Annotated in this window: 61 protein-coding genes and 3 pseudogenes (1 of these 64 only partly in view); 29 read left to right on the forward strand and 35 right to left on the reverse strand. The window is 62.4% G+C overall.

What is annotated here, in order from left to right:
* Positions 1 to 182 (forward strand): hypothetical protein (locus NKH60_RS18380; RefSeq protein ID WP_352872867.1); only part of this gene is annotated, 182 nt, incomplete at its 5' end.
* Between the two features lie 80 nt (positions 183 to 262).
* Here NKH60_RS18380 and NKH60_RS18385 read toward each other — a convergent pair.
* A pseudogene (locus NKH60_RS18385) lies at positions 263 to 696 on the reverse strand (YqaA family protein).
* A gap of 24 nt (positions 697 to 720) precedes the next feature.
* Entirely contained in the window at positions 721 to 990 is a 270-nt protein-coding gene (locus NKH60_RS18390; RefSeq protein ID WP_352872869.1) for a hypothetical protein, read from the reverse strand.
* 266 nt (positions 991 to 1,256) lie between these two features.
* Between NKH60_RS18390 and NKH60_RS18395 the strand changes: the two genes are divergently transcribed.
* The gene (locus NKH60_RS18395) at positions 1,257 to 2,267 is read left to right on the forward strand and encodes a hypothetical protein (protein WP_352564563.1); all 1,011 of its coding nucleotides are present in this window, start codon (positions 1,257 to 1,259) and stop codon (positions 2,265 to 2,267) included.
* 1 nt (position 2,268) lies between these two features.
* Positions 2,269 to 3,744, forward strand: a complete 1,476-nt coding sequence (locus tag NKH60_RS18400; RefSeq protein WP_352831444.1) for an FAD-dependent oxidoreductase — start codon at positions 2,269 to 2,271, stop codon at positions 3,742 to 3,744.
* A 24-nt stretch (positions 3,745 to 3,768) separates the two neighbouring features.
* Here NKH60_RS18400 and NKH60_RS18405 read toward each other — a convergent pair whose 3' ends face one another.
* Both NKH60_RS18405 and NKH60_RS18410 read right to left on the reverse strand, forming a co-directional pair.
* On the reverse strand, positions 3,769 to 4,239 hold the full coding sequence (locus NKH60_RS18405) for a YbhB/YbcL family Raf kinase inhibitor-like protein (RefSeq protein WP_352471470.1): 471 nt from the start codon (positions 4,237 to 4,239) through the stop codon (positions 3,769 to 3,771).
* A gap of 49 nt (positions 4,240 to 4,288) precedes the next feature.
* Positions 4,289 to 4,726, reverse strand: coding sequence for a DUF2267 domain-containing protein (locus tag NKH60_RS18410; RefSeq protein WP_023677864.1), 438 nt, complete (start codon positions 4,724 to 4,726; stop codon positions 4,289 to 4,291).
* Positions 4,727 to 5,009: 283 nt separating this feature from the next.
* On the opposite strand from NKH60_RS18410, the gene NKH60_RS18415 reads away from it, so the two are divergent.
* Positions 5,010 to 5,489 (forward strand): Hsp20/alpha crystallin family protein, encoded by a 480-nt coding sequence (locus NKH60_RS18415; protein ID WP_352831442.1) that lies wholly within the window; start codon positions 5,010 to 5,012, stop codon positions 5,487 to 5,489.
* 87 nt (positions 5,490 to 5,576) lie between these two features.
* Here the strand turns inward: NKH60_RS18415 and NKH60_RS18420 are convergent, their stop codons facing one another.
* Positions 5,577 to 5,987 (reverse strand): CBS domain-containing protein, encoded by a 411-nt coding sequence (locus NKH60_RS18420; RefSeq protein ID WP_352458287.1) that lies wholly within the window; start codon positions 5,985 to 5,987, stop codon positions 5,577 to 5,579.
* Between the two features lie 315 nt (positions 5,988 to 6,302).
* Here NKH60_RS18420 and NKH60_RS18425 point away from each other — a divergent pair, with 315 nt between their 5' ends.
* The 6 genes and pseudogenes from NKH60_RS18425 to NKH60_RS18450 all read left to right on the forward strand — a co-directional run.
* A complete protein-coding gene (locus NKH60_RS18425; RefSeq protein WP_352471473.1) occupies positions 6,303 to 7,019 on the forward strand; it encodes a phosphoribosyltransferase in 717 nt (238 codons plus the stop codon).
* Between the two features lie 11 nt (positions 7,020 to 7,030).
* Positions 7,031 to 7,708, forward strand: coding sequence for a dienelactone hydrolase family protein (locus tag NKH60_RS18430; RefSeq protein ID WP_352471474.1), 678 nt, complete (start codon positions 7,031 to 7,033; stop codon positions 7,706 to 7,708).
* A gap of 122 nt (positions 7,709 to 7,830) precedes the next feature.
* Positions 7,831 to 8,331 carry a DUF6496 domain-containing protein gene (locus NKH60_RS18435; protein WP_352451168.1) on the forward strand — a complete coding sequence of 167 codons (501 nt, stop codon included), beginning with the start codon at positions 7,831 to 7,833 and terminating at the stop codon, positions 8,329 to 8,331.
* A gap of 370 nt (positions 8,332 to 8,701) precedes the next feature.
* Positions 8,702 to 9,589: an arginase family protein gene (locus NKH60_RS18440; RefSeq protein ID WP_352831440.1), complete on the forward strand. Its 888-nt coding sequence runs from the start codon at positions 8,702 to 8,704 to the stop codon at positions 9,587 to 9,589.
* Positions 9,590 to 9,779: 190 nt separating this feature from the next.
* Positions 9,780 to 12,311 (forward strand): NAD-dependent epimerase/dehydratase family protein, encoded by a 2,532-nt coding sequence (locus NKH60_RS18445; protein WP_352850291.1) that lies wholly within the window; start codon positions 9,780 to 9,782, stop codon positions 12,309 to 12,311.
* Between the two features lie 225 nt (positions 12,312 to 12,536).
* Positions 12,537 to 12,803 (forward strand): annotated as a pseudogene (locus NKH60_RS18450) (substrate-binding domain-containing protein); the annotation flags it as partial.
* Positions 12,804 to 12,823: 20 nt separating this feature from the next.
* On the opposite strand, the gene NKH60_RS18455 reads toward NKH60_RS18450, so the two are convergent.
* The 5 genes and pseudogenes from NKH60_RS18455 to betI form a co-directional block, all read right to left on the reverse strand.
* Positions 12,824 to 13,618: an inositol monophosphatase family protein gene (locus NKH60_RS18455; protein WP_352540227.1), complete on the reverse strand. Its 795-nt coding sequence runs from the start codon at positions 13,616 to 13,618 to the stop codon at positions 12,824 to 12,826.
* Positions 13,619 to 13,672: 54 nt separating this feature from the next.
* Positions 13,673 to 13,888: a hypothetical protein gene (locus NKH60_RS18460; RefSeq protein WP_352831437.1), complete on the reverse strand. Its 216-nt coding sequence runs from the start codon at positions 13,886 to 13,888 to the stop codon at positions 13,673 to 13,675.
* 45 nt (positions 13,889 to 13,933) lie between these two features.
* Positions 13,934 to 14,125: pseudogene (locus NKH60_RS18465) on the reverse strand (aspartate aminotransferase family protein); the annotation flags it as partial.
* Between the two features lie 12 nt (positions 14,126 to 14,137).
* The gene (locus NKH60_RS18470; RefSeq protein WP_352831435.1) at positions 14,138 to 15,436 is read right to left on the reverse strand and encodes a flavin monoamine oxidase family protein; all 1,299 of its coding nucleotides are present in this window, start codon (positions 15,434 to 15,436) and stop codon (positions 14,138 to 14,140) included.
* Positions 15,437 to 15,512: 76 nt separating this feature from the next.
* A complete protein-coding gene (betI, locus tag NKH60_RS18475) occupies positions 15,513 to 16,229 on the reverse strand; it encodes a transcriptional regulator BetI (RefSeq protein WP_502907750.1) in 717 nt (238 codons plus the stop codon).
* A 72-nt stretch (positions 16,230 to 16,301) separates the two neighbouring features.
* Between betI and NKH60_RS18480 the strand changes: the two genes are divergently transcribed.
* Both NKH60_RS18480 and NKH60_RS18485 read left to right on the forward strand, forming a co-directional pair.
* Entirely contained in the window at positions 16,302 to 16,562 is a 261-nt protein-coding gene (locus NKH60_RS18480; protein ID WP_352831459.1) for a hypothetical protein, read from the forward strand.
* Positions 16,563 to 16,564: 2 nt separating this feature from the next.
* Entirely contained in the window at positions 16,565 to 16,825 is a 261-nt protein-coding gene (locus NKH60_RS18485) for a hypothetical protein (RefSeq protein ID WP_352814978.1), read from the forward strand.
* Between the two features lie 42 nt (positions 16,826 to 16,867).
* Here the strand turns inward: NKH60_RS18485 and NKH60_RS18490 are convergent, their stop codons facing one another.
* The 4 genes from NKH60_RS18490 to NKH60_RS18505 all read right to left on the reverse strand — a co-directional run bounded on the left by NKH60_RS18490 (position 16,868) and on the right by NKH60_RS18505 (position 19,983).
* Positions 16,868 to 17,926, reverse strand: coding sequence for a dipeptidase (locus tag NKH60_RS18490; protein ID WP_352500772.1), 1,059 nt, complete (start codon positions 17,924 to 17,926; stop codon positions 16,868 to 16,870).
* Between the two features lie 186 nt (positions 17,927 to 18,112).
* Positions 18,113 to 18,412, reverse strand: a complete 300-nt coding sequence (locus NKH60_RS18495; protein ID WP_352451160.1) for a GNAT family N-acetyltransferase — start codon at positions 18,410 to 18,412, stop codon at positions 18,113 to 18,115.
* Positions 18,405 to 19,040: an alpha/beta hydrolase gene (locus NKH60_RS18500; protein WP_352821307.1), complete on the reverse strand. Its 636-nt coding sequence runs from the start codon at positions 19,038 to 19,040 to the stop codon at positions 18,405 to 18,407. Before NKH60_RS18500 ends, NKH60_RS18495 begins: the two co-directional genes overlap by 8 nt.
* 10 nt (positions 19,041 to 19,050) lie before the next feature.
* Complete coding sequence (locus NKH60_RS18505) at positions 19,051 to 19,983, reverse strand: VOC family protein (protein WP_352831431.1); 933 nt, start codon at positions 19,981 to 19,983, stop codon at positions 19,051 to 19,053.
* Between the two features lie 208 nt (positions 19,984 to 20,191).
* Between NKH60_RS18505 and NKH60_RS18510 the strand changes: the two genes are divergently transcribed.
* Complete coding sequence (locus NKH60_RS18510; protein WP_352831429.1) at positions 20,192 to 21,784, forward strand: alkaline phosphatase family protein; 1,593 nt, start codon at positions 20,192 to 20,194, stop codon at positions 21,782 to 21,784.
* Between the two features lie 52 nt (positions 21,785 to 21,836).
* On the opposite strand, the gene NKH60_RS18515 is transcribed toward NKH60_RS18510, so the two are convergent.
* On the reverse strand, positions 21,837 to 23,204 hold the full coding sequence (locus NKH60_RS18515) for a PRC-barrel domain-containing protein (protein ID WP_352540232.1): 1,368 nt from the start codon (positions 23,202 to 23,204) through the stop codon (positions 21,837 to 21,839).
* Between the two features lie 252 nt (positions 23,205 to 23,456).
* On the opposite strand from NKH60_RS18515, the gene NKH60_RS18520 reads away from it, so the two are divergent.
* Positions 23,457 to 24,377: a diacylglycerol/lipid kinase family protein gene (locus NKH60_RS18520; RefSeq protein ID WP_352821302.1), complete on the forward strand. Its 921-nt coding sequence runs from the start codon at positions 23,457 to 23,459 to the stop codon at positions 24,375 to 24,377.
* Between the two features lie 58 nt (positions 24,378 to 24,435).
* On the opposite strand, the gene NKH60_RS18525 is transcribed toward NKH60_RS18520, so the two are convergent.
* Entirely contained in the window at positions 24,436 to 24,609 is a 174-nt protein-coding gene (locus NKH60_RS18525) for a hypothetical protein (RefSeq protein WP_292659198.1), read from the reverse strand.
* A gap of 146 nt (positions 24,610 to 24,755) precedes the next feature.
* Here NKH60_RS18525 and NKH60_RS18530 point away from each other — a divergent pair, with 146 nt between their 5' ends.
* Positions 24,756 to 26,282 carry a sensor histidine kinase gene (locus tag NKH60_RS18530; protein ID WP_352613535.1) on the forward strand — a complete coding sequence of 509 codons (1,527 nt, stop codon included), beginning with the start codon at positions 24,756 to 24,758 and terminating at the stop codon, positions 26,280 to 26,282.
* 48 nt (positions 26,283 to 26,330) lie between these two features.
* Here the strand turns inward: NKH60_RS18530 and NKH60_RS18535 are convergent, their stop codons facing one another.
* Together NKH60_RS18535 and NKH60_RS18540 are read right to left on the reverse strand one after the other, a co-directional pair.
* Positions 26,331 to 26,810, reverse strand: a complete 480-nt coding sequence (locus NKH60_RS18535; protein ID WP_352540234.1) for a hypothetical protein — start codon at positions 26,808 to 26,810, stop codon at positions 26,331 to 26,333.
* Positions 26,811 to 26,820: 10 nt separating this feature from the next.
* A complete protein-coding gene (locus tag NKH60_RS18540) occupies positions 26,821 to 27,147 on the reverse strand; it encodes an ElaB/YgaM/YqjD family protein (RefSeq protein WP_023678546.1) in 327 nt (108 codons plus the stop codon).
* Positions 27,148 to 27,257: 110 nt separating this feature from the next.
* On the opposite strand from NKH60_RS18540, the gene NKH60_RS18545 reads away from it, so the two are divergent.
* Entirely contained in the window at positions 27,258 to 27,755 is a 498-nt protein-coding gene (locus NKH60_RS18545) for a response regulator (protein ID WP_352821300.1), read from the forward strand.
* Between the two features lie 29 nt (positions 27,756 to 27,784).
* Here NKH60_RS18545 and NKH60_RS18550 read toward each other — a convergent pair whose 3' ends face one another.
* The gene (locus NKH60_RS18550; protein WP_023678544.1) at positions 27,785 to 28,336 is read right to left on the reverse strand and encodes a sigma-70 family RNA polymerase sigma factor; all 552 of its coding nucleotides are present in this window, start codon (positions 28,334 to 28,336) and stop codon (positions 27,785 to 27,787) included.
* A 3-nt stretch (positions 28,337 to 28,339) separates the two neighbouring features.
* Positions 28,340 to 28,543, reverse strand: coding sequence for a NepR family anti-sigma factor (locus NKH60_RS18555; RefSeq protein WP_023678543.1), 204 nt, complete (start codon positions 28,541 to 28,543; stop codon positions 28,340 to 28,342).
* Between the two features lie 217 nt (positions 28,544 to 28,760).
* Between NKH60_RS18555 and NKH60_RS18560 the strand changes: the two genes are divergently transcribed.
* The 5 genes from NKH60_RS18560 to NKH60_RS18580 all read left to right on the forward strand — a co-directional run bounded on the left by NKH60_RS18560 (position 28,761) and on the right by NKH60_RS18580 (position 32,065).
* Positions 28,761 to 29,555 (forward strand): response regulator, encoded by a 795-nt coding sequence (locus tag NKH60_RS18560; RefSeq protein WP_352471123.1) that lies wholly within the window; start codon positions 28,761 to 28,763, stop codon positions 29,553 to 29,555.
* A gap of 226 nt (positions 29,556 to 29,781) precedes the next feature.
* Positions 29,782 to 29,946, forward strand: a complete 165-nt coding sequence (locus tag NKH60_RS18565; protein ID WP_023678541.1) for a DUF1328 domain-containing protein — start codon at positions 29,782 to 29,784, stop codon at positions 29,944 to 29,946.
* Between the two features lie 190 nt (positions 29,947 to 30,136).
* A complete protein-coding gene (locus NKH60_RS18570) occupies positions 30,137 to 31,171 on the forward strand; it encodes a sensor histidine kinase (protein ID WP_352451150.1) in 1,035 nt (344 codons plus the stop codon).
* Between the two features lie 131 nt (positions 31,172 to 31,302).
* Positions 31,303 to 31,473, forward strand: a complete 171-nt coding sequence (locus tag NKH60_RS18575) for a hypothetical protein (protein ID WP_352685923.1) — start codon at positions 31,303 to 31,305, stop codon at positions 31,471 to 31,473.
* Positions 31,474 to 31,819: 346 nt separating this feature from the next.
* Positions 31,820 to 32,065 (forward strand): YMGG-like glycine zipper-containing protein, encoded by a 246-nt coding sequence (locus tag NKH60_RS18580; RefSeq protein ID WP_006328050.1) that lies wholly within the window; start codon positions 31,820 to 31,822, stop codon positions 32,063 to 32,065.
* A gap of 98 nt (positions 32,066 to 32,163) precedes the next feature.
* On the opposite strand, the gene NKH60_RS18585 is transcribed toward NKH60_RS18580, so the two are convergent.
* The 4 genes from NKH60_RS18585 to xylF all read right to left on the reverse strand — a co-directional run bounded on the left by NKH60_RS18585 (position 32,164) and on the right by xylF (position 37,278).
* Positions 32,164 to 33,786 (reverse strand): CHASE domain-containing protein, encoded by a 1,623-nt coding sequence (locus tag NKH60_RS18585; RefSeq protein WP_352821298.1) that lies wholly within the window; start codon positions 33,784 to 33,786, stop codon positions 32,164 to 32,166.
* A gap of 129 nt (positions 33,787 to 33,915) precedes the next feature.
* A complete protein-coding gene (locus NKH60_RS18590; RefSeq protein WP_352831427.1) occupies positions 33,916 to 34,716 on the reverse strand; it encodes an ATP-binding cassette domain-containing protein in 801 nt (266 codons plus the stop codon).
* 15 nt (positions 34,717 to 34,731) lie between these two features.
* A complete protein-coding gene (locus NKH60_RS18595; RefSeq protein WP_352821295.1) occupies positions 34,732 to 36,096 on the reverse strand; it encodes a sugar ABC transporter permease in 1,365 nt (454 codons plus the stop codon).
* 141 nt (positions 36,097 to 36,237) lie between these two features.
* Positions 36,238 to 37,278 (reverse strand): D-xylose ABC transporter substrate-binding protein, encoded by a 1,041-nt coding sequence (gene xylF / locus NKH60_RS18600; protein ID WP_352872882.1) that lies wholly within the window; start codon positions 37,276 to 37,278, stop codon positions 36,238 to 36,240.
* 285 nt (positions 37,279 to 37,563) lie between these two features.
* Here xylF and NKH60_RS18605 point away from each other — a divergent pair, with 285 nt between their 5' ends.
* Positions 37,564 to 38,808 carry an ROK family protein gene (locus NKH60_RS18605; RefSeq protein WP_352685931.1) on the forward strand — a complete coding sequence of 415 codons (1,245 nt, stop codon included), beginning with the start codon at positions 37,564 to 37,566 and terminating at the stop codon, positions 38,806 to 38,808.
* Positions 38,809 to 38,817: 9 nt separating this feature from the next.
* On the opposite strand, the gene phoB is transcribed toward NKH60_RS18605, so the two are convergent.
* From phoB to pstS, 6 genes are read right to left on the reverse strand one after another with little or no spacing between them, the layout of a single operon-like run.
* Complete coding sequence (gene phoB, locus NKH60_RS18610) at positions 38,818 to 39,507, reverse strand: phosphate regulon transcriptional regulator PhoB (RefSeq protein ID WP_031212149.1); 690 nt, start codon at positions 39,505 to 39,507, stop codon at positions 38,818 to 38,820.
* Between the two features lie 16 nt (positions 39,508 to 39,523).
* Complete coding sequence (gene phoU, locus NKH60_RS18615) at positions 39,524 to 40,231, reverse strand: phosphate signaling complex protein PhoU (protein ID WP_023678534.1); 708 nt, start codon at positions 40,229 to 40,231, stop codon at positions 39,524 to 39,526.
* Between the two features lie 32 nt (positions 40,232 to 40,263).
* Positions 40,264 to 41,067, reverse strand: coding sequence for a phosphate ABC transporter ATP-binding protein PstB (pstB, locus tag NKH60_RS18620; protein ID WP_352451144.1), 804 nt, complete (start codon positions 41,065 to 41,067; stop codon positions 40,264 to 40,266).
* On the reverse strand, positions 41,064 to 41,915 hold the full coding sequence (gene pstA, locus NKH60_RS18625) for a phosphate ABC transporter permease PstA (RefSeq protein WP_352613520.1): 852 nt from the start codon (positions 41,913 to 41,915) through the stop codon (positions 41,064 to 41,066). Before pstA ends, pstB begins: the two co-directional genes overlap by 4 nt.
* Before the next feature lie 3 nt (positions 41,916 to 41,918).
* Positions 41,919 to 42,908 (reverse strand): phosphate ABC transporter permease subunit PstC, encoded by a 990-nt coding sequence (gene pstC / locus NKH60_RS18630; RefSeq protein WP_352831423.1) that lies wholly within the window; start codon positions 42,906 to 42,908, stop codon positions 41,919 to 41,921.
* Positions 42,909 to 42,967: 59 nt separating this feature from the next.
* Positions 42,968 to 44,029 carry a phosphate ABC transporter substrate-binding protein PstS gene (gene pstS, locus NKH60_RS18635; protein ID WP_352685935.1) on the reverse strand — a complete coding sequence of 354 codons (1,062 nt, stop codon included), beginning with the start codon at positions 44,027 to 44,029 and terminating at the stop codon, positions 42,968 to 42,970.
* Positions 44,030 to 44,682: 653 nt separating this feature from the next.
* Here pstS and NKH60_RS18640 point away from each other — a divergent pair.
* Positions 44,683 to 45,036, forward strand: a complete 354-nt coding sequence (locus tag NKH60_RS18640) for a hypothetical protein (protein ID WP_352831421.1) — start codon at positions 44,683 to 44,685, stop codon at positions 45,034 to 45,036.
* A gap of 84 nt (positions 45,037 to 45,120) precedes the next feature.
* On the opposite strand, the gene NKH60_RS18645 is transcribed toward NKH60_RS18640, so the two are convergent.
* Positions 45,121 to 46,092: a DUF2865 domain-containing protein gene (locus NKH60_RS18645; RefSeq protein ID WP_352831419.1), complete on the reverse strand. Its 972-nt coding sequence runs from the start codon at positions 46,090 to 46,092 to the stop codon at positions 45,121 to 45,123.
* Positions 46,093 to 46,425: 333 nt separating this feature from the next.
* Between NKH60_RS18645 and NKH60_RS18650 the strand changes: the two genes are divergently transcribed.
* On the forward strand, positions 46,426 to 46,641 hold the full coding sequence (locus NKH60_RS18650) for a hypothetical protein (RefSeq protein ID WP_352768213.1): 216 nt from the start codon (positions 46,426 to 46,428) through the stop codon (positions 46,639 to 46,641).
* Positions 46,642 to 46,778: 137 nt separating this feature from the next.
* Here NKH60_RS18650 and tolA read toward each other — a convergent pair whose 3' ends face one another.
* The 4 genes from tolA to NKH60_RS18670 form a co-directional block, all read right to left on the reverse strand.
* Positions 46,779 to 47,183, reverse strand: a complete 405-nt coding sequence (tolA, locus tag NKH60_RS18655; protein ID WP_352471136.1) for a cell envelope integrity protein TolA — start codon at positions 47,181 to 47,183, stop codon at positions 46,779 to 46,781.
* 364 nt (positions 47,184 to 47,547) lie between these two features.
* Entirely contained in the window at positions 47,548 to 48,414 is an 867-nt protein-coding gene (locus tag NKH60_RS18660) for a glutathione S-transferase family protein (RefSeq protein WP_352831418.1), read from the reverse strand.
* Between the two features lie 27 nt (positions 48,415 to 48,441).
* Complete coding sequence (locus NKH60_RS18665) at positions 48,442 to 49,023, reverse strand: VOC family protein (RefSeq protein ID WP_352540244.1); 582 nt, start codon at positions 49,021 to 49,023, stop codon at positions 48,442 to 48,444.
* A gap of 406 nt (positions 49,024 to 49,429) precedes the next feature.
* A complete protein-coding gene (locus NKH60_RS18670; RefSeq protein WP_008873905.1) occupies positions 49,430 to 49,870 on the reverse strand; it encodes an SRPBCC family protein in 441 nt (146 codons plus the stop codon).
* Positions 49,871 to 49,985: 115 nt separating this feature from the next.
* Between NKH60_RS18670 and NKH60_RS18675 the strand changes: the two genes are divergently transcribed.
* The 5 genes from NKH60_RS18675 to NKH60_RS18695 form a co-directional block, all read left to right on the forward strand.
* A complete protein-coding gene (locus NKH60_RS18675; protein ID WP_352540245.1) occupies positions 49,986 to 51,053 on the forward strand; it encodes an adenylate/guanylate cyclase domain-containing protein in 1,068 nt (355 codons plus the stop codon).
* Between the two features lie 703 nt (positions 51,054 to 51,756).
* Positions 51,757 to 53,139: a site-specific integrase gene (locus NKH60_RS18680; RefSeq protein WP_352872888.1), complete on the forward strand. Its 1,383-nt coding sequence runs from the start codon at positions 51,757 to 51,759 to the stop codon at positions 53,137 to 53,139.
* A 130-nt stretch (positions 53,140 to 53,269) separates the two neighbouring features.
* Positions 53,270 to 53,470, forward strand: coding sequence for a helix-turn-helix domain-containing protein (locus NKH60_RS18685; RefSeq protein ID WP_352872890.1), 201 nt, complete (start codon positions 53,270 to 53,272; stop codon positions 53,468 to 53,470).
* Positions 53,471 to 53,475: 5 nt separating this feature from the next.
* Positions 53,476 to 53,715, forward strand: a complete 240-nt coding sequence (locus NKH60_RS18690; RefSeq protein WP_352872892.1) for a hypothetical protein — start codon at positions 53,476 to 53,478, stop codon at positions 53,713 to 53,715.
* A 4-nt stretch (positions 53,716 to 53,719) separates the two neighbouring features.
* Positions 53,720 to 53,769: the start of a DNA primase family protein gene (locus NKH60_RS18695; protein WP_352872894.1), read on the forward strand. Its footprint extends 1,627 nt past the window's final position; the window shows 50 of its 1,677 coding nt (coding positions 1-50); the start codon lies at positions 53,720 to 53,722; its stop codon lies beyond the right edge, outside the window.

Below are 53,769 nucleotides of genomic sequence, written 5' to 3' on the forward strand. Positions count from 1 at the left end.
ATGATCTGGAACCAGCACAGCTTCGTTGTGCAGGCCTGGCGCGCGGCCACAGGAATGTCTTAACAATGTCGATGTTGGCTGGAGCGCTGCGCCGTAGCTTGGTTGACCGGTCGCGCGATACGCAGAAGCTGGCAAAAGGCCTGCGCGCAGCCCTCGACAAGGTCGCCGTCAAAAAGAGCTAGCGCTTCCCGTCCGCGCGCATCATACAGGGCTCTTCGAACCAGCCGACCTAACCAGCTCAGCTTCGAGAAGCTTCGTGAGATTAGATCACGCTCAGGGTCACGGCGGCAAGAACCAGATAGCGGCCGACCTTGGCGGCAGTGACCAGCAAAAGGAAAACCCGAAAAGGCTCGCGCAGGACGCCCGCGACGACGGTTAGCGGATCACCGACAACGGCAGCCAACTCTGCAGGAGCGACCACTTTCCATAGCGGCGATACCACACTTGCGCGCGGTCCAGTTGCGCTTGGTTCATCGGAAACCACCGTTGGCCCCGAAAGCGCTCGATGCCTCGCCCGAGCCGCCAGTTGATCACCGATCCAAGCACGTTGCCGACGCTCGCGACTCCGATGAACAGCCAGGGCGAGTAATCCGCAAGCACGAGTTCGACCAGCACTGCTTCCGATTGCATCGGCAGGATCGTAGCGGCGAGCAAGGCCGCCAGGTACAGACCAGCACAGGCCGCGAGATCGGTCATTGAACCGCATATCCGCCAGTCGACCTAATGATGGTGACCTTCGGGTTCGACCATCTTGAACGGCAGCACCTGTTCGCGATCTTTCGCGGTCAGCACCAGACCTGCCTGGAACTCATGCGGCTCGGCAGGGGCGACGGTGCTCTCAAGGCGGTGATGGTTGTCGCCGACAGGTTCGAGGCGAAGCGTCTCCGGCCCGCCGGGCCGGTCGATGATCACCGTCGCTGCCAGATCGTCGGCCTGGCGATCGATGGTCAGCCGCATCCGCTCGCCGGCCGGTGTGTCGACGATTTCCAACGTCCCCGCAGCCAGGCGACCTTAAAGGGCTCCGGCGCAGCGTCAGTTGCGATACCGGTCCGTGGCCAGCGCAGCGCATCATAATTCTGCTGTTCCTTCAGCCTGCAAAGTCTCCGCGAGAATCGTGAGGGTCGCGCCGGTGAAAGCGGCCAAGGAACCTGCCGCCGATCAGATCGTTTCGGGTATCTGGCTAAGGCCAACCGGAGCGGAGGCAGATATGCCGTATGCCCGCAATCGCATGGAACCGAACATCGGCAAAGTCTGCCGTGGATTCGGGCCTTGGCGCGATGCTGCGTGACGTCGATTATGTCCTGCAAAAACTCGACTGGATGCGCGCCGAAGGCATCTGGCCCAACGGCTTGCGGTATCTGTGGACCGACGCATTCGGGGTCGTGCTCTACGTCTCGCTTTGCACAGAAACTGGCGAACAGCGCTGGCTGGACGCGGCCGAGCGGCTGGTCGTGGATGTCGAGCGTGTGCTCGGCCGCCGGCGCGGACTGAGGATCGGCGAAGCGGCCGATCGCGACGGCCAGTACTTCCACTATCTGGCGATGTGGCTGTTTGCTTTGGCGCGTCTCGGCGATCTGAGGCCGGAATACCGCGAGCGCGGCATTGCGCTGGCGCGGGACATTCACCCGGCGTTTGTGGTCCCTGGCCGCGGCGTGATCTGGAAGATGCAGGAGGATTTGAGCGGTCCTTACCCCGGCTACGGCCTCGGCAGCATGGATGCCTATGACGGCTACGTCTCTTACCGAATGCTCGACGACGAGGAACTGGCGCCCGAGATCGCGCAGATGCGTGCCCTGATGGAGCGCGATTGGCGCAGGCTCGACATCGAGCAGGACCTCGGCCTCGGCATGATGCTGTGGCTCGCCCATTTCTTTCCCGACGAGCCGTGGGCCGAGGCCCAGACGAGGCGTTCGCAGCGAACCCTGGAAACGATGTGGGTCGACCCGCCCGGTTATTTCAGCCGCGCGCCATGGCTGCGCGATACCAAGTTCGCCTTCACCAATTACGGCGTTTCGCTCGGCCTGCAGGCCGCCGGTATCTGGCCGGGGCGTGTCGATAGGCTGAACGCCTTCTTCGAGGACTGGCGCTCCGGCGACGAATACGACCGCGAGGCGATCACCTGGGTGATGGCCTGCACCTCGCACCTTCCCGGCGCTTTTCTGACCCGGGGTGGCGAGACAATGATTGAAAGCGACCAAGCTCGGGAACGTTCCTCCGCCGGCGCGGTTGTCGATGGAAGTGCATGGAGACGCAAGGGGCGCGGTTGAAATGGCCATTCTCTTGGGAAAACCGGGAAGCTGTTGGGTGGCGGCAGCCGCCTCCACGAACTATCCCCAGCTCGAAGGGTCGATCCGTGCGGACGCCGTTGTCGTGGGTGCTGGAATTGTCGGGCTGACGACGGCGCTTCGGCTTTGCGAGGCGGGCCGGTCGGTGGTCGTCCTCGAAGGCCTGCGCACAGGCGGCCAGGTGACCGGCCGCTCGACGGCCAAGATCACCACGCAGCATGCGCTGATCTATCGTCATCTCATCGACAGCGTTGGCCGGGACCTGGCGCAGACCTATGCCGATGCGAATTCCGCCGGCGCGCGCCAAATCCGCGATTGGGTTAACAACTGCGCCATCGCCTGCGATTTCGAGAGCAAGGACGCCTATACCTACACCTGCAGTGAAAGCCGCTGCGCGGAGATTGCGGCCGAGGCGGAGGCCGCGCGCCAGGTCGGGCTGGAGGCCGAGATCCTCGACCGCGCGCCGCTGCCTTTCGTAACGGCCGCCGCGCTACGGTTCCCCGACCAGGCGCAGTTCAATCCGGCGATGTATCTGGTTGGCCTGGCGGAAGCGGTGACGGCCCGTGGCGGTCGGATCTTCGAAAACAGCCGCGCCACCTCGATCGACGAGGCAAGCCGCTGGCGCGTCGTCACCGATGGCGGCGCCGTTGATGCCGGGCACGTCGTCGTCGCCACCAACATGACGGTGAAGAGCCCCGTCGGCATGGCGAACCGGACGCAACCGCGCTGCCACACCGCCATGGCCTTTCGGATCGACGATCCCCTCCCTGTCGACGGCATGTTCATCGGCATCGACGACCCGACGCATTCCATCCGCACGGGCCGTGATGCCGAAGGGCCACTGCTGGTCACGCTCGGCCCCAAGTTCAACACCGGCTGGGACGGCGACGTGGCCAAGCGGTTTGTCGAACTGGAAAACTGGGCAAGAAAGAACCTTCCGGTCGGCGACGTCGCCTGGCGCTGGTGCAATGAGGACTATGATACGGCCGACAGGATCCCATATGCCGGCGAACCCGATCCCGCCAAGGCCGCCGGCTTCCACATTGCCACGGGCTTCAACGCCTGGGGCATCACCAACGGGACGGCCGTGGGCGCGATGATCGCCGACCTGATCTGCGGCCGCCCGAGCCCATGGCAACAACTCTACGATCCGGCCCGGCCCTATCCTGAGGACTTCCACAAGAACGGCCGCAGTCAATCGATCGTCTCGAGCACCCACGACATTGCGCCTGGTATGGGCGGCGTGATCGTCAGGGGAGACGAAAAGATTGCGGCGTGGAGAGACACCGAAGGCGCACTCCAGGCGGTTTCGGCGATTTGCACCCACAAGGGCTGCACCGTAACCTGGAACAATGCGGACCACACCTGGGATTGTCCCTGCCACGGCTCGATCTTCGCCGCCGACGGTTCGGTCATCCACGGCCCTGCCCGAAAACCGCTTGCCCAGATTACATTGTGAAGGCGGCGACCGACACGGCCCGCGTCACGCCGGCCGTTCGTAGGTTCCGACCAGCTCCGTCTCCTCCAATGCGTGTTTCTGGGCTTGCTTCCAGACCTGATGCACGCCCGCCTGTCCTGGTACGCTGAGGCTCGGCACATCGAGCGCGGCCAGCAGGAAGTGGTAATGGTGGACGCCGTGCCCTGCAGGCGGCTGCGGACCATCGTAATACGCATTGCCGAAATCGTTGGTGCCTTGCCTGAGTGCCGACGGGCCGGGCTTGCCGTCTTCGGCCTCGGCTAGTCCCCCGGCATCCGGCGGGATGTTGAACACCGCCCAGTGCCCGAAAATCCCGCTTGGTGCATCGGGATCCCGCACGACAAGAACAAGGCTCTTGGTACCATCCGGGACACCGGACCACTTCAGCGGCGGCGAGACGTTCTGGCCGTCACGCGCATATTTTTCGGGAATTCTTCCGCCTGCCCGGAACGCCGGGCTGATAAGGGTGAGTGGCATTGCTATTTCCCCAAGGAGGTTGCGACCGAGAAGCCCGCGCCTGCGCCGTTCACGCCGCTTGCTGAGCTTCGGCGACGCGTCTTATCTCGCCCGGCAGGGATTCCCAGACCTTGTGCATCTGTCCTTCTCCGACGTGATGGGCGAGTACCTTGGACACGACCCTGAATGCATCCTTGGAATCGACCGGGCGGGTAAATTCCAGCTCCGCCTTGATCTTGGCCAGAAACTCGTCGAGCGACCGCATCTTCTCGGGAGCTTTGGAAGGCTGATATTGGTCATAGAAGGCGCCGCGCACCAGGATCGGCAGCTGCGAGCCGAGGTGGGCTGCAAGATCCGGCTGCATACGGTCGCGCAGGGCGTGCAGCACCGCTCCGAGAACGTGCCAGGCGACCTGCCGATCCGGTCCAATCTCGTCCATGATCTCGTCGAGCCAGATGTTCGTGGTCTGCAGTGTCTTGTCGAATACGTCGAGTCCGGTGGCATTCATCGAAATCCTCCTTCCGTTCAAATCCGACTAGGTGATGTGACCAAACAGCCGTACCTGCCCGTTGTTCCCCCATGCGCATGTCCTGATGCGCATTTATTGTCGGAGGTCCCGTCTGTTGTCGGAGGTCCCGTCATGAGGGAATTCGGGCCGGCTTTTTTGCCGCTGTTTTTCGACCACCTTTCTTGGCCGGCACCGGAACATCCTCATGGGTGGACGAGTTTTGTTTGCCGTCGCCGATCACATGGCGACGAGTGATGCAGACACAAAAAACAGGAGAAGAACCATGGCACATCACGAGTTGGCGCCCCGGACGCCATCGCGCAGCCTCTACCCATCCGCGCGCGACCCGCTCACGTCATTCCACCGGCAGATTGACCGCCTGTTCGACGACTTCTTCGCGCCGATGGCCGAAGCGACTACGGCCGGCGATCTTTGGCCGAGCGTCGACGTACATGAAACAGACCAAGCCTATAAGGTCACCGCCGAATTGCCGGGGCTCGAGCAGAAGGACGTTGAGCTCAAGCTGCGCGAAAACACCCTCTTTATTACGGGCGAGAAGCGTTCGGAGCACAAGGAAGGCGAAGGCGGCCGCACCTACAGCGAACGCAGTTATGGCCGGTTTCAGCGGACCATCCCGCTGGAAGCGGAGATCGATGCCGACAAGGTGCAGGCCACTTTCAGAAACGGCATTTTGGCTGTCGAGCTTCCGAAGAACCCCGCTGCAAAGGACAAGACACGCCGCATAGAAGTGAAAGCGCGATAGTTGCCAAACTGAAGGCTGCCTGAGCAGGCGGCGTTCAGCCCAGATGGAGAAGAACGGCGAGCACGGCGGCAACCGCCCAGCGAGCGTCTAGCGCCGGGGATCGTCCGTTGCCTCGGAAACGCCTTCGAGAGCGATTTTGGCGGCTTCCTTATCGGTCCGCCCGAGGTCGGCCAGGGCAATGACGCCGACGAGGCGCTTGTCGTGATTGATCACCGGAAGACGACGCACCTGATGCTTGGCCATGATCTTCGCCGCATCGGTGATATCGGCGTCATCGAAGCACCAATAGACATGCTCGGACATGACCTCGCGAACGGTCGTGTTGCCGGCTGAGCGCTCCTCGGCGACGCCGCGCATCACGATGTCGCGGTCCGTCACCATGCCGACCAGCCTGTCATTCTCGCCGACCGGAAGGGCGCCGAGATTGTCGGCACGCATTTTCCGGGCGGCATCCCTGATTGTCGTGTTCGGGCCGACCAGTTCGGTCCGACGGCTCATGATCTCCTGAACTTGCATGGGATATTCCTTTCCCTGATTGCTGAGGCAACAAGTCGCCAGACGGCCCTGTTGCCACGCATCGCTAGATTGCCAGCTGGCCGGACGAGGCATGTACGGATCACTATCTTCGATCTTCCCGATCCGCGCTGAGGCGCGTGCCGGTGCCGGCACCTCGCGATCGAAACTATTCTTGGAACGTCCAGGCAGCGAGCGAGTTCCAAAATGGTACCGGTGCCGCAGCCATCCCACGGAATGTGGACGCAGGCTGGTGAAAAAACATCCACCGGGAAAACAGATGCACGCGGATTGAAGGTCATGGCTATCATCTTTTCAGATCGCCGCGAGGCCGGGCGGCAACTCGCCGGGGAACTCGTTCGCTTTGCCGGCCGCGACGATGTGATCGTATTGGCGCTGCCCCGAGGCGGCGTGCCGGTCGGCTACGAGGTCGCGCAGGCACTCAAGGCACCGCTCGACGTCTTCGTCGTGCGCAAGCTCGGCGTCCCCGGCCACGAGGAACTGGCCATGGGGGCGATCGCGCCCTCAGGCGTACGTGTCCTGAACGACGAAATCGTCAACGGTCTCGCGATCCCGCCACATGTCATCGACGCGGTCGCTGCAAGGGAGGAAAAAGAGCTTCTGCGCCGCGAGCACCTCTATAGGGACGGGCGACCCCCACCGCAGTTGAATGGACGAACCATTATCCTCGTGGATGACGGGCTTGCGACCGGATCGACCATGCGGGCCGGGATCAAGGCGCTGCGAAAAAACCACGCCGCCCATATTGTCGCGGCCGTTCCCGTCGGTAGCCCCGACACTTGCGACGCGATGCGGGCGGACGCCGACGAGGTCGTTTGCGCGACGACACCAGAGCCGTTGCTGGGTGTCGGGCGCTGGTACGTGGATTTCTCGCAGACGAGCGATGAAGAGGTCCGCGCGCTCCTCGCCAGGTCCGGGCCCAAGCCCGCCGCTTCCGAAGAGGAATTGGCTGGGCGCGCGGGCGCGGGTCCGGCGCCTGGCACCAGATCGACATAGCGGAGATGGATATGGACCGGGATAGCGAGCACGTCGTGCATGTTCCCGCGGGACCTGTCACGCTTGAGGGCAATCTTTCGTTGCCCTCGGATGCTCGTGGCCTTGTGCTCTTTGCCCATGGCAGCGGAAGCAGCCGCCACAGCCCGCGCAACCGCTACGTGGCAGGAAGGCTGAACGAGGCGAACCTCGCCGCCTTCCTCATCGACCTGTTAACGGCCGAAGAGGAGCGGATCGACCAGGTCACGGCCGAGTTGCGCTTCAATATCGGACTGCTCGCCGACCGGCTGGTCGGCGTCACGGATTGGCTCGGCGCCTCGCCGGAAACATCGGGGTTGCGTCTTGGCTATTTCGGCGCGAGCACGGGCGCCGGTGCCGCCCTGGTGGCGGCGGCCGAGCGGCCCGACCAGGCCGCGGCCGTGGTTTCGCGTGGTGGCCGGCCCGATCTTGCAGCGCACGCCCTGCCGCGCGTCCGGGCGCCGACCTTGCTCGTCGTCGGAGGCGCGGACAAGCAGGTGATCGCGCTCAACCGCTCGGCGCTGGCGGCGCTCCACTGCGAGAAGGAGCTCGCCATCGTCCCTGGCGCGACGCACCTGTTCGAGGAACCCGGCGCCCTGGACGAAGTCGCGGGCCTGGCGAGCCGATGGTTCTTGCGCCATCTGATTTCGGACAGATCGGCGTCGACGTCCTGACAGCTGGGGCTTGGATCACCAGTCCCGGGATCATTTGCGTCCTCAACGCGTTATGATCCTCATAAGACCGCGCGCAGCTGCAACCCGAATGGCTGTCGCAACCCGTATGAGGGAGAAAGACAATGCCGGACAAGAAAACCATCGAGAAGGCCCGAAAGGACAAGCGCGAGGGCAAATCGCCGAGCACACAGGCCGGCGAGTTCGTGCACGAGGAGATCGATAAAATCCGCCGCGGCGAGCACGGCGCGCGCTCGACGCAGCAGGCCATCGCCATCGGGCTTTCCGAGGCAAGACGCGCAGGCGTAGACCTGCCCCCGCCCAAAAAGGGCAAGGTGAAGGAGAGCACGCGCAAAAGCGCCGAATACGCCTATGAGGCCGGCCAGGGTGAACGCACGCCGAAACGCCGCCCGCGGGTGTCGAAAGCCGTCTCCAAGGTGCTCGAGCACGAGCCGAGGAGTACGGCGTCGCACGAGGCGCTGGCGCAGCAGGCCAAGCGTGCGGCCTCGCGCCGGACGGCTGAGGAGCGCTCGGCCGCTGCCAAGAAGGCCGCCGAGACGAAAGGCGCCAGCGGAAGGAAGGCGGCGGCGCAGAAGGCCGCCAGAACGCGCGCGCACCACGCATAGTTCAAAGACGGCAGTTCGCCTCCTGGAAATCCGATATGGCCCAAGCGACCGGTATCGAGATCTGCCCCGGCAGCGCGGGACAACGCCGCTGCCCAAGGCGAGCCTGCATCCGCGGGACAACATCGACTTCGAAATCACCGCTGACGAAACGGTGGCGCTGAACGAGCAATACTCGTCGCTCGCGATGCTGCCTGACGCGTGACACCGACCGGAGGTACACGGCGGCAAGGGCAGCGGGAGACCGGTCAGGAAAGCGCAGCCTGTTTCTTGAGCATGATGCGTATCGCCCATAACGCGGAGAACTCTGATCATGACCTCAGCTGCCAGCACGACAATGCCGCGAGACACCACTCAGACGAGACATATCGCTTTGCTCGGCGCGCCCTCTAATCTTGGGCTGATGCCGCAGGAGGGTGAGCCGGAGCCCGGCGTGTGGAAGGCGCCGGAGACACTTCAATCGCTTGGTCTCGCCGACCGTTTAGGCGCCGGTCCGTTGCGCTCGGTTCGGGCTCCGCCTTATCGGCCTGAGGTGGATCCTGCGACGGGCGTGCGCAATGCCCAGGCCCTGCGCCAGTATTCCAAGACGCTTGCCGAAGCGGTCGACGAGGAGCTGAACTCGGGAGGGTTCCTGCTCATGCTCGGCGGCGATTGCAGTGTGTTGCTTGGCCCTGCGCTCGCGCTACGGCGTCGTGGCCGCTACGGCCTTATCTTCTTCGATGGGCACACCGATTTCAAATTGCCGGATACCTCGCCGTCAAAGGGAGCCGCGGGCATGGATTTGGCCTTCGTGACCGGCCATGGCCCGACGCTCCTGACCGATTTCGGCGAGCACACTCCTTTGGTCCGTGAGGCCGACGTAGTCGCGTTTGGCTATCGCGATGTGCAGGACCCCGCGACTTACACGTCCAAGGCCGTCTTCGACACCGATGTTCACCGGATGGATTTGGCTGAAGTGCGGCGGCGCGGCTTCGCCGATGCGGCACGCATAGCGCTTGACGCGATCGCAGGGCAGGACATCGAGGGTGTATTCGTTCACTTCGATGTCAACGTGCTGGACAGCGAGATCATGTCGGCTGTCGATACGCCGGAGGCCGGCGGTGTCTTGCCCGACGAAGCTGTCGAAGCCCTTCGCACATGGTGCAACGATCCACGCGTGATTGGGATGGAGGTGACGATCTATGATCCCGACCGCGATCCGGATCGTCGCTGTGGCGAGCTGCTGATCGACATTCTGGTCGCTTCCCTTCGCGGCCGGTAGACCAATGGGAGTCCTGCACTTGTGCACAAATGCAATCCGCCGGCACGAATGGCCGTCGGTCTGACGGATCGCCGCGCGCACCCATTCTGTGGTGCTACCTCATCGGGAACCGTTCTCAACGAACATGGTTCGGAGTGTGCGACCGAAGCATTCGGCTTCTTCTACCCGGCTATCGCCAAGGAGATTCGCCATGACCGGCAAAACCCGTCCCACCGTCCTGATCACAGGCAGCAGCGGGTTTCTGGGCCAGGCCATCGCTCGCGGCTTGATGGAGCGCTACGACATCATCGGCCTTGATGTTGCCCGACGATCTTTGCCCGGCGTCGAGACGATCGAGATCGACCTTACCTCGGACGCGAGCGTGGCGAAGGCACTGGCCGAGGTACGCGAGCGGAGCGGCGGCCGCGTTGCCTCGGTGATCCATCTCGCGGCTTATTACGACACGACCGGCGAGGATAATCCGAAATACGGCGCGGTGACCGTCGAGGGAACGCGCCGGCTGCTGAACGCGCTGAGGGGGTTCGAGACGGAGCAGTTCGTGTTGTCGAGCACGCTGCTGGTGCATGCGCCGAGCCCGGCAAAGGGCGCCAGGATCGACGAGCGATCGCCGATCGATCCGGCCTGGGCCTATCCGAGATCGAAGGCCGAGACCGAGACGCTGATCCAGAAGGAGCACGGCGACATCAAGGTTGCGATCCTGCGACTGGCGGGTGTCTATGACGAGGATTGTCACGCGGCCTTCATCGCCCAGCAGATCGCCCGCATTTTCGAGCGCATGCCGACCGCCTATCTTTTCACCGGCGACATCACCACCGGCCGGCCCTACCTGCATCTGGACGATCTCGTCGACGCCGTGGTGCGCACCGTCGACCGGCGTAGCGCGCTTCCCAACGAGACCGTACTGCTGATCGGCGAAGAAGAGACGCCGTCCTACGACGAGATGCAGAAGCAGATCGGGCAGCTCCTGCATGGCGAAACCTGGCGGACCCTGTCCCTGCCAAAAGAGGTGACGAAGCTCGGCGCCTGGATGCAGGAGAAGGTTCTCGACCAGGAGTCCGACATCAAACCATGGATGATCGAGAACGCCGACGATCACTACGAGATCGACATCTCCCGCGCCAGGCGCCTGCTTGGCTGGAACCCGCGGCACAGCCTGACCGCTACCTTGCCGGAAATGATCCGGCGGCTGAAGGCGGATCCTACCGACTGGTATAAGAAGAACAAGCTTGAACCGTCGGCGGCCGCCGCTTCCGCGCCCGAGCTCGACCAGGCCGCCGAACGGCTGCAGCGCCCGCTCGAGCGCTCGGACGACGAGGTCGAGGCGGAAACCGAACGCCGCCGGGCCGCAACGCTCTGGGCGCCGCTGACCAACGTTGCGATCGGGCTGTGGCTCGTGGCGTCGCCCTTCACGCTCGGCCTGTTCGATCCCGCTTCAGCACCGATTCCGCCGGCGCTCGGACATGAGATCGCCTCGCCGGAGACGCGCGACGGCAGGCTCGGCATCAGTGAGATTGTATCCGGCCTCGCCATCCTGTCGCTGGCGCTCGTCGGCATGCGCCGGCGCTGGCACGGGCTGCAATGGATCACCGCCTCGATCGGGGTTTGGGTGATGTTCGCGCCGCTGCTGTTCTGGACCACCAGCGCCGGAGCCTACGCGACCGACACGTTGGCCGGCATGCTGATCGTCGCGTTCGCGGTGATGATCCCGCCGACGCCGGGTATCAGCCGGCGTGCCCTTGCCGCCGATGACGACCGCCCGCTCGGCTGGAGCTATTCGCCCTCCCTCTTCACCCAGCGCATTCCCATAATCGGCCTCGCCTTTGTCGGCCTGTTCGTCTCGCGCTATCTCGCTGCCTATCAGCTAGGGCACATCGACAGTCTTTGGGATCCGTTCTTCGGCCCGGGCGAAACGCCGGCCGGCAATGGCAGCGAGGCGGTGGTCACCTCCTGGGTCTCCAAGGGTTTTCCGATCGCCGATGCCGGGCTGGGCGCCTTCGCCTATGCGCTGGATATCCTCGCGGGCGCGATCGGCGACCGCCGCCGCTGGCGCACCATGCCATGGATGGTGCTGCTGTTCGGCTTGCTGGTCATCCCGCTCGGCGTGGTCAGCGTCGGCTTCATCATCATCCAGCCGCCGCTCATCGGGGCGCTGTGCACGCTCTGCATCGTCCAGGCTGCCGTCACGGTCGTGCTCATCCCCTATTCGGTCGACGAGGTGCTGGCGAGCTGCCAGTATCTTTGGCGTGCGAAACAGGCGGGAGAGCCGTTCTGGCGCACATTCTGGTGCGGCGGCCCGGCGCTTTCGGAGGACCAGACGCCGACGCCGGATCTCGACCGGCCGCTATCGGCAGTGGCGCGGGACTTCGTCACTGGCGGTGTGAATTTCCCCCGGACCCTTGTCGCCAGCACACTCGCCGGCGCCCTGCTGATGATCACGCCGCTTGTCTTCGGCACCAGCCCGCCGCTCTACTTCAGTGACCATGTCACCGGCTGCCTGGTCATCATGATCGCCGTTACGGCGATGGCCGAGGTGGCGCGCGCCGTCCGCTTTGTGAACATAGCGCTTGGAGCCTGGATCGCCCTCTCTCCGTTCATGCTCCCCGGCGGCGCGGCGGCGAGCCTCGCCAATCTGGCGATCGGAGCGCTGCTGGTCGGGCTCAGCCTGCCGCGCGGCACGCGCAGCGCTGCGCATTATGGCGGCTGGGACCGGGCCATCGTCTGAGAATGTTCGGCGGCGCAGGACGGTCGGCCAGGTGGCTGCAAAGATTGATCCGCATCAACCTGTCGAACACATCGAGCGGGAAGTCGGCGAAAGGCGCAAAGGCGGCCGTACCCTTCCAACTTGAATTTTCCGCGTATCTGCATTTCATAAGTCGGCAAATAAATTAGGGAGGAATTTCAACATGATAAAAGGGCAATTCTCTGCGCCGGCATCCTCGCCGCCGGTATGTGGGCCGCGTCGTCATCGGCGTCCGCCGAAAGCCTGACCATGTCTTGCGGCGTTGACGAGGTCTGGTGCCAGCAGACGGCGCGGGCGTTCGAGGAGAAGACCGGCATCACCGTCAATATGACCCGCAAGAGCGCTGGCGAATTCTATGCGCAATTGCGCGCCGAGGCCGCCAACCCAAAGGGAGACATCTGGTGGGGCGGAGCCGGCGATCCGCATCTGCAGGCAGCCGAGGAGGGCCTGACAGTGGAATACAAATCGCCGCTGCTCATGCGGGCCGGTTCTGATCAAAGCTTGAAGGATTGCACGCAGAGCTGGCGGACCTGGGCGAACACGCCGCTGCCGGCGCAAATCACCAGCGCGCCGTTTGCCAGCACCGTCTTTGGGTCGGGCTTGACTATAGTGCCGCCGGCTTCTTCCACCAGCAGCATGCCTGCCAGGCAATCCCAGGCGTTCATATGCTCTTCGACATAGCCGAGCAGCCTGCCGGCGGCCGCATAGGCGAGCATCAACGCGCCGGATGCGTTACGGAAAAACACGCCGCCCTGTGAAAACAGCAAACCGATGAGCGTTGCGACGTTCTGCATTTCGGCGCGGTTGGAAAAGCCGGTGCCCAACGAGCCGTCGGTCAGGCTGGTGGCCGCGCTTGCCCTGATCGGCTTGCCGTTGAGAAAAGCGCCGCCGCCCTTACGGCAATGGAACGTTTCGCCGGTAGAGGGCTCGTGGATGACACCCACGACAGTGTCGCCGTCCTTGGCGCAGGCGATGACCACACACCAGGCCGGAATGCCCCGCACGAAATTCGCGGTGCCGTCGATCGGATCTATCACCCAGACATGCCCGCTAGATCCGGTGACCGAGGCATGCTCCTCGCCGACAATTCCATCGGTCGGGTAAGCGGCTTTCATTGCCGCACGGATGAACAGCTCGACCTCGCGGTCAGCCTGCGAGACCATGTCCTGATGACCTTTGTTCTCGATGGCGAGGCTGTCGAGGTCGCGAAAATACTTCAGGCCGAGCGCGCCGGCGCGCCGCGCGAGATCGATGGCGAACTGTTCGCGCGTTGCTGTGTCGGGTGTCATGAGATCCTTGGGATGGCGAATGTGATCTGAGGAAAATACCCCAGCCAAAGAAGCTTAGCGGTGAAGATAAGAGCGTGCAAATGACGAGCCCTGCCTTTTGCAGGGCGGCCCCGAGGCCGACCGGTCTTCCATGCGCCCGACAGCGACAGTCGCGCTCATACGGGTCCGGGTCATGTCGCCTTCGATATAGATGATCTGGCCGGTCATGAAGCTCGACGCGTCGGAAACCAGGAAGATCGCAGCACCGCCCAGTTCATCGACCTCGCCCACCTTGCCAGCGGCCGACCAATGCCACGGCTTGCCGGCGATAAACGCCTATCCCCGCCAGACATCTTCGCGGCGCAGATCGTCCATCGCGCGCGAAATGCCTTCGCGCAGGATCGACACCATATCGTCGATCTACTGGCGCTTGATGATTAATGGCGGCGACATCACGCACATGTTGATCAGTAGCCGGACCAACAGGCCGAGCTCGTGGCAATGCGCGTCGATGCCGGTCGGCACCTCGATCCGCCTCGCTTATGACCCTGAGGCTCTGCTGGCGATAACCTGAATAATTTTTTGCGCAGCAGTGCGACCGGCGACGATCGCGCCCTCGACATAGCCCGGAAATGACGGCGACAGCTCCGACGAGGCAAAATGCACCGGCGGGGCGCCCGCCCGGATAATGCATTCGGCATCCGTTGCCGCCGCATCGACGATCGAATCGCTGTAACCGCCGCCGCTCCAGTGATCCCCGGTCCAGTCGCGATGGCTGAGATCGGTGACGCCGGCCGCCTCGATACCGAGCGCATCTTGCAGCTTTGATGTCACCGTTGCGCGTAGCGCCGCGCTGTCCATATCCCGCCAGCGCTGCGCCAGCGGCCCGCCGATGAAGACGACAAGTGCTGCATGATCCTCGTCCTTGCTGGCATCGCAGGCAAAAAGTCCGTGCGGCTCCCGCCACATCACCATGCCGCTCAAGCCCCTGTCGCGCCAGAAAGCCTTGGGATAGCGCACCAGCATTTTGATCACCGCGCCGCTTTGCCAGACGCCGAGGGCTCTCTCCAGCGCAGCCGGCAGCGGCGGCACGAAATCCACTCTCGAGGCCATCATCGGCGGTAGCGCGACCAGTACCGCTCGTGCCTCGGTCACGCCGGCAGGCGAAACGACGCGAACCCCTCCCGGCCCGTGCTCAATGGCCTTGACAGCTATATTCAGCCGCAGTCGATCGCCGAGATCCCGCGCAAGATCATCCGCCAGCGAATGCATGGTTTCGCCCACGAAATACTGCAATTCCGACACCTCATTGGTGATGCGGCGATCATTGTCGATCAAGTACCAAAGCGGCAGCGTTTCCATTGCCAGGCACCACAGGCCCTCGATCATCGACCGAAAGGCGGCCTTGGCATCGTCGGGATCGTTCTGGCGATCGAGCCATGCCGCGACTGTCAAGCCGGCGATGGCCGGGTCGGTCGGTGCGATCGCGTTCATCCGCTCGCGCATTCGCATCGCGGTGCCGTAAGTGCGCCCGGCTTGCGCCTCGCTCATTCGCGGCTGTGTGACGAATTCGCCTGCGACATGGGTCTCGACCAATGTCTTGCCGCGCGCTCGCACCAGCGCCATTAATTCCGGCATGTCTTCGCACAAGAACTGGCCGCCGCTGTCGATCCGCTCGCCGAGCCCGTTCTGCACGGCTTCGACGCGGCCGCCGACACGGTCGCGGGCTTCGAGCAGCACGACATCGATGCCGGCGTGGTTCAATTCACGCGCGGCCGACAGGCCGGTGAAGCCGGCGCCGACGATGGCCACATCGGCTCGTTCGATCTTGAACTTCATTGGCCGGCCTTGATCTTCTCGAATGTCAGGCGCCGGATCATTGTCTTCATTGCTGGTCCACCCTCTTTTTGATGGTTCATGCCGGCCTGGCACCGCGGGCTGCTGAGTTCGGATAGTGCTTGGGGAATGCCGCAGACAGGAACTCGTTCGCGGCCTGCAGCGCCGTCTCGCGTGTGGCGTCCTCGGTGCCCATCATCAAATGCAGCCACAGACCATCCAGCATGGCGCTGAGCGCCAGCGCCATGACTTGCGGCTCATAGGCATAGAAGCCGCTCTGCTTGAGCGCCGCGCAAAGATCGACGAATATGTTCTGGTAGACGGCATCACGTGCGCTGCTCAGCGCCTGATATTTCGGTCGCGATTTGGCCTCGCCCCAGAAGGCACACCAAGCAGCCAGCTTGCGCTTGTTGCAGATCGAGCGGTTGAAATCGGCTGCCACCAATGCCTGCAGCTGGCGGGCGGGATCATCGCCGGCCCTTTGCAAGGCGCTGCGCCAATGCGCCGAATACTCGTCATGCATGTATTGCAAAGTGGCGACGAGCAGCTTCTCCTTGCTCTCGAAATGGAAATTGACGATGCCGCGCGACAGGCCGGCGCCGTCGGCGACGTCGGCCATAGTCGTTTCCGAATAACCGCGCTTGGCCAATGAATCGATAGTCGCTTCGATCAGTTGAACCTGCCTTGTCTCTTTCGACGCTTTGCGGCCGCGCTTTTCGGAACCGCTTTTTCGCGCCGGTTCGAGGAGGGCTTCGCGCGCCTCTGTTGTCTTCATCGGGGTGATGGTCTCCAGCATCGCCGGCTAGCCGACCGGCATCGGCCGCGAAGATCAGTGGGACGGTGTTTGCCACTGTCAAGCACCTTCTGCATGGCTGCCCATATTCGAATGTTCTCGTCGAGATTGCATCCTTGGATAAAACGTCGTCGAAGGCATCCGTCGGCGAAAGGCAGCGATCCCGGCGATGGAGACCAGATCAGCGCCGCCGAGCCCGCCTGCAGCGGACCTTGGGTCGAGATCTACGCCGGGCGCGAGCTGCAATATCAAAAGCTGCTGAAGCGTGCCAAACTGGTGCCGCGGCTGGTCGTCAGGCTCGGCCGCCGCACTGCCAATCCGCCTGCGGATTTCTAAATATGGCCGACGACACCGACAGTCCCAAACTCGCCGCCGAAGCCGCCGAACAGTGGCAGCTGATCAACACACCGCTCGGCGAAAAATGGTCGGGCCGCACCCGCTATGCTGCGGCCATGTTCTTCTACAAACGCGGTGAGATGAGCGCTGAAACGCTGGAGGCCTACCGTATTTGTGCCAGGCTGGATTCGACCGATCCGCTGCCGATCATCCGCGACCGCGGCATTGGCCAGGACTGGCTTAAACGCATGGGTTTCGAATAGTCGGCCTCCAAATCGCATTCCGGTCAAGCCGGCATCACCCGCTTAGCCGATGGTCTTTTCCAGCATGCCGAGCCAGTTGCGATAGGCGATCTTCTCGATCAGCGCGCGCCCGAAGCCGCGAGCCGCGAAAGCGTCGAGCAATCTTGGCAGGCCGGCAACGTCGCCTATCACGGCCGGGATCATGGCGCCGTCGAAATCCGAGCCCAGGCCGACGCCGTCTTCGCCCAGCGCCTGCAGCAGCGAATCGACATGGCGCACCATGATGTCGAGACTGGTGTCGGCGTTCATCCTGCCGTCCTCACGCAGGAACCCGGTGGCGAAATTCAGCCCGACCATGCCGCCGGAGTCGCGGATCGCGCCGAGCTGCCATTCGGTGAGGTTGCGCGAATGGCCGCAGATCGCGTGCACGTTGGAATGGGTCGCGACCAGCGGTGCGTCGCTGATCTCGACGACGTCGCGGAAACCTTTTTCGTTGAGATGCGAAAGATCGATCATGATCTTCAGCTGGTTGCAGGCTTTCACCAGCGCCTTGCCGGCATCGGTCAGCCCCGGCCCTGTATCGGGCGACGACGGGAAACGGAACGGCACGCCGTGGCCGAAGGCATTGGGACGGCTCCAGACGATACCGAGCGAGCGCAGGCCGGCTGCGTGGAGGACATCGAGCAGGGTGAGCTCAGGGTCGATCGCCTCGACCCCTTCGATGTGGAAGACCGCCGCGATCGAGCCTTGCGCCATCGCCTTCCTCACATCGCCGGCGGTGCGGCAGACAGTGAGCGCCGAAGCCCGCTCCAGCCTGAACAGGATCGAGGCCATCGCTATGGTGGAGTTGAGCGCATCGGCGCGCGGAACCTCGGGCGGCATGGGCTCGCTGTCGCTCGGCGCCAGCGGCACCGCGCCGCGCTTGGATTTCTCGACAGGCGGCGGGAAGATCGCGAACATGCCGCCGGCAAATCCGCCTTTCTTCGCGCGCGGCAGGTCGATGTGGCCACTCGGCGTCCCCTCGACGAACAGCTTTTCGACGTCCGCATCCTTCGACTGGTAGAGCCTGAGCAGCGTGTCGTTGTGGCCGTCGAAGACGGGAATGAGATCGGATTCGGTCATGGAGGGCCATTCGGTTGAAGTGGTCGGGCCGCGGAGGGCGAGCCGGTTGTTGCCAATACTTAGGCAAGGCGAGCGCTCTGCGCAAATCCCGCATGTTTGCCTTATGTTTGTACGCCGCCAATGGTCGAAGCGGCACGCGGTAAAGCCGCGCACCCTTTGTCCTGTCATTCATCGAGGGGCAGTCTCTTACCGCTTCAGCACGTCCGCCCATTCCGGATGGCGGCGGAACTGAGCATTGGCGAACGGGCAAAGCGGGATGATCGTCTTGCCCGCCGCACGTGCATCCTCGACGGCACGGGTGACGAGGCGAAGTCCCGCGCCCTGGCCGCGAAATGCATCCGGCACTTCGGTATGGTCGATGATGATCTGGTGCTCGCCGACCTTGGTGAAGGTCATCTCCGCCTCGGCGCCGCTCGGCCCACGCAGGAAGTAGCGGCCCTTCGAGCCGCGGTCCTCCAGCTCGATCTCCGGCAATAGGTCAGACATGGCTTGCGGTCCTTTCATCCGGCGCTACGGCGAACAACTGCCGCGCCGCCTCGATCTCGCTCGGCCGCACCTCATGGCCGCCGTCATGCCACTCGACTGTGACATCGGCACCATCGGCGCGCAAATAGGCTTCAAGCCGCGCCGTCAAATCAGGCGGACAGATCGGGTCTCGCCTGCCGGCGGTGACCAGGATGCGGCTGCCGTCAAGGCTGCCCTTGACCTCCGGCTCGAACGGGATCAGCGGATGCATCAGCACCGTTGAGTCGAACAGCGAGGGTTCGGCAAACAGCACCGAGGCCAGGATGTTGGCGCCGTTGGAATAACCGAGGCCTAGCACCAAAGATGGCTTTGCCGCCTCGACATGTGCCTTGACGAAGCCGGCCATCTTGTCCGTCGCTCGCGTGAGATCGCCCATGTCGTAAACGCCCTCGCCGGTACGGCGAAAGAAGCGTGCGGCGCCTTGTTCCGAGACATCGCCGCGCGGGCCGACGATCGTCGCTTGCGGCGCAAGATCGCGCCCAAGCGACAGAAGCTGATCCTCGTCACCGCCAGTGCCATGGAAGACGAAGAGCAACGGTCCGCCCAGCGAACCGGGCAGCACCTTGTGAATATACGAATCCTTGCTCATAACCCTGCCCTCAGTCTTCCAGTTTCTGCAGATGCTGCTCGAGATAGGGCCGCAAATGCTGGTGTTGCGACGGCAGTTTCAGCGCCTCGCCGAGATGGGCGGTATCCTCGTCGCGGTCGAAGCCCGGCTCGTTGGTGGCGACTTCGAACAGCACGCCCCCCGGTGTGCGGAAGTAGATCGCCCAGAAATAATCGCGGTCGATCACCGGCGTCACCTGATAACCTGTATCGAGGAGTGCCTTGCGCACTTCGATCTGCTTGACGCGGTTCTCGACGGCGAAAGCAACATGGTGGACCGAGCCGGCGCCGAGATTGGCGAAGCCGGCCCCTGGCAGCGATTCGATATGGACGACGTCGGCGCCGTTGCCGTTCTTCACCGCCAGCCGCCTGATGTTGCCGGACTTGTCGACCTCCTCATAACCCATGAATTTCAGCAGCTCTTCGGTGGCGCCGCCATCTTTCAGCCTGAGCGACACCGAGTGAAAGCCGCGGATCGCCACGTCGGTGGGAATGCCACCCTTGGCCCATGGCGCACGGTTGTCCGCTCTGTCTTCGACCAGCGCAAACCCGTCGCCGTCGGGACCGGCGAACGCAAGACGCTTCTCGCCGAACGTCTCCTCATGGGACAGCCCGGTGACGCCTTGGTCGGCAAACCGTTTCTCCCAATAGCCGAGCGTGCCCTCAGGCACCGAGTAAGCGGTGGTGCCGACCTCGCCAACGCCATGGCGGCCCTTGCCGATGTTTGGAAACGGGAAATAGGTCATCACCGAGCCGGGTGTGCCGACCTCGTCGCCGTAATAGAGGTGGTAGACATCGGGTGCGTCGAAATTGACGGTTTTCTTGACCCGCCGCAGACCGAGCGTCCCGGTGAAGAATTCATTGTTCTGGCGCGCATCGCTGGCCATCGAGGTGACGTGATGCAGGCCCTTGACCTGGTCGAGCATGTTTCTGCTCCTTTCCTTGTGCCGGTGCGGCCCTTGCCGCTGTCCACGCAAATATGAGCATCCGCCTCCTGGCCGCAAAGGCGGCAAACACAGAATGGACTGTGCTGTTAAAGTGAACGACGAAGCAGGTTTTGTTCACCATTCGGCAAACTGGACCGGCTTGCATACTCGCCGAAATTGCGCTCCATGAGCGACGCATGTAGCCAGCATGAGGATACAGCGGTTGAGTGGAAAACGCCCCAATATTCTCCTGATCACCTGCGACCAGTGGCGGGGCGACTGCCTGTCAGCTGCTGGCCACAAGGTGGTAAGGACACCGAATGCCGACGCGCTGGCTGCCGAGGGCGTTTTGTTCCAGAAGCACTATGGCGGCGCCGCACCTTGCTCGCCGGCGCGCGCCTGCCTCTACACCGGCCTCTACCAGATGAACAATCGTGTCTGCCGCAACGGCACACCGCTCGACGCCCGCCACGGCAACATAGCCCTCTGGGCACGCGCCCTCGGCTATGATCCGACGCTGTTCGGTTATACCGACATGGCGCGCGACCCGCGCACGCTGGCGCCTGGCGACCCGCAGCTGAAAAGCTATGAAGGCGTGCTGCCCGGCTTCACCGTGCGCCAGCTTCTGCCCGAGCACCAGAAGCCCTGGCTGTCATGGCTCAAGGCGCGCGGCGTCGATGCCGGCGCCGGCTCCCCCGCCATTCACCGCCCGGCGGGCGAAATCCTGGAAAACGACGGCGCGATCAGCAACGGTCCGCCAATCTATTCGAAGGACGAGACGCCGTCGGCCTTCCTGGCCGGCGAATTCATCCGCTGGCTCGGCGAGCAGGAGCGCGATGCCCCGTGGTTCGCGCATCTTTCCTTCATCAGCCCCCACCCGCCCTTCATCGTGCCGGCGCCTTACAACGCCATGTACAATCCGGCCATCGGTCCAGCTTTTGACCGCGCGGAAAGCTGGCAGGCCGAAGCAGCAAGCCACCCTTATCTCGCCTATGAACTTAGCCGGCAGGAACGGTCGAAATTCCGTCCCGGCTCGGAGGGCAAGGTGCGCGACTGGGGCGACGACAATTTTCGCCGCATCCGGGCGCTCTATTACGGCATGATCTCGGAGGTCGACGCGCAGCTTGGCCGTGTCTGGCAAGCGGTCAAGGCGGCCGATGCATGGGACGACACCGTCATCGTGCTGACCTCCGATCACGCCGAGATGATGGGCGATCATTTCATGCTGGGCAAGGGCGGCTTCTTCGACGGCAGCTTCCATATTCCGCTGGTCATTCGCGATCCGCGCCGCCACAAGGCGGCCGGCAGCAGTGTCGACCGCTTCACCGAGGCGGTCGATTTGGCACCCACCTTGGTCGAGCTCACTGGGCTCGAGCTCACTGGCGGCGAAGTCCTGCCGCATCTCGACGGCCGCTCGCTGGCGCCTTTCCTGGACGCAACGGAGCCGGACAATTGGCGCGATGCGGCGCATTGGGAGTTCGATTTCCGCTCGATTGCGGATGGTGATGCAGAACGCTATTTCGGCATCGGTCCGCGTCAGTGCAATCTCGCCGTCATCCGCACCCAAAAGTTCAAATATGTGAATTTCGGCGGCGGCCTGCCGCCCTTGCTCTTCGACCTGGAAAAAGATGCCGGCGAGCTGACCAACGTCGCTGACGACCCAGCCTATCTGCCGGTGCGGTTGGAATTTGCCGAGAAGTTGCTCGCCTGGCGGGCCGAGCATCTCGACCAATCTCTGGCGCTCGCCGAATTGACGGACAATGGCGTTGCCGGCCATGTCGCGGGCTTTCCCTCGACATAAACAAAGCCCGCGCCGTTGCCGGCGCGGGCTTCTCTGTCGGCCTGTGTGCTGCTTAGCGCATGATCATGCGCTGTTTGTCGCGATTTTGCGCATAGCTGGCCTTGTCATAGGGAGCCTGCGCCTCAAGCTGCTCCTTGGTGAAGTTCGTGTAGAGATAGCGCTTGCCGTTCTTGTCGGTCATGAATTTCAGGTTGTCCATGCCGACCGCCACCTCCTTCTCGCCGACGCCAAGGAAGCCGCCAACGTCGATGATGACTGCGTCGACCTTCTTGTCGCTGCCCAGAACGATATCGCCGATCTCGCCGACGTTGACATCGTTGGCGCCATAAACGGTGGTTCCAACCAGATCCTCGGCCCGGATTTCGCCCATCGGCATTTCGGTTAGCGTCGACTTGTCGATCGACCCGGTCTTGGTCTGGTCGGCCGTGGAATTAGCCGGAGGCGCCGCTGCCGGAGCGTTTTGAGCCGTCTTGCCGGCCTGGTCAGCGTTGTTAGTCGTTGCGGTGTTGTCGTTCGGCGCAGTGTTGCTGGCCATCACGGTGGGCGTGACGGTAGCAGGCGCATTGGCATCGTTCGACGCAGTGGTTGCCGGCGCCGGATCATAGGCCTTGCGGTTGAAGTCTGGCTGCGCCTGCAGCTCTTCCTTGGTCGTTTGCGCGACCAGCCAGCGATCGCCGTTCCTCTCGGCCCACTGCGCCTTGTCGAAGTCATAGGCGACGTTCTTTTCGCCGATGCCGAGGAAGCCGCCGACACCGATGATCAGCGATTGCGCCTTGGCTTCCTTGTTGATGACGATGTCGTTCACGTCACCGATGTTTTGGGCGTCGTCGCCGGTGCCGTTATAGACGGTCTCGCCGATGATATTGGTGGCGAGATTGCCTTCGGCGCGCTTCACTGGCTCAGCCGGCGCGGCAGGCGCCGGGGTTGTATTTTGCGCGCTGGTGGAAGGGGCGGCAGGCGCCGCATTATCCGCCGAAGCTGGTGGCGGAGTCGGATCGTAAGGCCTCCGGTCGAAATCCGGCTGAGCCGTCAACTCATCCTTCGTCGTTTGCGCTATCAGCCAACGGTCGCCATTTCTTTCGGCCCATTGCATCTTCTTGTAGTCGAAAACGACGTTCTTGGTTCCTATGCCAAGAAAACCGCCAACGCCGATGACGACGGATTTTACCTCGCCGCGCTCGTCGAAGACGACATCGGTGATCTTGCCGATATTCTCTGCATTGTCGCCGGTGCCGTTATAGACCGACTCGCCGATGATATTGGTGACAAGGCTGCCCTCGGCGCGTTGCACCGGAGCGGCTGGAGCGGAATTCTCTACGGCGGGTGGTTGCGCCGGCGCCGGGGTCGTCGCCGACTGCGCAAATGCACCCGTCGCAATCAATGTTGCGACTGCTGTCGTGGTTAAAAGGGTGCGGATCATCTTAGTGTCTCCTCGTCGGTGATTTCGTGCACGCCGTACCCGCCTGGCGTCACTGCGGGCGCAGCGTCTTCTGCATGTTCACAACGTTGTGACCACACTGTTGTTCCGAAAAAAGCCGTGGTGCACCCGGTGCGATGTCAATGGTTCTCGGATTCGCCGCGTTGGTCGAAAGGAACATTTTCTCGGCCGCCCCGTTCCACTCCCGGCTGGGGCTCCGTCCCGGCCCGATAGGTGCTGGAAAATGGAACGGCCATGCGGTTTGCAGCGGTGCTGAACAAGGACGGGGGCACCCTGCGCACCATCGATCTTGAGGCCTTCGCCAGTCGGATGCGCAGCACCCTTGAGAGTGCCGGCCACTCGATTGATATCGAAATCGTCGCCGGCAAGGATATCGTCGCCACGCTGGACGGCGTAGCTTCCAGGCGCGGCATCGACGTCCTGCTGGCTGGCGGCGGCGACGGCACCATTTCGGCCGCGGCAGCCCGTTTGATGAATGGGGAGAAGGCGCTGGCAATTCTGCCGGCTGGCACAATGAACCTTTTTGCGCGCGGCCTCGGTATCCCGCAGACCCTCGATGCGGCACTGAAATCGTTTGCCGACGGCGAGGTGATGGCAATTGACATTGCAACAGCCAACGGCCGGCCTTTCGTACATCAATTCTCGATCGGCATGCACGCCAAGATGGTGCAACTGCGCCAGAAGATGGAATTCGGCTCGCGGCTGGGGAAGATGCGTGCCTCGGTGCGGGCCGCTTGGGCAACGATCAACAACCCGCCGGCCATGAACGTAACGCTGACGGTCGGTGAGGCCGAGATCAGAACGCGGATCACCGGCATCGGCATCACCAACAATCTGTTCGGCGAGGGCCACCTGCCCTATGCCGATAATCCGGCAGGCGGCGTGCTGGGCATCTATGTCACCGTGGCAAGGCGGCGCGGCGAATTGATCAGGTTCCTCTTTGACGTCGCCCGTGGGAAATGGCGCGGCAACGAGCATGTCGAAATCCATCAGGCAAACCGCGCCGTTTTGAAAATCCATTCGACTAACAGGAAAGTTCAGGCCGTCATGGACGGCGAACTGGTAAAGCTCGATCGCGAGACGACCGTCGAAATCCATCCGCGCGCGTTGAATGTTCTCGTCCCGGCGCGCGCTGTCGAGGCAAAGGTTGCCTGACGTGGGATGCGTGATGTGGGGTTGCGTGATGCAAACTGGCGCGAGCGATGGAGAGAACCTAGCCGCTGGGCGTGTTGCCCTGTTCGGTCTTCGGCGTCTCGATCATCCAGCCGTAGATTTCGGCGACGCCCCAGGCGATAAAAGCCAGCAACAGCGCGGCGATCAGGATACGAAGGACATGCCGACCCCGCCGCCCTTGACGGGCTTTGTTTTCAGGAATGGTTTTTGGCATTGTCTGGCTCCATATTTGGCGCCGGCAGGCGTAACTGGCGGGGCGTTGGCTGGTAACGGTCCCCCGCCGCGAAAGTTCCGGCACTGCAAGGCGGCAGACGGGCCGGTTGGCCTGACCAATCAGCGGAGCCGGCCACCGGGGGCATAGTGGACGACAATAGCCAGAACACGCCGGGCCTGCCGGCCGATATTCGCCGTGTGGTGGGCGCCGCGGACCGTCTTGCCGTGCTGCACGGCCTCGACACGCTGGACGGGGCTGCCGACCCTGATTTCGATCGTATCGGCGGTCTTGCCGCTTCGGCGATGCAAACGTCTGTCGCACTGATCACGCTGGTCGATGCCGAGCGGCAGTGGTTCAAGTCCTGTATCGGCCTCGACGAGACCGAAATCGCAACCGAGACATCGTTCTGCGCCTATACCATCGCAGCCGGCGACGTGCCGATGGTGGTGGCCGACGCGGCGGCGGATCCGCGGTTCAAAGCCAATCCGCTGGTCACCGGCGAGCATCATATCCGCTTTTACGCAGGCGTGCCCATCGTAGTCGACGGCGCGCTGATCGGCACGCTGTGCGTGCTCGACCGGAAGCCGCACGCACGTCCCTCCTCTGTCCAGCTCGACCAGCTGTCGGCGCTGGCCGGCCTCGCCGCCAGCCTGTTCACGCTGAAGGATGCAACCCGCAGTGCGGCGATTGCCAAGGCAGCACTGGTTCGAGAGGAAAAGCGGCGCGCTATCGCGCTCGACGCGGCTTCGCTTGCCAGCTGGGCATGGGATATCCGCAGCGATATGATCGACTGCGATGTCCTGCTGTCCGAATTGTTCAACCTGCCGAAGTCGAACAGGCTGAGGGCGCGCGACATCCTGACCGCCATCGACCCGCGCGACGTTCACCAGACCGAAACACGCTTTCGCGACGCGCTGACCGGCAGCGACGATTATTTTGGCGAATACCGTGTCAAAGGCCTCGATCCGCCGCGATGGATCGCAACACGCGGCCGCGTCATAGAACGCGACGGCGATGGCAAGCCGACGCTGATCTTCGGCGTCAACTACGACATTACCGAACGCAAGCTTGGCGACGAACGTCAACGACTGTTGCTGCGCGAGCTCAATCACCGCGTCAAGAACACTTTGGCAACCGTACAGGCGCTGGCGACGCAGACCGTTCGCCATGCCCGCCAGCCAAGCGAATTCCTCGAAGCCTTCAGCGCCAGGCTGCAGGCACTGGGCGTTGCGCACAGCCTGCTGTCGGACCGCGAGTGGCGCGGCATCGGCATCCGCGAGCTGGTGGAGATCGAGCTAAAGCCGTTCCAAGCCGCCGGACAATCGCGCATGGCGATCTCCGGCGCCGATGTCCTGCTCTCACCCGACCAGGCAGTCGGGCTCGGGCTGATCCTGCATGAACTGGCAAGCAATGCACTGCAATACGGGTCGCTCTCGGTTTCCTCCGGAAAGGTCGATCTCGATTGGAGGGTACAAGGCAGGAAGGGCGCACGCCGTCTGTTGCTGGCCTGGCGCGAAAGCGGCGGCCCGCGGGTTGCGCCGCCCGAACGCCATGGCTTCGGCTCGATCCTGATCCGCCGCAGCCTGGCCAAGGTCATTTCCAGCGAGGTGATCCATGAATTCCGGCCGGACGGCGTGGTCGCGGAAATATCGATTCCGCTCGAAGATTTGTGATTTTGCGACCGGCGCCAGAATCGTTTGCCCCGAACTATCCCCTCCGAACTATTCACGTTTGCCGGTATCCGGATCATCGGAGCCGCGCTTCACGTTCTCGCGGTAGATGGCGTAGGCAGCGAGTGCTATCGCCGGGCCGAGAATCGCGCTCAGTCTGGCCTTTCCCGGGCCATCTTTGCCCTTGAGCAGCGCCGGCAGCACGGCGAGTGCCGCAGTGATGCCGATAGCCTTCATGTCAGCGTTGCGTCGCTTCGCCCGGCGCCTGGCGCGCGAGCCGGCCGACATCCGGTAGACGAGCAGGATGAGACCGGCGATTGCGAGAAAGCCGATCCCGAAGCTCAGGGAAGCTGCCATCGGCCCATAGCGGGCCGCCGTCCAGATATAGGCCGCCCCGACCAGGAAGCCGAGGCCGCACAGCGCTACGACCGCTGCGACCGAATAGACAATTGCAGCCACACGCGCGCGTTGCACCGCCGCAATGGTTTCGCCCGAGGCGAGGCCCGAGATCAGCGATGCAAGCATTCCCATGCGTGCAGAACTAGCGGCGCGCGAGAAGCGCGAAGAGGAACCCGACGCCGGCGGCGATCGCCAGCGACGTCACCGGCTTCTCGCGCATATGCGCTATCATCTGCGCCTCGATGTCCCTGGCGTTGCTGCGCAGGCTGTCGAAGGCTGCCTCGCCCTGGGTTCGCAACTGCTCGACGCTTTCGGCGGCGGCTCGCCGCGCTGCCCCGTAGCCATGTTCGCCAGTTTTGGCCAACAGCTTGGTAAGTTGGTCGATGTCGGCCTTCAGTTGTGCGATGTCGGCCTCAATATCGGAATTCGTGCGGGCTTCGTTCGCGGCCTTTCCTGCGGCAGTCGCCATTGCTTCACTCTCCATGCTTTTGCTCGGTCGAAACGCCCGACAGACCCCAAGGTTCCGGCACGAACCTCTTCTAACCCTATCTCCGGCAGCGCGCGTTGCAAATGCCTTGCATGGGCCGAGGCCGACGCATCCGCGCCAGCGCGTCTTTTTTAAATGACAGCATGCCAAATAACGATCATGACTTCCCCCGTTTCACGATCGAGACGAATTTAAGGAGATATTGCTGCGTGCGCGCATCACTCGACGGTTTGCGGATTCTTATCCTGGAAGATGAGTTCCTGATTGCCATGGATATCGAGCAGCTTTGCCGCGACTACGGCGCGCTCAATGTGGTCATCGCCCGTGATCTGACTGAGATCGAACAGCAAGACGTTGCCGCGCAGTTCGATGTGGCCATCGTCGACCTCATGCTGAGCGGCGTTTCGACGCTCCAATTTGCTTCGCGGCTGCGTGAAGCGGGCATCCCGTTCGTCTTTGCCTCGGGCTATTCGGATACGGACGAGATCAAGAAATCCTTTCCCGGCGTCAGACTGGTCACCAAGCCCTATTCGGGAGACGATCTCGTCGAGGCAGTGGCGGCGGCCTGCAGGCGAACGCCTCTCCGCTGAGGCGCGGAGCGGTTCGAACACGCCGCGCTTCACGCAGCCGTCGACCCGGTTACCTGAGCCGAAATTGCGTCCGGGCCATACTCGTCTTCACCGGAGATCTTCAGAATTTCCTGCAGCCGTGTGCGGGCGCGGCTGACGCGGCTCTTGATCGTTCCGACGGCGCAGCCGCAGATCTCGGCCGCTTCCTCGTAGGAGAAGCCCGACGCGCCGATGAGGATAATGGCTTCGCGCTGGTCTTCTGGCAGCAATTCGAGCGCGCCGCGAAAGTCCTCGAGGTCAAGTTGGCCGTGCTGGGCCGGGTGAACGGCAAGCCTGGCCGTCATGACGCCATCGCTGTCCTGCACCTCGCGGCCGCGCTTGCGCATCTGCGAATAGAATTCGTTGCGCAAGATCGTGAACAGCCATGCCTTCAGATTGGTGCCGGGCTGGAAGCTTTCATGCTTGTCCCATGCCTTGACCAATGTTTCCTGCACCAGGTCGTCGGCCTTGTCGGCGTTTTGCGTCAGCGACACGGCAAAAGCCCGCAGGCTCGGGATCGAGCCGAGCAAGTCGGTCTTGAAGCCCTGGGAGACGGCCGCCATGCCTCAGTCCTTCTTTTGTACAGGTTCGGCTTTTTCCAACTGGCTGAGCAGTTGGGCGAAGCGATCCGGCACATTGTCGGAGACCAGCTCGTCGTAGTATTGTTTGAGTTTGCGGCCGATTTCCGAGTTCGGCCCAAGCGGGTCGCGGGAAGCAGCCCGGCGCCCGTTGCCAACGCCACCCATGGTAGCTTTCGTCATGTTCTTCATTTCGCCCTTTTGTCCCAGCCTTAAGCCGCCCTTCAACACATAACGCAAGGCAAGCGGCAGCCTCGTCTGGTTGCCCAACCCGCCCCTAAACGCCAGCCCATATATTTAGTTCCGCATGATCGGAACTTTTTCGCAGAACCCGCGTTTTCAACTCTGGGCTTGCGAACCGTTTTTTAGCTGTAACATGCAATCACGTCATATGAGGGAGACGTCCAATATGAGCCTATCAGCAACCATCGCTCCGCACCTGCCGTTCCTGCGTCGCTTCTCGCGCGCAGTATCCGGATCGCAGGAGAGCGGCGACGCGCTGGTCGCCGCAATGCTCGAGGCCATCATTGCCGATGTCGACATCTTTCCGAACGCATCGAACGACCGCATCGCGCTCTACAAGGTCTTTGCCAAGCTCTTCACCTCAGTGGCCATTCGCGTTCCGCAGGAGCATGCCCAGTCGGCATGGGAACAGCGTGCCGCGGCCAATCTGAATGCAATTGCGCCTCGCCCCCGCCAAGCCTTTCTGCTGGTGGCGGTCGAAGGCTTCAGCGAAGACGAGGCGGCGGAGATTCTCGACGTCGACGAACAGGAATTCTCCGAACTCCTCGCGCAGGCGAGCAACGAGATCTCCCGTCAGGTGGCAACCGACGTGCTGATCATCGAGGATGAGCCGCTGATCGCCATGGACATCGAGGAAATGGTCGAAAGCCTCGGCCACCGCGTCGTCGGAACGGCGCGCACCCACGCCGAGGCGGTGGCGATGTTCGGCAAGGCGCGGCCAAAGATGGTGCTTGCCGATATCCAGCTTGCCGACGGAAGTTCGGGCATAGCGGCCGTGAATGAGATCCTGTCGTCGACCTCGGTACCGGTGATCTTCATCACCGCCTTTCCCGAGCGCCTGCTCACCGGCGAGCGGCCGGAACCGGCATTCCTGGTTACCAAGCCGTTCAATCCGGACATGGTCAAGGCTCTTATCAGCCAGGCCCTGTTCTTTGACCGGCACGCGAAAGCCGCGGCATGAAACAGCGGGCGGCCGAACTGCGGCCGCCGAGACAGCCGCTCCCCAGGATCAGAGGGGAGTGACGCCGGCTCAATTCACTGGCAACCAACTGGGGCAACCAACTGGACCTTTCCACACACCGCGGCAATTCGGGCCCTGAAGATTTTCAGCATCGTCTTTTTCGGAAAATGGTGGAACAAACGGAGGCGAATCACGTTTTCACCGCAGCATTGGAAGGAGATCGATCATGCTTTACTGGGCGCTCGTATTTCTCGTCGTGGCGATCATCGCCGGTGCGCTTGGTTTCGGCGGCATCGCTGGCACCTCGGCCGGCATAGCGCAGATATTGTTCTTCATCTTTCTCGCCTTCCTGATCATATCGCTTATTGCCGGCCTGATCAGACGAGCGTGAATGCCAAGCGGCCATTCAAGCGAACACTGGAAGCCGCACCCCTCAAACGGTTTCCAGCCACCGCCGGGCAGTGTCCTCCAACGGGATGCCGCTCGGCGGACCGCTTTTTAAGGTTTGATACGAACCTCCTCCTTTTGGACCCATTTTTCCGCGAACCGTTCAGCCCGACATGGGTTGAGCAAATTGACCGATGCGTTCCAGAGTCGGAAAAATGAAAGACCGCGGCCAGAGTGATGAGATCATCGCTTTGCATCCCGCCGAAAGCGGGATGCAGCTTGGTCGGGCCCTTCTCCATGCACTGCACAATGCCGGGATTTCCGTCCTGTACCAGGATCGCGAGATGAAGACGGTGTGGGCGCGCAACATGCGCGCGCCCTGGACTTCCGATGCCTCCGACAACAACGGCATCTTGCCGCCGGCGCAGGCAGAGCGTATCGGCGCCGCCAAGCACGACGTCATCGTCTCCGGCAATCCTCAACATCTTGAGCTCAGTGTGCCGGCCGATGACGGCGCCCGCTGGTTTCAGGTGTGGATAGACGCCGACCGCAGCGAGACCGGCGCGGTGCAGGGCGTCGTGACCACCATGGTCGAAACAACCGAGCAGAAACGCCGGGAGCAGACGTTGAAGGCGCTGCTGCGCGAAGTCAGTCATCGCTCCAAGAACCTTTTGGCCATCATCCAGAGCATCGCCACCCAGACGGGCCGTTATTCCGGCAGCATTGACGATTTCCTGACGCGCTTCCGGGGCCGATTGCAGTCGCTGGCCTCCTCGCAGGATTTGGTTACGTCATCCAACTGGCGGGGAGCGGCGCTGCGCGAGCTGGTTTCCGGTCAGGTCGGCAGGTACGGCGCGGATCCCTTGCACAGCCTACGTTTCCGCGGCGCAAATCCATATCTCAACCCCAATGCCGCCTTGCACATCGGCTTGGCCATGCATGAGCTCGCCGTCAATTCGGTCAGCTATGGCGCACTGTCGCGCAGCGACGGTTTCGTCGAGGTGACGGCCGATCTGACGGCAGCTTCCGCTGGCGAGCCTGCGCTGTCGCTGACATGGGCCGAAGTGATCGGAGCCAACGACAATCAGCGCAGTGAGAAGCGTTTTGGCAGCGTCGCGCTCGAACGCGTCGTGCCCACTTCATTGAATGGAACGGCGACCCTTGAGATCACCGGGAACCGCCTCGAATACCGCCTTGTCGTTCCTCACGGTAATTTCGAGACGGATTAACGAGCGGCGGTCGCCGCGCGAAGGCTTGCTGCGCATCGCCATCTTTAACCGACTGTTCACCATAAAGTCCGATCCTGTGCGAACGTGCCGATCCGCCGGATTGAGTTTGGCACAAAGTGAAGGGATGGGCGTTGACGGCTGCAGACGTGAACAGACTGGAACAGGCCGCTCGCGTCTCGATGGGCGGTTTTCAGGATCCCGACGCGCCCGCAACGCCCGCGCCTCGTGCTTCGCCCCTGCGCTTCGCCGCCGTCGCGCTTATGGCCGCGATCGTCCTGACCGCCGCGTCCCAACTGATCTGAATCGAACTCGCCTCTGCTTGATCGCTTTGAAACCACTGCCCGAGTGCTCGGCCGTGCCCGTTCGCGGTCGCTGACCTGCAGGGCCAGGCCCAACATGTCGGCGCCAGATGCCTTGCCGTCGATCCGGCGCTCGAGAACGACCATGACAGGATCGTCTGGAACGTGCGCCCCAACGGCACGCTCGATGCGTCCTTGGAGATTTCCGGGTTCGTGGTAGCATCGAACGGCGCACGCCCCGAAAAAGACTATCTTAATCAACAATGAAATCGTGCGGGCAAAGGCCGTACTTTCATGCTAAATGGCGGCTGGAGCTTATTAAAGTGAGGACAAAAGTGAGGATGACTCCATGCGGAAGATGATTATTGCCATGGTTGCCGTGGTTGCGGTCAGCGGCTGCACCACCACGGAAGAGAACGTGGGTATCGGCACTGTGGGCGGCGCGCTCATTGGTGGCGCTGTCGGCGGCGGCAAGGGCGCTTTGATCGGCGCCGGCGCTGGTGCGATTGGCGGTCTGCTCGTTCGCCGGCTGCAAAATGGCTACTGCCAATACAGAGATCGTCACGGCCGGATTTACACAGCTCGCTGCAACTAGTTTCGAGCTCCAGGCGAACAGCAAACGCGGAGGCAGGCCACCTGTCTCCGCGTTTGCTCTTTAAAGCGCTGTTGCGATGCGGCCCACGAGACGGCGTTTCAGGCCGGCAGCGGAACCTTGATTTCCACGTTCAAGCCATCTTCGCGAAAATCGCGCCTGATTGTGCCACGCAATTCGCGCGTGACGTTGAGATCGATCAGTCTGGTGCCAAAACCACTCTTTGCCGGTCTCTCAAGCTTCTTCTGACCGGCCTCGCGCCAGTTGAGAGCCAATGTCCGGGTGCCGCTACGGGCTTCGAGCGACCAGTCGACCTTCAGCGCACCGACTGAATTGCCGGCTTCGCCATGCTTCAGCGCATTCGTCGCCAGTTCGTGAAAGACGAGGCCGAGTGCCTGCGTCGTCTTTTCATCGAGAAGAATCTGCGGTCCCGACAGCAGCCCTTCAGGAAGCTCGCTGCCGAACACCTGGCCTAGCTCGATGCGCAGCAGGTCGCCGAGATCGGCTTTCTGCCAGCGTGAGCGCGTCAGCATGTCCTGGGAAGCCGCCATCGCCTGCAGCCGGGCCGAGAAAGAAGCCGAGAATTCCTGGACGTCGGTGGTGTGCGATGCTGTCTGGCGCGCGATTGCCAGCACCCGCGTGATCGAGTTCTTGATGCGATGCTTCATCTCCTGCAGCATCAGGTCTTTTTCCAGCAGGCTCTTTTCGGTCGTTTCGTGAAGCAGCGAGACCGCCTCATAGGCCCGCTCCTGATAGCGGGCCACCAGCGCGATGGCGCCCGCAAGCAGCAGTCCGAACAATCCGAGCATCACCGGGATGGCGCGCGAGGAAGGTTGCGAGAAAGCACTTGTCGGCCTGAACAGGACGACCCACGGCCGGCCGGCGACGGTGACCTTGCGGGTGACCAGCAGCCTGTCGCCGAGGCTCGAAACAGGCGGCGTTTCCGATTGGAACAGCAGGTTGTCGCTGTCCACCGTGCCGTCATAGATCTCGGTGTTGACCGGCAGCAATGGTGCCCGGCTGAGCGCAGCCTGGAACAGATCACGGGCGCGGAAGGCCGCATAAAGGAAGCCGGCAGTCGAGGATCTCGTCGCGTTCACGGCGTCCGGCGCGGTTTCGACATTGAGCCGGACGAAGACGAGGAACCCGGTAAAGGTCTGCGCGGCACCCGTATCCTTGCCGAACTGCACGAGCCCGCTGGCGTGCTGCTGGTCGTCGGCCATCGCCTTTTCGATCGCCTCGCGCCGCGCCGGCCCGGTGAACATGTCGTAGCCGATGCTGGATTTGTTGGACGGATCCAGCGGTTCGAACAGCACGATGGGCGTACGCCACGGTAAGTTCGTGTCGGGATAGATCGGATGGCTTGCGCCGTGATCGTGCAGGATGTCGCGCTCGACCGCCGCCTCGTTGCCAGTTTTCGCCAGGCGGAGGAAACCGATGCCGCGCAGGCCGGCGAAATTATTGTCGACGTCGAGCGCGTTGAAGAAAGCCTTGAACTCGCCCTGCGAGATACCGCCATTGCGTGCGTCGAACAGCGCCCGGGTCGAACGCAGCAGCGACAGGTCCAGGTCGATGCGGCTTTCGATCCGGTTAAGCGCGTCGTCTGCCGTCGCCTCGAATTTAATGCGGGCCGCCTCCTGGGTGGCAAAATAGGCAAAACCCGCCATCGTCAGGCTGATCAGCGCGACGGCGATAAAAGCGACGGTCGGAAAAAGCTTCTTCAATTGCTGATACGTCCCGTGGACGGTTCGGCATCTTTATGGGCAAGTCCTGACGCCAACACAATGGCGAGGCCAAAGCATGGTGACGGCTGGCACATTTTGGCGGCGTGTGATTAGCCGGCTAATTCTCGTTCATGCGGCGATCTTCAGCGCGCCCGGCCCCGGAATGGCGCGGGGTGGGCACTTGCCGAGGATGATCATGCCGAGCACCTCGTCCTGGGTGACGTCGGTTGTGCGCGCCGTTCCGACAACCCGACCGTTCTTCATGACGCAGACACGGTCGGCAAGCTCGAACACGTCGTGAATATCATGGCTGATCAGGAAGATGCCGATGCCGTCGGCCTTGAGCTGCCTGACCAGTTCGCCGACCTGCGCCGTCTCTTGCGGCCCGAGTGCAGCCGTCGGCTCGTCCATGATCAGGATGCGAGCATTGAACAGGATGGCGCGGGCGATCGCCACCGACTGCCGCTGGCCGCCCGAAAGCTTTACCACCGGCTCCTTGAAGCGTTGGAAACGCGGATTGAGCCTGCCCATCACTTTGCGCGCCTCGGCCTCCATGGCGACGTCGTCGAGCGTTCCCCAGCCGGTCATCAGCTCGCGGCCGAGAAACAGGTTGGCGGCCGCATCGACATTGTCGGCCAGCGCCAGCGTCTGGTAGATCGTCTCGATGCCGTACTTCTTGGCGTCGCGGGGATTGGAGATCGAAGCCTCCTCGCCGTTGACCAAAATCTGGCCCGCATCGCGCTTGTAGGCGCCGGACAGGATTTTTATCAACGTCGATTTGCCGGCACCGTTGTGACCGAGCAAAGCCATCACCTCGCCCGGGAAAAGGTCGACAGAGGCATCGTCGACGGCGCGAATGCCGCCGAAAGCGATGGAGATGTTGCGCATGTCGATCAGCGGCGTGCCCGTGGGAGCGGTTTTGTCTGCCATGATCGTTCCTCCTCCCTACACACGTTTGCGATAGACGGTATCGAGCCACACCGCGAGCACCAGCACGGCGCCGACAACGATGCTCTGCAGCGGTGAATCGATGCCGAGCAGCACCATGCCGGACTGCAGCGACTGCATCAAAAGCGCGCCGAGCATGGCGCCGAGCACTGTGCCGGAGCCGCCGGCGAGCGACGTGCCGCCGATCACCGCCGCCGCGATGACCAGCAGCTCGTCCAACGTGCCCAGCGCATTGGTCGACGAGTTCTGCCTGGCTGACGAGATCGCCGCGGCGATCGTCGCCAGCACGCCCATGATCATGAACACCTTCATGGTCACCCAGCGCGTGTTGATACCGGCAAGGTTGGCTGCTTCCGGATTGCCGCCGATGGCGAAGACATAGCGGCCGAAACGGGTACGCTTGGCGATGAAGGTCATGATCAGCCCTACGGCTACAGCCATCAGCACGGGTATGGCGATGCCATGGGCGATGAACAGCCCGCCTTCGGGAACCGTTATATTGTTGGCCGCCGCATATCTGTTCACGATGCCGACCGGCCAAGGATAGGAATTGGCAAGCCATATGGCGCCCATGATGGCAGCGCAGGTGAGGACACCGAGGAACGTCTCGGCCCAGATCGGGCGCAACGGAAAGCGGAACCGCTTGCGCTGCACCCGCCCGTTGAGCAGCATGAACACAACCGCTAGGCACGCGACAATTCCGACGATCCAGCTCCATCGCGCGCCGATCGAACCCGCCGGCCCGCCCCCCATCAGCTGGAAAGTGGCATCAAGCGGCGCAATCGTCTGACCGCTGGCGACCCACCATGCGGCACCCCGCCAGACCAGAAGGCCGCCCAGCGTCACGATGAAGGCCGGCACCTCGAGATAAGCGATGATGTATCCCTGGAACGCTCCGATCAGAAGGCCAAGCGCCAGGCCGATGGCCAGTGCCAGGATCCAGATCCAGGGATTGCCTAATTGCAGACCGATCATTCGCACCAGGAAATGCACCTGCGCAAAGCCCATGACCACGCCGATCAGACCTTCGGCGGAACCGACCGACAGGTCGATATTGCGCATGACGATAACCAGCACCATTCCGGCGGCCATTATGGCCACGGCGGAAGTCTGCACCGACAGGTTCCAGAGATTGCGTGGCGTCAGGAAGGTCCGGCTGTCGAAGTCGAACGGATTGACGCCGAGCCGTACGCTGGAAATGACATGCAGGCCGACCCAGATGACCAGCAGCGCGCCGACCATGCCGAGCATGCGCGTGTCGAGTTCGGTTGCCTTGAGAAATCGGGCAACGATGCCGAGCTCGGATTCCCGTGCCCGGTCTGCCGTGCTGTCGACCGGCGTGTTGGACGTCGTGTCGGTCATGATGTTTCTCCCGCCGGGTTGCCGTCTGCCGCGGATGCCGGAAGCAGCCTAGAAGTTATCCGCCGGAAGCGGAAAAACAACTCTTGTTGAAAAACGCCGCGGCGAGCGGCCGCGGCGTTCGGACTTCTCGGAAACGTCGGCTCAGTTGCAGACTGCAACAGTGCCAGCCGTCACGCCGGCGCAGACCTCTTCTTTCTTGATCCAGCCGGCGTCGATGACGACGTTGAGGTTGTCCTTGGTGATGGCGACCGGGGTCAGGAACAGCGACTTGACGGTATTGCCGCCGGGCGTGGTGAAATCCTTCACGCCGGCAATGTCGGTCATCTGCTTGCCGTCGGCCAGCTGCGAGGCGATCTCGGCGGCATTCTTGCCGAGCTCGCGCGCATCCTTCCACACCGACACGGTCTGTGTGCCGAGCGCGATGCGGTTCAGCGCGGCGTGGTCGCCGTCCTGGCCCGAAACCGGAACCGATCCGGCCAGCCCTTGCGCTGTCAGCGCGGCGACGACGCCGCCGGCAGTGCCGTCATTGGCCGCGACCACGGCATCGACCTTGTTGTCGTTGGCGGTCAGGAACTGTTCCATGTTCTTCTGAGCGTTGGCCGGCAGCCAGCCGTCGGTATAGGCCTCGCCGACATTCTTGATCTTGCCGCTGTCTATTGCCGCCTTCAGCACCTCCATCGAACCGGCAAACAGGAAATCGGCATTCGGATCGGAACCCGAACCCTTGATGAAGACATAGTTGCCTTCCGGCTTCACCTTGAAGACTTCCCGGGCCTGCATGCGGCCGACTTCCTTGTTGTCGAAGGTCAGGTAAAAGACGTCCTTGTTCTCGATCAGCCGGTCGTAGCCGACAACCGGAATACCTTCGTCCAGCGCCTTTTGCACGGCCGGCCCGATGGCCGAGGCGTCCTGCGCCAGGATGATCAGTGCGTTGGCGCCCTGCGAGATCAGGCTCTCGACGTCGGTGAGCTGCTTGCCGGGGTTGGACTGTGCGTCGGCGGAAATATACTTGTCGCCTGCGGCCTCGATGGCCGCCTTCATTGCGGCCTCGTCGGTCTTCCAGCGCTCTTCCTGGAAGTTCGACCAGGAAACGCCGATGACCTTGTCTTTAGCCTGCGCCACCGACGCCAGCGCCAGCGTCATGGCGACACTCGCCAGAATGGCGGTCGTGAATTTCTTCATCATATCCTCCCTGCGCCGCGTACGGCGTGACCAATTGGCTCAAAGACCAGCTTAGAAGCTCTAATTTTTTCGAGCCTCGAAAAAATACTGGTCCGATCTCCGGCTGCTGTCAACATCGATTCTGATGGATTTTGATGACTCTGCGAGTTTTTTCGAGCGTCGGAATAAACGATGACAGCGCCACCTGCATCTGACACTATTTGCCTCATCCGACACTATTTGTCGGACATTACCGACGGCTTCCGGTTCATGAGCGGCCGCGGCAACCGGGAGGAAAGCAAAACAATGTCGGTCGGAATCCGCCATGACGATTTGCGCCGGCGCAACCGGGCGATGGTGATCTCGGCGGTGCGCCGGGCCGGCCAGCCATCGCGTACTGAGATCGCAGCTACCACCGGCCTCAGTCATTCGACCATATCGGCGATTTCTTCCGACCTGATACGGGAAGGCATCCTCGCCGAGAGCAAGCCAAGTGAGCCCGTTTCGTTGAAACGCGGTCGTCCGCAAGTCGGCCTCGCCCTCAACCCGGAAGCGGCGGCGGTGCTGACCGTGGTGTTGTCGCTGAATTTCCTTTCGGCCGCCATTATCGACTACACGGGACAGGTGGTCGCCGAGGAACAGCGCCGGCTGGACACGCTGACTATGCCGCGCGACGAGCTGATCCGTGAATGCATGGCCATCGTCCGGCGCCGGCTGCAGGATCCAGATCTTGACGTCCGCAGTGTCGCCCGCATCGCCCTGGCGATTCAGGGCATTACCGACTCCCCTGCACGCGCCATGCTGTGGTCGCCGATCACGCCGCAGACCGACATCGCCTTTGCCGACATGCTGGAGGACGAATTCGGCATCCCGGCAACGGTGGAGAACGACTGCAACATGATGGCGGTGGCTTTGCGCTGGCGCAATCCGGATCGCTATCGCGATGACTTCATCGCCATCCTGCTTTCGCATGGCATCGGCATGGGGCTGGTGCTGAAGGGCGAACTGTTCACCGGGACGCATTCCTCGGGCGGCGAATTTGGCCACATGATCCATCGTCCGGGCGGCGCGCTCTGCCGTTGCGGGCGGCGCGGCTGCATCGAGGCGTATGCCGGCAACTACGCCATCTGGCGCAACGCCAGGCAGATGAGCGAAGACAGCGAACCGGTCGCCGACGTCAGCGACGCCGACATGCGCGCACTGGCGGCCCGGGCGCGCGAGAAAGATGGGCCGGAACGCGAGGCCTACCGCAAGGCCGGCGAAGCGCTGGGTTTCGGTCTCGGCTCGCTGTTCGCGCTGATCGATCCGGCACCGGTCGCGATGGTCGGCGCCAGTGCCGCCGCCTTCGATCTGATCGAGCCGGCCTTGCGGAAGGCAATCGCCCAGACCGCCGGCGGCCAGCATTCAGGCTCGATCTCCTTCGATACAGAGCCGAACGAATTGCCTCTGATCCGCGAAGGCTGCGCGATGCGGGCGTTAAGCTTCGTCGACCAGGAGATTTTCGCGCCGGGCGCGCAAATGAGGCCCAGCGTCAGAAAGAACGTAGCCTGACCAGGCGGGTCAATCTTCCCTGATCGCATAGCCGGCGCCGCGGATGGTGCGGATGACATCCGGCATCCGGCCGTTGTTGACGGCTTTGCGCAGCCGCCCGACATGCACGTCGACGGTGCGTTCGTCGATGTAGATTGTCTCCCCCCAGACATTATCGAGTAACTGGCTGCGCGAGAAGACACGGCCCGGATGCCGCATCATGAACTCGAGCAGCCGGAATTCGGTCGGCCCGAGCCTGATTTCGCTCTTCTTGCGATAGACCCTGTGCGATTCGCGATCGAGCACGATGTCGCCGACCTTCAGCACGCTGGACAGCACTTCCGGCTTGGCGCGCCGCAGCAGCGCCTTGACCCTGGCCATGAATTCCGGTGTCGAAAACGGCTTGACCAGATAGTCGTCGGCGCCGGTCGAAAGACCGCGCACCCGGTCGCTCTCCTCGCCGCGCGCGGTCAGCATGATGATCGGCAGCCGCTCGGTTTCGGGGCGCACCCGCAACCGACGACAGAGCTCGATGCCGGAAACCGCTGGTATCATCCAGTCGAGCACCAAAAGGTCGGGCACATTCTCCTGCAAACGGATCTCGGCTTCGTCGCCGCGTGTCACCACCTCGACCTGGTAGCCTTCGGATTCGAGATTGTAGCGGAGCAGCACACCCAACGGCTCCTCGTCCTCCACCACCATTATGCGTGGTGCGATCATCGGCTGGGCACCCCCATCATGTCACCGGTGCGGACATTGTCGTTTCGTCCTGCTTCGGACGATTGACCGGCAATTGCTCGCCGGTCAGCACATAATACGCATTTTCGGCGATGTTGGTGACATGGTCGCCGATCCGCTCCAGATTCTTGGCGCAGAACAGCAGGTGCGTGCAAGCGGTGATGTTGCGCGGATCTTCCATCATGTAGGTCAACAGCTCGCGGAACACGGACGTGTATTTAACGTCGATGCGCTCGTCGGCGGCACGAAGCTTGGCCAACGCGGCCGCATCGCCTGCAGCATATTCCTCGATGACACCCTGCACCTGGATGAGAACCAGCTGCGCCATCGCGTCGATGGAATGCGACAGGTCCCGCGGCGTGGCGCTGAGGCCGACCGCACTCACGCGCTTGGCGATATTCTTGGCAAGGTCGCCGATGCGTTCGAGGTCGCCCGCCATGCGGATCGCTCCGACCACATGGCGAAGATCGTGGGCCATCGGCTGGCGTTTGGCGATCAGGGTGATGGCGCGGTCGTCCAGTTCGCGTTGACGCGCATCCATGATGGCGTCGTCGGAAACGACGCGTTGCGCCAGCACGTTGTCGGAATTCAACAGCGCCTTGGTTGCCCCGCCGACCATCGAACCGGCGAGGTCGGCCATGTCGCGGATCAGCTTGCTGATCTGCTCGAGATCCTCGTCGAAAGAAGCGACTGTGTGTTCGCCCATGGTCCTGTCCTCATATGCATGATCGGAACGGCTCAGCCGAAGCGGCCAGTGATGTAGTCCTGCGTGCGCTTCTCGCGGGGCGACGTGAATATCTTCTCGGTCCGGTCGAACTCGACCAGTTCACCCAGATACATGAACGCCGTCTGGCGCGACACGCGCGCCGCCTGCTGCATGTTGTGGGTGACGATGACGATCGTGTAGTCGGCTTGCAATTCGTCGATCAGTTCCTCGATCTTGGCAGTCGACAGCGGGTCGAGCGCCGAAGCCGGTTCGTCGAGCAGAATGACTTCCGGCTTCACCGCCACGGTGCGGGCGATACAGAGCCGCTGCTGCTGGCCGCCGGACAGGCTCAAGCCGCTGGCGTTGAGCTTGTCCTTGACCTCGCTCCACAGCGCGGCGCGCTTCAACGCCTGTTCGACGCGGCCGTCCATCTCGGACTTGCCGAGGTTCTCGTAGAGCCTGACGCCGAAGGCGATGTTCTCGTAGATCGACATCGGGAACGGCGTCGGCTTCTGGAACACCATGCCGATCTTGGTCCTGAGGAGGTTGAGATCCTGCGACCGGTCGAGAATGTTCTTGCCGTCGAGCAGCACCTGGCCCTCGGCCGTCTGTTTTGGGTAGAGCTCATAGATGCGGTTGAACACACGCAGCAGCGTCGATTTCCCGCAGCCCGAAGGGCCGATGAAGGCCGTGACGCTGCGCTCGGGCAGCGACAGGCTGATGTCCTTCAGCGCCTTGCTCTGGCCGTAGTAGAAGTTGAGGTTCTTGACCTCGATCTTCGTCTTCTCGGCGACCGTTTCGGCCATCGTCATGTCTGGGGACAACATCTGTGTCATCTGTCCTCTCTGCGTCCGGTAAGGCTGCGGGCGAGGATGCTCAAGCCCAGAACCGTCAGGGTGATTATGAGTGCGCCGGTCCACGCCAGTTGCTGCCATTCCTCGTAAGGGCTGAGAGCGAACTGGAAGATGGTCACCGGCAGGCTGGCCATCGGCGCGTTGATATTGCTGCTCCAGAACTGGTTGTTGAGCGCGGTGAAGAGCAGCGGCGCCGTCTCGCCGGAAATGCGTGCTATCGCCAGCAATATGCCGGTGACGATGCCGGACAATGCGGCGCGGTAGGCGACCGAACGGATCACCACCCAGCGTGGCGCGCCGATCGCGGCACCGGCTTCACGCAACGCGTTCGGCACCAGGTTGAGCATGTCTTCAGTGGTGCGCACGACCACCGGAATGACCAGGATGGCAAGCGCAACGGCGCCGGCAATGGCCGAGAAATGTCCCATTGGCCGCACCATCAGCTCATAGACAAACAAGCCTATGATGATCGACGGCGCCGACAACAGGATGTCGTTGATGAAGCGGACGACGGTGGTGATGCGCGAAAAGCGTCCATACTCGGCCATGTAGGTTCCCGCCAGCACGCCGATCGGCGTGCCGACGACAACGGCGATGATCGTCATCAGCAGGCTGCCCGTGATGGCATTGAGCAAGCCGCCGGCCTCGCCCGGTGGTGGCGTCATCTCGGTGAAGACCGCGAGCGAAAGCCCGGCTGTGCCCTTATAGACCAACGCGCCGAGAATGAGCGCCAGCCAGGCAAGCCCGATGCCGGCGGCGACGACGCAAAGCGCCATCATCACCGAATTCCTGGCTTTGCGGCGGCTGTGGAGCGATGAGGATGTCGACATCGGTCAGGCTCCCGTACGGGCGTCGATCCGCATCAGCATATAGCGGGCGGCGGCGAGGATCAGGAAGGTGATGACGAAGAGGATCAGGCCGAGCGAAACCAGCGAGGAGGTGTAGAGGTCGCCGTCGGCCTCGGTGAATTCATTGGCGATGGTCGCCGAGATCGTCGTGCCCGGCGCGAACAGGGAGGCACTGATGCGATGTGCGTTGCCGATGACGAAAGTCACCGCCATGGTTTCGCCGAGTGCCCGGCCGAGGCCAAGCATGACGCCGCCCATGATACCGATGCGGGTATAGGGAATGACCACGCGCCGGGTCACTTCCCAGGTCGTGCAACCGATGCCATAGGCCGATTCCTTCAGCACCGCCGGCACCGTATCGAAGACGTCCTTGGTGATCGAGGTGATGAAGGGCAGCACCATGATGGCGAGGATCAGCGCCGAGGTCAGAAGGCCGATGCCGTAAGGAGGGCCGGCGAAAAGGCTGGATAGTCCCGGCACGCCGTGGAAGATGTTGATGATGAAGGGCTGTATCGTCGTCTGCAGGAACGGCGCGAACACGAACAGGCCCCAGATGCCGTAGATGATCGAAGGAATGCCGGCCAACAGCTCGACCGCTATGCCGATAGGACGCCTGAGCGGGCGCGGGCAGAGCTCGGTGAGAAAGATTGCAATGCCGATGCCGATCGGAACCGCGATCAGGATGGCAATGGCCGCCGTCACCAGCGTGCCGTAGATCGGCGCCAGTGCGCCAAATTTTTCCGTAACGGGATTCCAGCTCTCAGTCGTCAGGAAAGAAAAACCGAACGACGACAGCGCCTGCCATGAGCCGGCAAACAGCGAGATGGCGACACCGCCGAGGATGACCAGCACAAGAATTGCGGAAGCGCGGGTGAGTCCGCGGAATATGGCATCTGTGAGCGCGAAGCGCCGCACCGTAGCTTCCCTGGCCCGGGCTGCTGCAGATGATGGCACGGCATCGGAAGCGATGGTCATTGGGTCCTCGCGATTAAAGGCAACAGGGAGGGCGCCATCGACGCCCTCCCTGGAGGAGATTACATAGCCGAGTAGAGCGGCTTGCCGTCGTCGCCGACGACTTCCTTGGCCCACATGGCCTTGACGCTCTCAACCACCTTGTCGGGCATCGGAACGTAGTCCAGCTCGCCGGCCATCTCGTCGCCCTTGTCGTATGCCCAGGCGAAGAATTTGAGCGCTTCGCCGGTGGTCGCGGCATCATCCGGCTTCTTGTAGAGCAGGATCCACGTTGCCGCCGTCATCGGCCAGGACTCGGCGCCCGGCTCGTTGGCGAGGATGACGCCATAGCCCGGCTGCGAGCTCCAGTCGGCATTGGCCGCTGCCGCCGAGAACCCCGCCGCGGTGGGCTCGACCTTCTTGCCGTCCTTGTTGATCATATCGGTGTGGGTGAGCTTGTTCTGCTTGGCGTAGGCATATTCGACATAACCGATCGCGCCGCCGGTCTGGGAGACGTTGTTGGCAACGCCCTCATTGCCCTTGGCGCCGATGCCGACCGGCCATTCCACGGCCTTGTCGACGCCGACCTTTTCTTTCCAGACCGCGCTGACGTCGCCGAGGTAATAGGTGAAGTTGAACGTCGTGCCCGAGCCATCGGAACGGTGAACGACCGCGATCGCCTGCGAAGGCAGCTTGACGTCGGGATTGAGCTTCTTGATCGCTTCGTCATCCCAGCTCGTGATCTTGCCGAGGAAGATGTCGGCCAGCGTCGGGCCGTCGAGAACCAACTCGCCCGGCTTGATGCCTTCGAGATTGACGACGGGAACGATGCCGCCCATCACCATCGGGAACTGAGCCAGTCCGGTCGCTTCAAGCTCGTCGCCCTTGAGCGGCGCATCCGAAGCGCCGAAGGTAACGGTCTTGGCCTTGATCTGCTTGATGCCGCCGCCGGAACCGATCGACTGGTAGTTAAGGCCAACGCCGGTGTCTTTCTTGTAGGTGTCGGCCCACTTCGCATAGATCGGGTAGGGGAAGGTGGCGCCGGCGCCGGAGATGTCCGCGGCGAGCGCGGCGGACAGGGTGAGGGTGGTCGTCGCCGCAGCCATTGCAATCGCAACGGCCGCCGAGCGGATGAAATGTCTCATGTGGCCTGCTCCTGTTCGGAATATGGTCTCTCGGCGCCATTCCTCCGGCGCCCGCTGAGGCCAATAGCCCCCGATTATTACAGTCGCATGACAGTTTCATGTCGCTCCGGTAACGACGTCCAGCCGGGTTAAGAAGGAGCGGCCGCGGGCTTTTGTCGGCATGGGCCGCGGTTTGCCGCTGGAATCAGCAGCTTGCGTGAATTCCGGCCGGCATCGTCTGCTCGGCGATCGCAGCCACCGGCTTTAAAAGAAAAAAGCCGGACGGGAGCGCGTTGCATGCAGCCAGAACGTGTCATGGCCGCGCCATCGCCGAAACAGGTCCGTTGGGGTAAATCTGACCCTGTTTCTTGCCGGCGGTCGCTGCTCCCGCCCGTAACTGGAGGAGCGGAACTTCGAATATCCCATTGTCGCCACTGAGCGCGGCTTTGGTATGGTGCGATCGCACCATGGCCTTACGCTGGAAGCGTTGACGAATCGCAAGGTTCTAACTCGCGCTGGACCTCCATCCGCGCCCGACCCGGCGCTCGATCTTCGAGCAACGCCTTCCACTGGAAGTGCGACGACTCTACTTCACGGTATCTACTCCCTTCGCCCTATTCCGCCGGTTGTCGGTTAGGCCGAAGCAGCGTTATAAGCTTGCAGGGGTATTGCTGATGTCTCGACGGATTCTGCCTGTCTTCCTGTGCCTGGCGCTGCCTCTGGGAAGCGGCTGCGCGCGCAGCTATGACGGCACCGTCATCATTCCCAAGCCGCTCGATGTTCGCCGTTTCTGGGACAGGCCTTCGCCGCAGGCGCAAGCCGAACAGTCGCAACTGGAGACCGACGTCTTTCCAGTGGCGCCGCAACCGCCGAAAAGGCCGGCGGTGCGCAGGAGCGCGGCTTCCGTTGCAGCGCCTCGGAGGAGGGTCACCAACAACCCGCCCATGCTGTCGCCGGAGCCGACGAAGCCGCTAACTTGCAAGAATGTCAGCGAGCCCGGCAAACGGGCCCGCATGGTCTGCGAATAGCCAACCGTCCGTCGGTTGATGCGCACGGCTCCAGGCCTTGAAGCGGCTATCCGGCCAGCCGTCTCGGAACATCGCCCGCCTTGGTCAGTCCGCTGGGAAGAAGGCCGGCCCGACCACTCTCACCGGCCGCGCGCCGATCGCTCTTTCGATCGACTGATGCTGGGCAGCCCCCTGCACTTCGGCAGCCTGCGTTTTTGCCTCTGCCGGAGCGGCACCGGCGGTTTCGATCCCGGATTCAGGAATTTCCGCGACGACGCCAAGATCCGGCTTTGCCGTCGGCAACGGTATGATGGCGTTGGTCATGTTGGCCGGTGTCACGGTTCGTGCCCTGAGCTCGGCGACGCGCCGGTAATAGCGCTTGACGTCGCAGGCCTTGAAGTTCGCGTCGTCGCGGTACCGGAACGCGGCAGGTAGCTCCACATAGGGTTTTCCCGACTCGAGCGCGACCATCTCCTCGGTCTCGCGAGTGGCGTCGCTCAGCGTATAGAGGTCGACGCCGGCATCGTCGCAGATGTAGCGACACTGATCGACCGTTTCCCTCTGATCGTCGCTCTTGGCGAACTGCGATTTTGGCGCGGGGAAGAAATATCCGTCCGACAAGCGAACGCAAAACAGCATCCGATTGCCGCCAATTGTTGTGCCTGCGGACTGGGCCTTGGGTGCCGTGCGTTGCTGCGCCGGCTGTTTCTTGGCAGCGGGGGCGGCGCAGCCCAGCGCGACAAACCTGGCCTTCAGTCCGGACGTGTCCCTGCTCGAATTCGACAGTCTGGCGATCTGCCGTTGCACCTCCGCCTTGCTGCTGACCAGGTCGGCGCAGGGATTGAAGAAGAAGCCGGCGGTTTTCGCTGCGCATCTGCGTTGTCTCTCAAGCTTTTGAATCGCGGCGAGTTGCCGGCGCAGTTGGGCAAGCTCGGGGCTGGTCCCGCCGCTGCGCCCCGCCGAAAGCAATTGGCTCCTGATGGCACCGCAGCTATCCGCGTAGGAGAAGGATGTGCCGAGCGCAACGGCTATTGCCGACACCAGCATCAGAATCGTGAGGGGCCAGAAGCGTGTCATTGGAACGACCATTATCCTTGTTGCACCGAGAACAGGATTTCTTTGTCGACTATGGATAAGTACTAGCTAAATCAGTTTTTCCTAATTGAAGTAGATCAAACCGCCACCAGAGACTTTAGCTCTAGTGTATTAGATCCACTCGTGTAAATTCAATATTACATTTTTATTTCAAGATTGAGACGAACCGGCAGCAACGCCGGCGGACGCCCGCCACGGCGAAGTTTGATGCGCGCGGCGGGTTCGGCATCGCGATCAATCCGGCGTTACCGGCCGGCCGTCGCTGAAACCTTAGCCCTGGGATCGGCGTTGAGCGGCCAAAGGAGGAGACCGCAAATGTCGATCCACTTCACTGTCGCGGACCTGACCAGGAATCTGTTCCATTCACTTTGGTTGGACCATGAACGCGCACCGAGGCCACTCGACCACGAGCAGAGGCTTTTGCTGGAGTGCTATCTCGCCGGCCAGATACCGGAATCGGCTTGGAGCGACTATGTCTTCGAGGTGCCGGAACTGGCGCGACATGTCGAGGCGAGACGAAGGCGCCACTAAAGCGCATCGCGGTCGACCGGGCGTCATGCGACGCGCTTAGGTTCTTGTCTAATGCATGTCGTTGTCGCAAAACCGCTGCACGCTTTTGCGCGACATGCATTAGGTCCCGAAAAGTGGAATCCGGTTGTCGGAAAAGATCAAGGCGAAGCCTTCACTCGCGGTGCAGCCTGTTCTTGTTTGGGCGAGTTGAATTGCAGAGTGAACACCTTGCCCGGGATGCCTTCAGCCAGCGCCGGTGAAAAGCTCAACGGCAGGCAATGGTCCACGGCCGCGACCGCCGCGTCGACAAAAGCTTGGCGCGTCTTCTCCTCGCCGGCGACGCGGATGGCGGTCGGCTTGGGCCGGCCGATCAGCGTGCCATCGCGCCTGAAGCTGAAGCTCAGGGTGACGGTGGAATTCCCGGCATTCGCCGGAGGGGTCCAGCACGCCTGGATGGCAGCCCCGACCTCGGGCATGGTGTTGAGCGTCGCTGCATTCGATTGACCGGCTGCACCCGCCAGCATGGCGCCTGCAATCACCATCATTCCAGCAATGCTTTTCATGACAGGGCCTCTGTCCTTGAACCGCCATCGAGGACGGGACTACTTCGATGGTAGGGCCCACATCGGCGATGGCAAGATGCCGGCAACGCGCTTCATCAGCCATTCAGGCGTCGTGAAGCGCCGTCAGCCGCAAACTTCGGCAGGGCTGCAATAAGCAAAGGCCGGCGAGCAGCCGACCTTTGCTTTCCATCCGCGCCAGTACATCCGTGGTCGCAAGCTGGAGGTGGATACCAGTAGAAAGGGTTTCGGTTAACGAAACCTTAAGCTCCCCACATCGTGCAAACAGGGGAGAGTAAGAAAGAATTACCTCAGATCACTACCGGCTCCCGCAGAACGTGCGGACGATCGCCGGCCTGCACGTGCCTCAGGCGTTGGCCTGCGACCGCACATAGGCGATATAGCCGCGCACGTCGCTGGCCGGCTCGGCATAGGCCTTGCCGAGCTTCTTCTCGATCGCCGCCATATAGTCTTTTGCCCATTGGGGCAGCGCGTAGTCGATGACGGCGAGGAATTCGAGCGTCGCCGCCAGGCGGATGTCGGCGATCGACGGGTTCTTGCCGCCGATGAACGGCTTGCCGTTCCTGAAGAAGCTATGAAACACCTCCAGCGGCTCGGCTATCGCTTCTATAGCGGCCTTCTGGGCTTCCGACTTCTTGTCGGGATGAGCGTCGCTGTGGCCGACCTCGCCGGCATATTGCGGGAAATTCAGTACAGGATATGTGGCGCGCGCCACATAGGGGTAGAGCGTGCCGATCAGGTAGAACATGGCGCTGTCGATCATTGCCCGCTTGGCCGGCGCCTTGGGATATAATTTCTCCAGCCCGTGCTTGTTGGCGAGATACTGCATGATGGCGCAGCTTTCCCACAAGACACCTCTCGGCAGGCCCTTGTCCTCGATCATCGGCGTAAGATGGGCCGGGTTTCGCGCCATATATTCGGGCGAGCGCGTGAGGCCCCAAACGTCGGTTTCGGAATGATCGAGCCCGGCGGCGCGTGCAAACACCCGAACGCTCATATTGTTGACGCTGGGCTTCAGCATGCTGAGCGTGAGCGCCGGCTTTTTCGCCGGTTTCGCCTTGGCCTTCGGCGCCAGCTTCTTGGCGGAGACCTTGGCCGCCGGCTTTGCCACTTTCGCCGCTGACTTGCCGGCGGCTTTGGCCGCCGGCTTCGCTCCTGGCCTGGCTGCCTTGGCCGCGGGCTTCGTGGCACTCTTGGTTGCTGTCTTCGCCATTGTATCCTCCCTTTGTTCGGCGTGTCGTCAGTATGGATTTTTCGGTGCGCGATCCTCCGACAACGTCGTGCGCGAGCGCTCGACAAGCGCCTGGATCGCATCGGCAAGGTGCACTTCGGCGATGTTGTAGTCGCCGCGCGCGACGCGGATCTTGTGCGCCTGCATCAGCACGTCGGCATGGGTGAAGCCCGCCGGCGGTTCGAAACGGTAGGAGGCGAGTTCGATCAGCAGGCCGAGCGGATCCTCGAAATAGATCGAGTCCATGAAGCCGCGATCCTTGACGCCGCTGTGCTTGATGGCGCGCTCGTCGAGCCGGGCAACCGCCTGCAGAAAGGTGACGCGCGACACCGCGAAAGCGATATGATGGACGCAGCCCGTGTCGGTCGGCGTGCGCCGCTTGACCGGCGTGCGGCTTTCGTCGGTGAAGACGGTGATCAGCCGGCCGTCGCCCGGATCGAAATAGAGATGGCTTTCGCTTGCCTTATCGAGATTGGGCTGCTCGAAGATGAAAGGCATGCCAAGCACGCCCTCCCAGAAATCGATGGAAGTCTGGCGCCCGGCCCCGACCAGCGTGATGTGATGAACGCCTTGCGATTGCAGCTTTTGCATCTGACTCCTCCCGGCCACGCCGTCTTGCCGCCGAACGGAAGTTCGGATGCCCAGTCGCGCTTGGCATGTGACCGCGCCCGGCCTCGCTCGCCTGCGCTCCGCATTCCGCATCCTGCAGGAGTGCGGCCGGAGCTTTGATGAACGGATGCTAATTCAATCCGCGGCGTTGCGCCAGAAGCGCTGAGTTTCAAGAACTCCACGCAGGCGCCAAGAGCGGCACCGGGATCGCGGACGCCTTCGCCGAGCTCGCTGAAACGACCCGTCGCCGGCAGCTGTAGTGGTGCGGCGGCCCGCAGGTCGCTGGGTTTCCCGAGCGCCGGTTTGGCGACGGCAGGTCAAAGGGGCCCTCGTTGACGCATGCCGCGCCTGGTTCGGATTACGGGCATCCGCGGCCCTTAGACGAAAATCACATATTCTTCATCGGCACGTCGGGATCGACATGTCCCCCATCGGCAGTGATCTTCAGCCTTGAGAGGTAGTGCTCCCATCCCCTTCGGTGGCTGTCACGCTCCTTTGCGTTCGGCAGTCCGCTGTGCGTGAAGCGGATCAGTGTCCCCGCATCCCTCGCGATCAGGTCGATCTCGACATGACTGGAGCCGGGGGGCACGGTCTCGTTGTCTTCCCAGCCAAAACTGTAGGCAAGACGGTGGACCGGGATCACCTCGGTGAACTCACCGCGCGCCATATGGCGACCACCGACATTGACGAGGAACAGACCGCCCGGCGTTGCATCCAAATTCGCTTCGGTCCCGATCCATCGCACAATCTGGTCCGGATCCGTCAAAAGCGCGAACACGGTCGCTTGTGGCGCCGCGACCTCAATCTCTGTGTAAACCGATTCCGCCATCGCTCACTCCAGGTCACATCCGCAGCGAATACCTGCATGATTGAAGCGAATGTGGGGAGTTGCAAGAAGATGTTCGAGGCGTAAGCATAAGCCGGTGCCGAGTGACCTTCTACCCATGCTTCTCGCAAAGTCGCTTTCATTCCTTCTGGACGACGCCGCGCATATTGGCGACGGTGGGCGACTTCTATTGCAGCTCTCAACGCATTTGATTGAAGACGGCTTGCCGATCATCGCCGGCGCGCTGGCGCAGGATGCTCCCGACCCGATTATCTCACGCCGCATCTGGCTCTGGCGAGCGCCTGGGGGTGAAGTGGTCGAGGCTTTGGGGATAGGCGCCGACCGCCAGAATGCCGATCCCCGGCTCGTGCTGCGGGAGTGGCTTGGCACGACGCGGGCGATCGTGTTCGACGAGCGAGCGGGCGGTGTCGCACCGACTTTGGTGTGGGCGTTCGATCATACTCCGGATGAGGCGCAGTCAGAGCTGCTGCGGCAAATCTCCCGGTTTGCTGCGGCTCCGATGACCGCACTCGCAGAACGGTCCGCGAAACGCGCATTGCTCGAGGCATATTTGGGAAAGCGCAGTGCAGCACATGTGCTCAACGGTCATTCTCGTCGAGTAAAGGGAGAGACGATACGGGCTGCGCTTCTGTGCGCGGACCTTCGAGGTTTCACCGATCTATCCGAGGTTCATGATGCAGACGAGATCGTATTGGTACTTGATGCCTGGTTCGATTGCGTCGCCGGCGCGGTGCACGCATTTGGTGGTGAGGTTCTCAAGTTTATAGGTGATGGCGTCCTCGCGATTTTCCCGATTGGCGAGCGCGATGCAAATGCCGCATGTGACGCGGCGGTACGCGCCGTGAAGGCCACGCGCGCCGGGATAGATCATCTCAACCAAACTCGGCGCCGCAATGGCGGCCCTGAGCTCGGATATGGCATTGGCCTGCATGTCGGCGAGATACTCTGGGGGAATATCGGCACTGCCGGCAGGTTGGACTTCACCGCGATCGGCAAGGCTGTAAATCTTGTCAGCCGCATCGAAGGGCTGTGCAAGCCGTTGGGACGGACGGTGCTCGCGTCGACAGTGTTCGAGGCAGAAACTACCGAGCCGATGATCGCCATGGGCAGTCATCCGCTCGGAGGAATAGCAGGCGCGCAAACACTTTTCGGCTTGCCGGAATAGATCGAATGGTTGAGCCCGCCGTGGATGTGTCGTTCGCAGCATATCTTGGTATCGTGCGAAGCCATGACTGAGAGAAATTCGAACGGCAAAGAAGCTACGATACTGCAACTGGAGTATGGCGCGTTTAGAGCCCAGCCATGCGCGTCGCGCGCAGCTTTCGCTGGCCGGTGCTAAGGGCCTTCCCGGCATCCACCCTTCGAGGGAGAGGCGCCTTCGCCGAGTTCGCCAAAACGATCCGCCGCCGGCAGCTGTAGCTCAGGTCGGCTCCAGGCAGTGCCGACCAGCGTGATGGACGCCTTGTGATTGTAGTTTCTGTATCTGGCTCCTCCCCGCGTGGCATCGACTGCCCTGTTCAGCGCGACGTTCTGCGCGCCGCTAACGCTGTGCCTCAAGACCCACGATGCAATGCTAATGCAATCAGCTCCGCTTCACCAGAAGCGGCAATGAGCCAGACCCGCCGCGACCCAAGGCGATGGATCGGATTGATGGTTTGCCGAGAGCTTGGAGAGACTTGGTACGCCCAAGGGGAATCGAACCCCTGTTCCCGCCGTGAGAGGGCGCGACAAATAGGAAAGGACCGTTCGCCGTCGTTCGCAGAAGTTCATATTTATCAACGGAGTAATACTTGCCTGTCCGCCATTGTCCGCCGCTGCCCGTCGATGTATATTCGATGGATATTCGACGTATCCACGGGAAAGAGGCGATGGCACAGGTTCTGAAAGAGGCTGAGATCACTACTGCTAAGGCTAGGTCGCGATTGCCCATTGGGGAGCATGCCAGACGGCTGGATGCCGAGGCGCATCTTTATTACCGAAAAGGAGTCCGGGCGGGAGTTTGGTTTGTCCGCTGGCGAAACTGGGGGCCAGGTGCGAACTACAAGCAAGCGCCCATTGGGTCGGCGAATGACATCAACGACAAGTCAACTGAGGGCCTCCTTACGTTTATGCAAGCCGAGCGGGCCGCTCGTGAGCATGTTGAGAGAGCGAGGTCTGAGGCGAAAGCCGCAGCTGAGGGGCCGGTTGTCACGGTTCGGATGGCGGTAGATACCTACGTTGCCAGGCGCGATGCCCGGGATGAGGGGCGCAAGGGACGCAAAGGCCGTTCCGACGCGAACAGGCGTCTATCCCGGTATGTTCTGGGGCAAGAGAAGCGAGGCAAGCAAGTCGCAATTCCCGCCTCGCCGCTCGCTGACGTGGCGCTGCATGCTCTGAGCGACACCGACCTAACCAAATGGCGCTCGGGCCTACCCGCCGACATGAGAGCAACAACCGTGCGGCGGCTCGTGAACGATCTCCGGGCAGCGCTAAATGCCGCCTACGCTGCTAACCGCGCCCGACTGCCGGCCACTCTGCCGGGAACAATCAAACATGCCTTCGCCGCACCGGCTCACCACGATGACACTGACGATGGGGACGCCGTTGCCCGTGAGAGCCAAATCCTGTCAGATGCCGATATTGCGCGCCTGCTCCGGGCGGCGCGAGAAATCGACGCCGCAGACAGATGGGAGGGTGACTTGTTCCGGCTAGTCGTCCTGCTGGCAGCGACAGGCGCACGGTTTTCGCAGGTTGTCCGAATGAGGGTGGGCGACGTGCAGCGCGTCCAGGGTCGGGTGATGGTGCCCCTGTCCCGCAAGGGACGGGGGAGCAAGAGCGGCGCAGCACCCGTGCCCGTTGGGAGCGACGTGCTTGACGCACTGTTGCCTGCCTCGACGGGCCGACCGAATGACGAGCCGCTGCTCGAACGTTGGCGGCACAAGCAAGTTGGACCGGCAAAATGGGAGCGCACCGGTCGCGGTCCATGGCTTAACGTTTCCGAGTTGCGCCGACCATGGATTGCCTTGACGAACAAGGCGGCCCTGTCAGGCGTTATCCCCTATGCGCTGCGCCATTCGAGTATTGTTCGCGGCATCCGCGCAAATCTGCCGATCAGACTGGTTGCCGCCGTTCACGACACGAGCGCGCAGATGATCGAACGCCACTACGCGAAATGGATTGCGTCCGGCCTGGAAGAAATGGTTGCGAAAGCTATCGTGCCATTGGTTCCGGATGAACGAGGAAACGTTGTCAGCCTCACACGGCGCGGCTAGCCCTCCCCGATTCAATATGCGACATGAAGCGTGTCGCATATTGGGTGTTGGTGGCGCCAACCATCACTGGTGCACTGTTGGATACAGGCGGACGGCTGCGAACCGAACGCCCCAACGAGAGGATGCACCGATGATACTTGAGCCCAAACTCGCCTACACGATTGATGAGGCCGTAGCCGTTTCCGGCCTGGGCCGAACCTCACTTTATCTTGCCGCAAACGAGGGCCGGTTGACCTTTCGCAAACACGGCAAGCGGACCCTTATCCTGGCTGATGACCTGCGGAAATTCCTGGCGGGCCTGCCTACGGCTTCGACCAGCGCCGCCGCGTGACCACCATGGCTGAGGATATAATTTTCTGCGCGAAGACCGGACACCGGATCGTCGGCGACAACGTGATCCCGTTTCCTCGCCCAAACGCGAAGCCCGTTCCCGCTGAGGCGATGCAGGCAGCGGAAGCCCTCACGATCAAGCCTGCCCTGACGACAGGTCGAACCGTTGACGAGATTTGCGATGATTGCGCGAAGGCGGAGCTTGCCGCGATCCCGCAAATCTCGCCGGAAGACGATCCGATCTAGTCGCATGCGAATGAACGCTCAAGCGCCCTATTCTTTTTCCGACTGGCAAACAGG

It is taken from the genome of Mesorhizobium sp. M1006 (genome assembly GCF_040318825.1).
In the GTDB taxonomy this organism is placed as follows: Bacteria; Pseudomonadota; Alphaproteobacteria; order Rhizobiales; family Rhizobiaceae; genus Mesorhizobium.

What these genes read in the sequence shown, in the direction of transcription:
- NKH60_RS18400 (WP_352831444.1), top strand. Translation starts at nt 2,269, where the DNA reads ATGGCCATTCTCTTGGGAAAACCGGGAAGCTGTTGGGTGGCGGCAGCC.
- NKH60_RS18405 (WP_352471470.1), bottom strand. Translation starts at nt 4,239, where the DNA reads ATGCCACTCACCCTTATCAGCCCGGCGTTCCGGGCAGGCGGAAGAATT.
- NKH60_RS18410 (WP_023677864.1), bottom strand. Translation starts at nt 4,726, where the DNA reads ATGAATGCCACCGGACTCGACGTATTCGACAAGACACTGCAGACCACG.
- NKH60_RS18415 (WP_352831442.1), top strand. Translation starts at nt 5,010, where the DNA reads ATGGCACATCACGAGTTGGCGCCCCGGACGCCATCGCGCAGCCTCTAC.
- NKH60_RS18420 (WP_352458287.1), bottom strand. Translation starts at nt 5,987, where the DNA reads ATGAGCCGTCGGACCGAACTGGTCGGCCCGAACACGACAATCAGGGAT.
- NKH60_RS18425 (WP_352471473.1), top strand. Translation starts at nt 6,303, where the DNA reads ATGGCTATCATCTTTTCAGATCGCCGCGAGGCCGGGCGGCAACTCGCC.
- NKH60_RS18430 (WP_352471474.1), top strand. Translation starts at nt 7,031, where the DNA reads ATGGACCGGGATAGCGAGCACGTCGTGCATGTTCCCGCGGGACCTGTC.
- NKH60_RS18435 (WP_352451168.1), top strand. Translation starts at nt 7,831, where the DNA reads ATGCCGGACAAGAAAACCATCGAGAAGGCCCGAAAGGACAAGCGCGAG.
- NKH60_RS18445 (WP_352850291.1), top strand. Translation starts at nt 9,780, where the DNA reads ATGACCGGCAAAACCCGTCCCACCGTCCTGATCACAGGCAGCAGCGGG.
- NKH60_RS18455 (WP_352540227.1), bottom strand. Translation starts at nt 13,618, where the DNA reads ATGACACCCGACACAGCAACGCGCGAACAGTTCGCCATCGATCTCGCG.
- NKH60_RS18470 (WP_352831435.1), bottom strand. Translation starts at nt 15,436, where the DNA reads ATGAAGTTCAAGATCGAACGAGCCGATGTGGCCATCGTCGGCGCCGGC.
- betI (WP_502907750.1), bottom strand. Translation starts at nt 16,229, where the DNA reads ATGCTGGAGACCATCACCCCGATGAAGACAACAGAGGCGCGCGAAGCC.
- NKH60_RS18480 (WP_352831459.1), top strand. Translation starts at nt 16,302, where the DNA reads ATGGCTGCCCATATTCGAATGTTCTCGTCGAGATTGCATCCTTGGATA.
- NKH60_RS18485 (WP_352814978.1), top strand. Translation starts at nt 16,565, where the DNA reads ATGGCCGACGACACCGACAGTCCCAAACTCGCCGCCGAAGCCGCCGAA.
- NKH60_RS18490 (WP_352500772.1), bottom strand. Translation starts at nt 17,926, where the DNA reads ATGACCGAATCCGATCTCATTCCCGTCTTCGACGGCCACAACGACACG.
- NKH60_RS18495 (WP_352451160.1), bottom strand. Translation starts at nt 18,412, where the DNA reads ATGTCTGACCTATTGCCGGAGATCGAGCTGGAGGACCGCGGCTCGAAG.
- NKH60_RS18500 (WP_352821307.1), bottom strand. Translation starts at nt 19,040, where the DNA reads ATGAGCAAGGATTCGTATATTCACAAGGTGCTGCCCGGTTCGCTGGGC.
- NKH60_RS18505 (WP_352831431.1), bottom strand. Translation starts at nt 19,983, where the DNA reads ATGCTCGACCAGGTCAAGGGCCTGCATCACGTCACCTCGATGGCCAGC.
- NKH60_RS18510 (WP_352831429.1), top strand. Translation starts at nt 20,192, where the DNA reads ATGAGGATACAGCGGTTGAGTGGAAAACGCCCCAATATTCTCCTGATC.
- NKH60_RS18515 (WP_352540232.1), bottom strand. Translation starts at nt 23,204, where the DNA reads ATGATCCGCACCCTTTTAACCACGACAGCAGTCGCAACATTGATTGCG.
- NKH60_RS18520 (WP_352821302.1), top strand. Translation starts at nt 23,457, where the DNA reads ATGCGGTTTGCAGCGGTGCTGAACAAGGACGGGGGCACCCTGCGCACC.
- NKH60_RS18525 (WP_292659198.1), bottom strand. Translation starts at nt 24,609, where the DNA reads ATGCCAAAAACCATTCCTGAAAACAAAGCCCGTCAAGGGCGGCGGGGT.
- NKH60_RS18535 (WP_352540234.1), bottom strand. Translation starts at nt 26,810, where the DNA reads ATGGGAATGCTTGCATCGCTGATCTCGGGCCTCGCCTCGGGCGAAACC.
- NKH60_RS18540 (WP_023678546.1), bottom strand. Translation starts at nt 27,147, where the DNA reads ATGGCGACTGCCGCAGGAAAGGCCGCGAACGAAGCCCGCACGAATTCC.
- NKH60_RS18545 (WP_352821300.1), top strand. Translation starts at nt 27,258, where the DNA reads ATGGGCCGAGGCCGACGCATCCGCGCCAGCGCGTCTTTTTTAAATGAC.
- NKH60_RS18550 (WP_023678544.1), bottom strand. Translation starts at nt 28,336, where the DNA reads ATGGCGGCCGTCTCCCAGGGCTTCAAGACCGACTTGCTCGGCTCGATC.
- NKH60_RS18555 (WP_023678543.1), bottom strand. Translation starts at nt 28,543, where the DNA reads ATGAAGAACATGACGAAAGCTACCATGGGTGGCGTTGGCAACGGGCGC.
- NKH60_RS18560 (WP_352471123.1), top strand. Translation starts at nt 28,761, where the DNA reads ATGAGCCTATCAGCAACCATCGCTCCGCACCTGCCGTTCCTGCGTCGC.
- NKH60_RS18565 (WP_023678541.1), top strand. Translation starts at nt 29,782, where the DNA reads ATGCTTTACTGGGCGCTCGTATTTCTCGTCGTGGCGATCATCGCCGGT.
- NKH60_RS18570 (WP_352451150.1), top strand. Translation starts at nt 30,137, where the DNA reads ATGCGTTCCAGAGTCGGAAAAATGAAAGACCGCGGCCAGAGTGATGAG.
- NKH60_RS18580 (WP_006328050.1), top strand. Translation starts at nt 31,820, where the DNA reads ATGCGGAAGATGATTATTGCCATGGTTGCCGTGGTTGCGGTCAGCGGC.
- NKH60_RS18590 (WP_352831427.1), bottom strand. Translation starts at nt 34,716, where the DNA reads ATGGCAGACAAAACCGCTCCCACGGGCACGCCGCTGATCGACATGCGC.
- NKH60_RS18595 (WP_352821295.1), bottom strand. Translation starts at nt 36,096, where the DNA reads ATGACCGACACGACGTCCAACACGCCGGTCGACAGCACGGCAGACCGG.
- xylF (WP_352872882.1), bottom strand. Translation starts at nt 37,278, where the DNA reads ATGAAGAAATTCACGACCGCCATTCTGGCGAGTGTCGCCATGACGCTG.
- NKH60_RS18605 (WP_352685931.1), top strand. Translation starts at nt 37,564, where the DNA reads ATGTCGGTCGGAATCCGCCATGACGATTTGCGCCGGCGCAACCGGGCG.
- phoB (WP_031212149.1), bottom strand. Translation starts at nt 39,507, where the DNA reads ATGATCGCACCACGCATAATGGTGGTGGAGGACGAGGAGCCGTTGGGT.
- phoU (WP_023678534.1), bottom strand. Translation starts at nt 40,231, where the DNA reads ATGGGCGAACACACAGTCGCTTCTTTCGACGAGGATCTCGAGCAGATC.
- pstB (WP_352451144.1), bottom strand. Translation starts at nt 41,067, where the DNA reads ATGACACAGATGTTGTCCCCAGACATGACGATGGCCGAAACGGTCGCC.
- pstA (WP_352613520.1), bottom strand. Translation starts at nt 41,915, where the DNA reads ATGTCGACATCCTCATCGCTCCACAGCCGCCGCAAAGCCAGGAATTCG.
- pstC (WP_352831423.1), bottom strand. Translation starts at nt 42,908, where the DNA reads ATGACCATCGCTTCCGATGCCGTGCCATCATCTGCAGCAGCCCGGGCC.
- pstS (WP_352685935.1), bottom strand. Translation starts at nt 44,029, where the DNA reads ATGAGACATTTCATCCGCTCGGCGGCCGTTGCGATTGCAATGGCTGCG.
- NKH60_RS18640 (WP_352831421.1), top strand. Translation starts at nt 44,683, where the DNA reads ATGTCTCGACGGATTCTGCCTGTCTTCCTGTGCCTGGCGCTGCCTCTG.
- NKH60_RS18645 (WP_352831419.1), bottom strand. Translation starts at nt 46,092, where the DNA reads ATGACACGCTTCTGGCCCCTCACGATTCTGATGCTGGTGTCGGCAATA.
- NKH60_RS18650 (WP_352768213.1), top strand. Translation starts at nt 46,426, where the DNA reads ATGTCGATCCACTTCACTGTCGCGGACCTGACCAGGAATCTGTTCCAT.
- tolA (WP_352471136.1), bottom strand. Translation starts at nt 47,183, where the DNA reads ATGAAAAGCATTGCTGGAATGATGGTGATTGCAGGCGCCATGCTGGCG.
- NKH60_RS18660 (WP_352831418.1), bottom strand. Translation starts at nt 48,414, where the DNA reads ATGGCGAAGACAGCAACCAAGAGTGCCACGAAGCCCGCGGCCAAGGCA.
- NKH60_RS18665 (WP_352540244.1), bottom strand. Translation starts at nt 49,023, where the DNA reads ATGCAAAAGCTGCAATCGCAAGGCGTTCATCACATCACGCTGGTCGGG.
- NKH60_RS18670 (WP_008873905.1), bottom strand. Translation starts at nt 49,870, where the DNA reads ATGGCGGAATCGGTTTACACAGAGATTGAGGTCGCGGCGCCACAAGCG.
- NKH60_RS18675 (WP_352540245.1), top strand. Translation starts at nt 49,986, where the DNA reads ATGCTTCTCGCAAAGTCGCTTTCATTCCTTCTGGACGACGCCGCGCAT.
- NKH60_RS18680 (WP_352872888.1), top strand. Translation starts at nt 51,757, where the DNA reads ATGGCACAGGTTCTGAAAGAGGCTGAGATCACTACTGCTAAGGCTAGG.
- NKH60_RS18685 (WP_352872890.1), top strand. Translation starts at nt 53,270, where the DNA reads ATGATACTTGAGCCCAAACTCGCCTACACGATTGATGAGGCCGTAGCC.
- NKH60_RS18690 (WP_352872892.1), top strand. Translation starts at nt 53,476, where the DNA reads ATGGCTGAGGATATAATTTTCTGCGCGAAGACCGGACACCGGATCGTC.